Source organism: Modestobacter sp. I12A-02662 (assembly GCF_041028325.1).
GTDB lineage: Bacteria > Actinomycetota > Actinomycetes > Mycobacteriales > Geodermatophilaceae > Modestobacter.
Genome location: NZ_JABGDE010000004.1, coordinates 173,015 through 229,628, shown reverse-complemented (window position 1 = coordinate 229,628; position 56,614 = coordinate 173,015). Strand labels below are relative to the sequence as shown.

Here is a 56,614-nt window from a genome sequence, read left to right as displayed (position 1 = left end):
GCCGCGCTCGCCGACGCGCGGGCCCTGCCGGTGGTCGGCGTGTGCTCGCTGGACGCCGTGGGCAGCGGCGCGCGGTCGGTCGTCACCGACGCGCGGCGCAAGGAGGTGCACTGGGCGGTGTACGGCCCGGACGGCGCGCGCGTGGCCGGCCCGGGGGTCGTCCGGCCCGAGGACGCCCCGGTCACCGACCCGGTCCTGGGCGACGTCCGCTTCGCCGAGCGGCTGGGCCGGGACGTCACCGCGGCGGACGTGACGACGGCGGGGCTGCTCCGCGCCGCTGCCCCCCAGCTGGCCGGCGACGTCCCCCGGCGCCCGCTGGAGCCGCTGTACCTGCGCCGCCCGGACGCCGTCCCCCCGGCCGCCCGCAAGGCGGTGTCGCAGTGATCGCGCTGCGCGCGATGACCGTGGACGACCTGCCGCAGGTGATGGAGCTCGAGGAGGAGCTCTTCGCGCCGGACACCTGGACCGAGTGGATGTACCGGGACGAGCTCGCCCGCCCCGACACCCGCCACTACCTGGTCGCCGCCGACGACGCCACCGGCGCCGTCGTCGGCTACGCCGGGCTGATCGCCTACGACGACGAGGCGCACCTGGCCGCCATCGGGGTGACCGGCGCGCGGCAGGGGCAACGGATCGGCGCGCTGCTGCTGGACACCCTGCTGGCCGAGGCGGACCGGAAGGGGAAGCCGGTGCTGCTGGAGGTGCGTGCCGACGACGAGGCCACCCAGGGCTTCTACCGTCGCCGCGGCTTCACCGAGGTCGGCCGCCGGCCGCGCTACTACCCACTGAGCGGGAAGGACGCCGTCGTGATGCTCCGGGAGGCCGCGCGATGACCGCGCCGTTGATCCTCGGGTTCGAGACGTCGTGCGACGAGACCGGGGTCGGGCTGGTCCGCGGGCGGACGCTGCTGTCCGACGCGCTCGCGACGAGCATGGCCGAGCACGAGCGGTTCGGCGGGGTCGTGCCGGAGATCGCGTCCCGGGCGCACCTGGAGGCGATGGTCCCGACCGTGCACAAGGCGTTCGCCGACGCCGGGGTGTCCGCCGCCGACGTCGACGCGGTCGCGGTGACCGCCGGGCCCGGGCTGACCGGCGCCCTGCTGGTCGGGGTCGCGGCGGCGAAGGCGTACGCGCTGGCCCTCGACGTCCCGCTGTACGGGGTGAACCACCTGGCCGCGCACGTCGCCGTCGACGAGCTCGAGCACGGCCGGCTCGCCGAGCCGTCGATCGCGATGCTCGTCTCCGGTGGGCACAGCTCGCTCCTGCTGGTGCCCGACCTCGCGCAGGAGGTGCAGGAGCTCGGCCGCACCATCGACGACGCGGCCGGCGAGGCCTTCGACAAGGTGGCCCGGGTGCTGGGCCTGCCCTTCCCCGGCGGCCCGCCGATCGACCGGGCGGCCGGCGAGGGCGACCGGGACGCGATCGCCTTCCCCCGCGGGCTCACCGGCCCGCGCGACGCCGCCTACGACTTCTCCTTCTCGGGGCTGAAGACCGCGGTCGCCCGCTGGGTCGAGGCGCGGCAGCGGGCCGGGGAACCGGTGCCGGTGGCCGACGTCGCGGCCGCGTTCCAGGAGGCCGTCGTGGACGTGCTCACCGCCAAGGCCGTGCGCGCCTGCCGGGACCACGGCGTCGACCACCTGGTCATCGGCGGCGGGGTGGCGGCCAACTCGCGGCTGCGCACCCTGGCGCAGGAGCGGTGCGACGCCGCGGGGATCGTGCTCCGGGTGCCGAGCCGGCGGCTGTGCACCGACAACGGGGCGATGGTCGCCGCGCTCGGGTCGCGGCTGGTCGAGGCCGGGGTGGCGCCGTCGGAGACCGACCTGGGAGCGGACAGCTCGCTGCCGATCGACGTCGTCAGCCGCTGAGGGAGCCCCTGGGCGGCCGAGATCGCAACTGTGGCCGCCGGGGGCGGTCAGGGGCGGACGGCGCAGACCAGGACGGTGGGGGCGCCGGCGACGCGGGTGACGACGACGACCGCCGTCCCGCTGCCCGGGCCGCGCAGCTGCCGGGCCAGGGTCTCCGGCTCGATCGGCGAGCCGCGCTTCTTCACCGTCACCCGGCCGACGCCGCGGGCCCGCAGCAGCGCGCGGAGCTTCTTGAGGTTGAACGGCAGCACGTCGGTGACCGCGTAGCTGCTGACCCACGGGGAGCCCGCCGGGCCGTCGGAGGTCAGGTAGGCGATCGTCGGGTCGACCAGCGTGGCGCCGAGGTCCGCCGCGACCAGGGCCACCAGGCCGGAGCGGATCACCGCCGGGTCCGGCTCGTGCAGCCAGCCGCGCACCGGGCCGACCGGCGCGGTGCCGGGGTCCCGGTCGGCGGTGAGCTCGAGCAGCCGGCCGTCGCCGGCGAGCAGGCTCGTCCGCCGCCAGGTGCGGCTGAGCCCCCGGCCCCACAGCAGCGCCTCCGCGATCGACCCACCGGCCGACACCCACTCGGCCTCCACGCCGTCCGGCACCCGGGCGTGGTCCAGCCCCGGGGCCACCTTGACCACGCAGGCCGGGGCCCGGTCCAGCAGCAGGGCGACGGTCGACCAGGGCGGGGACCAGCGGTCGGGGTCCAGCTGCCGCCGTCCTCCGGCGCGGCGGGCGGGGTCGAGGACGGCGGCGTCGCAGCCGGCGATCCGGCCGTCGGGGGCGGCGGCCACGAGCTCGACGACGTCGCCGGCCACCACCCGCACCCGGTCGGCGACCCCCAGCGCCGCGGCGTTGGCGGCGGTGAGCTCGCGGGCCACCGGATCGAGGTCCACGGCGGTGACCGCGGCACCGGCGCGGGCCAGCGCCACGGTGTCGGTGCCCGAGGCGCACCCCAGGTCGGCCACCGAGCGGGCGCCGCCGGCGAGCAGCCGCCGCGCCCGCCGGGCGGCCAGCACCGGGCGGCCGGCCTGCTCGAGGGCGTCCGCGGTGAGGAGCAGCCGGTCGGCGTCGTCCCCGAAGGTGGCCCGGGCCCTCGCCCGCAGCCGGGCGAGCTCCCACGCGGGCCCCGCGCCGTCCGGTCCCACCTCGGCGCGCAGCCGGGCCAGCGCGGGCAGGACGTCGACCCGGTCGGCGACCAGGGCGGCGGCGCGTGCGGTCGCGGCCTCGCCGGCCGGGGTCCTCAGCCAGCGGAGGGCGGCGACCCGGTCACCGGGGTGGTCGGGAGGAGTGCCGGGCACGGCTCCAGCCTGGCCCATCGCCCGATCGCCCGGGTGGGCGACCCGGTTGAGCGGCTGGCACTCCCATGGGTAGAGTGCCAATCGACACGGGTTGGCGCCTGACCCCCGCGACGGCAGGTGCCCAGCTCCCGTGCCACCCAGCATCAGCACCACTCCCGAACCGTCCGACACCGAAGGGGGCGTCACGACGTGACGACCGCTACCAAGGTCAACATCAAGCCGCTCGAGGACCGGGTCGTGGTCCAGGCCAACGAGGCCGAGACCACCACCGCCTCCGGTCTGGTCATCCCGGACACCGCCAAGGAGAAGCCCCAGGAGGGCACCGTCATCGCCGTCGGCCCCGGCCGCATCGACGACAACGGCAACCGGGTCCCGCTCGACGTGAACGTCGGCGACGTGGTCATCTACTCGAAGTACGGCGGCACCGAGGTGCGTTACGGCGGCGAGGACTACCTCGTCCTCTCCGCGCGCGACCTGCTCGCCGTCGTGGAGAAGTAGAAGGACCCCTCGCCTCAGCCCTCGCACGCTCGGGACGAGCCTCTGAAGGGGGCCGTTCCAGCACGTCACCAACCGCCCCGGCGACCCGAGACACCGGGTCCCGGGGCGGTTGTCGTCCGCCCCCGCAGCACCCCCCTGACCCGAGAGGTCCGGCAATGGCCAAGATCATCCTGTTCGACGAGGACGCCCGGCGCGCCCTCGAGCGCGGCGTCGACAAGCTCGCCGACGCCGTCAAGGTCACCCTCGGCCCGCGCGGCCGCAACGTGGTGATCGACAAGAAGTTCGGCGCCCCCACCATCACCAACGACGGCGTCACCATCGCCCGCGAGGTCGACCTCGAGGACCCCTACGAGAACCTCGGCGCGCAGCTGGCGAAGAACGTCGCCACCAAGACCAACGACGTCGCCGGTGACGGCACCACCACCGCCACCGTGCTCGCCCAGGCGCTCGTGCACGAGGGCCTGCGCAACGTCGCCGCCGGCGCCAACCCGATGGCCCTGGGCCGGGGCATGCGGGCCGCCGTCGACGCGGTGTCCGCCGCCCTCGACGCGGTCGCCGTGCCGGTCGACCAGCGCAGCGCGATCGCCGAGGTCGCCACCATCTCCGCCCAGGACGCCGAGGTCGGCGAGCTGATCGGCGAGGCGTTCGAGCGGGTCGGCAAGGACGGCGTCATCACCGTCGAAGAGGCCAACGGCATGACCACCGAGCTGGACGTCACCGAGGGCGTGCAGTTCGACAAGGGGTACCTGTCGCCGTACTTCGTCACCGACAGCGAGGCGATGGAGGCCGTCCTCGAGGACGCCCTCGTGCTGATGGTCCAGGGCAAGATCAGCGCGCTGGCCGACCTGCTGCCGCTGCTGGAGAAGGTCCTGCAGACCGGCGCCCGCCCGCTGCTGATCGTCGCCGAGGACGTCGAGGGCGAGGCGCTGTCCACGCTCGTCGTCAACTCGATCCGCAAGACCATCAAGGTCGTCGCGGTGAAGTCGCCGTACTTCGGTGACCGGCGCAAGGCGTTCATGGCCGACCTCGCCGTCGTCACCGGCGGCCAGGTGGTCAGCGAGGACGTCGGCCTGCGGCTGGACGCCGTCGGTCCGGAGGTGCTCGGCACCGCCCGCCGGGTCGTCGTCACCAAGGACGACACGACCCTGGTCGACGGCGGCGGCACGGTCGGCGCGATCGCCGACCGGGTCGCGCAGATCCGCAACGAGATCGAGGCCACCGACTCCGACTGGGACCGCGAGAAGCTGCAGGAGCGGCTGGCCAAGCTGGCCGGCGGCATCGCGGTGGTCCGCGTCGGCGCGGCGACCGAGGTCGAGATGAAGGAGCGCAAGCACCGCATCGAGGACGCCATCTCCGCGACCCGCGCCGCGGTGGAGGAGGGCGTCGTCCCCGGTGGCGGTTCGGCGCTGGTGCACGCGGCGACGGCCGTCGACGCGCTGGAGCTGTCCGGCGACGAGCTGACCGGTGCACGGTCGGTGCGCAAGGCCCTGGAGGCCCCGCTGTCGCTGATCGCGTCCAACGCCGGGTTCGAGGGGCCGGTCGTCGTCGGCCGGGTCCGTGACCTCGGCGAGGGCAAGGGCTTCAACGCCGCGACCGGCGAGTTCGGGGACCTGGCCGCGCAGGGCGTCATCGACCCGGTCAAGGTGACCAAGGCCGCGCTGGGCAACGCCGCATCCATCGCGGCCATGGTGCTCACCACCGACTCCGCCGTCGTGGAGAAGCCCGCGGAGGAGCACGAGCACGCCGGTGGCCAGCACACCCACGGCCACTCGCACGGGCACGGCCACAGCCACTGATCAAGGGCCGCGCTCAGAGGCTCGCCCCTCGCAAGCCCGGGGTGAGCCTCTGATCCGGCCCCGCACATGCCGAGAGGGCCGGTCCGACGACTCGTCGGACCGGCCCTCTCGGCCTTGCGTGCGGCGGGGAGGTCGCCCGCCGCGGGTGGTTCAGACCCCGGCGGCGATGGAGGCTGGCTCCGCGGCGATCAGCCGGGCGCGTTCCTCCTCGCTCATGCCGCCCCACACCCCGTAGGGCTCGCGGACGGACAGCGCGTGCTTCAGGCAGGCGTCGATCACCGGGCACGTTCCGCAGACGGCCTTGGCGGCGGCCTGTCGCCGCGCCCGGGCCGGCCCACGCTCGCCGTCGGGGTGGAAGAAGAGCGACGTGCTCTCGCCTCGGCAGGCGCCGTGCAACTGCCAGTCCCAGACCTCGGCAACAGGGTTGGGCAGTCGGCGGATGTCGGCCATTGGACCTCCTCGGCTCGGATGCACCGGGGGGTCTGCCCGGTCACGAGGCAGCCGGTGCCCCGTGCCGGTGAGACGCAAACACATCGGCCCACCTTCGTGGTGCGGGATCTGTCGATGTGTGCTTGGGGTGGCTCCGCGTTCTCCAGCTCCGGTCGGGCGTGCTCCCGCCCTCACCCCGCGGGGTGACGGGTGCTGTCGTCACACGACAGAGCGGATCAAGGTGGTCACAGGGAGTGCCGGCCACCGGAGTGGGGGACACCCCGACACCACGCCCGGACTCCGTTCGGGCGGTGCCGGCGCCCCGGGGAGCGGGGGAGTACCCGGTCCCCCCACCCGGCCGGGTGACCCCCGGCTCGGCGCAGGACGGGAGCCATCGGTGATCGAGGACAGGATGCGCGGCAACGGCCACGGCGGTGCCGTGGTGTGGGTGTTCGACGAGCGGCGCCGCGTGCGGGACGACGTCGCCGCCCGCCTGCTGGCGCTGCCGTTCGTGGCCCGCGTCGAGGCGGTCGGTGACCCGGCGGCCCTGACGGCCCGGCTGGCCAACCGGCTGCCCGACGCGCTGCTCGTCGGGACCCAGCGGGCCACCGACAGCGGGCTGGCAGTCGCCACCCAGGTGCTGCGGAGCCACCCCTCGCTGACCGTGCTCGTGCTCGGCGCCCCGGACGACGCGGACTCCGTCCGCGCCGCGGTGGCCGCCGGCGCCCGTGGCTACCTGCGCTGGGACGCCAACCCCCTGGAGCTCGGCCTCGGCCTGGCGCGCGGGCCGCGCGTGGAGCAGGGCCGGCCCGTGCCGGCGCGGATGGCGCCGATGCCGCGCAGCCCGCAGCACGCGGTCCCGCCCGGCGGGGCACCGTCGAACGGACCGGCGCCGTGGGGTGGGGCCAGCCCGCTGGCCGGCTCCGCGCCGACCACCGTCCGGTCGACCGTCCCCGAGCCGCCGCCGGTCGCGCTCAGCGCCCGGGAGATGCAGGTGCTGACCGGGATGAGCCAGGGCAAGAGCAACGCCCAGATCGGCCGCGAGCTCTACCTGTCCGAGGACACCATCAAGACCCACGCCCGCCGGCTGTTCCGCAAGCTCGGCGCCAAGGACCGCGCCGAGGCGGTGGCCACCGGCTTCCGCCGCGGCATGATGCACTGAGTTCCTCTCGACGGGCTGAGCCGCCTCGCCGACCGGTACGCCGGGGCACACCCCGGCCTCCCGGTCGCCGAGGCGGCTGGACCTGAGGATCGGCGCAGCGCAGGCCGTCGTCCACCGGCCGGGCTGCCGTCCACAGGCGCCGGCGAGCTCCGCGCGCTGAGCGGCGGGCCGTCGACCATGGCCGGATGGACTCCCCGCTCCCAGGTCCCGTCCGGGTCGCCGCCTCCACGCGCCTCGGGCTGTTCACCATCGCCGAGCTGACGGCTGCGCAGGTCACCGAGCGGGAGATCCGCAGCGCGGTCCGATCCGGTGCCTGGGTCCGGCTGCGTCGCGGGTCCTTCGTCACCGCCGCCGACCTGGCTGCGGTCGAGGCGGCCGGACGGCGGCACGAGCTGGACGCCTTCGCCGTCACGGCCGCGATCGCCCGGCCCACCGCGGCGCTCAGCCACGGGACGGCTGCCCGGCTGTGGCGGCTCCCGGTCCCCCCAGGTCTGCCGCCGGACGTGCGGCTCACCGATCCGGAGCGCTGGCGCAGTGGCCCGGGCTACGTGATGACCCGCGCGGACCTCCCGTCAGCCGAGGTGACCACCTGTGGTCGCCATCGGCTCACGACGCCCGCCCGGACGCTGGTCGACACCGCCCGGGAGTGGCCGGAGCTGCCTGCGGTGGCCGCCCTGGACGCCGCGCTGCTGCGCGAGCTGGTCACGCCGGAACTGCTGCAGCACACGCTGCACCGGCACCGCTTCCACCCGCGTGCTCCGCGCGCGGCACGCGCTGTCGCCGCCGCCGACGGGCGCGCCGAGACCTGGCTGGAGACCAAGGGCCGGCTGCGTTTCCGCGCCGCATGTCTGCCGCCCTTCGTGCCTCAGGTGGGGCTCTGGGTCGGCGGCCGGCTCATCAAGGTCGTCGACGGCTGGTACCAGGACGCCGCGCTGGCGGTGGAGTTCGACGGCCGCGTCAAGTACGTGGACCCGGCGTACGGAGGCCGGCCCGAAGACGTCCTGTTCGACGAGAAGCGGCGGGAGGACGCGCTGCGGGCGGTCGGGGTGCGCTTCCTGCGGGTCGTCGACGAGGACCTGGAGCGGGGGTGGGTGCCGCTGGCGGACCGGGTGCGCCGCGAGCTCACCGTGGCCGGGCCGGTCGACCGTTCGTTCCGCGCGGTGCCGCGTGCGCTCGGTCGCCGGCGGGTCGTCGGTCAGTCGGGCTGAGCCGCCTCGCTGACCGGTGTGCCGGGGTGCACCCCGGCCTCCCGGTCGCCGAGGCGGCTCGACCCCGGGGCCTCGCTAGTCCTCGCGGGCGTGGCGGCCGCCGCCGGCGCCGTGCCTGCCGGTGGGTTCCTCGCGCTCGGCCATCGCGGCCACCGCGTCGGCGTAGCCGCTGGCGTAGTCCCAGCTGACGTAGTCGTCGGGGTCCGGGTCGAAGGGCGGCTCGTGCCGTCCGGTCTGCCCCTCGTCGAGCAGCTGGCGCAGGTTCGCCTGCATCAGCGCCCAGTCGACGTGGTGCTCCTCGTGGCAGTCGGGGCAGTCGACGACGATGCCCTTGACCCCCGTCGGCTCGAGCAGGGTGCGGAAGACCTCCAGCTCGGCCAGGTCGTCGAGCACCCCGGCCCGCTCCTCCATGGTCAGCGGCGGGTGTCCCTGGTCGTCGTCCGGCCCGAAGTCCGGGTCGCGGTCCCGGGATGAGCCGAATGCGTCGTCCCACGCGTCCACGTGTCCTCCTCGCCGGTGCGTGTGCTCGGAGCATGCCGCCCCGGTCAGCTGGGTGCCGACCGTGCACGCCCGTCCAGCCGCCCACGGTAACTGGGCGGAGGCCGACCGGGGGCGTCCGCCTACCATCGACTCGGTACCCGTGCGCCCTCGGAGGCGCTCCCACCACTAGCCGAGAGGGTGGCGACACGTGCAGCCCGACGAGCGCGTCCCCGAACTCCCCGCCAAGTTCGCCCCGCTGGGGCTGACCTACGACGACGTCCTGCTCATCCCCGGAGCCTCCGACGTGGTCCCCGCGGAGGTCGACACCAGCACGCGGCTGACCCGTGGACTCCGCCTGGCCATCCCGCTGCTGTCCTCGGCGATGGACACGGTCACCGAGTCGCGCATGGCGATCGCCATGGCCCGCGTCGGCGGCATCGGCGTCCTGCACCGCAACCTCGCCGCCGAGGACCAGGCCGGCCAGGTCGACCTGGTGAAGCGGTCGGAGGCCGGCATGGTCACCAACCCGGTCACCTGCTCCCCGGACAACACCCTCGCCGAGGTCGACGCGCTCTCCGGGCGCTACCGCATCTCCGGCGCCCCGGTCGTCGACACCGAGGGCGTGCTCGTCGGCATCGTCACCAACCGGGACATGCGCTTCGAGACCGACCAGAACCGCCTCGTGCGCGACGTCATGACGCCGATGCCGCTGGTCACCGCCCCGGTGGGCGTCGACCCCGAGCGGGCGCTCGAGCTGCTGCGCAAGCACAAGATCGAGAAGCTGCCGCTGGTCGACGACGCGGGCCGGCTGCGCGGCCTGATCACCGTCAAGGACTTCGTCAAGCGCGACCAGTTCCCCGACTCCACCAAGGACGTCGACGGGCGGCTGGCCGTGGCCGCCGCCGTGGGCGTCGGCGAGGACGCCTACAAGCGGGCCGGGCTGCTGGTCGAGGCCGGGGTGGACGTGCTGGTCGTCGACACCGCGCACGGCCACCAGCGCGCGGTGCTGGACATGGTCGCGCGGGTGAAGAAGGACTTCGCCAACGCCGGCCACGGGGTGCAGGTGATCGGCGGCAACGTCGCCACCCGCGCCGGCGCGCAGGCGCTGGTCGACGCGGGCGTGGACGCGGTCAAGGTGGGCGTGGGCCCCGGGTCGATCTGCACCACCCGCGTGGTCGCCGGGGTCGGCGTCCCGCAGATCACCGCGATCTACGAGGCCAGCCTGGCCGCGCGGCCGGCCGGGGTGCCGGTCATCGCCGACGGCGGGCTGCAGTACTCCGGCGACATCGCCAAGGCCCTGGTGGCCGGCGCCGACAGCGTGATGATCGGTGGCCTGTTCGCCGGCGTCGAGGAGGCGCCGGGCGAGCTGGTCTTCATGAACGGCAAGCAGTACAAGACCTACCGCGGGATGGGTTCGCTGGGCGCGATGCAGAAGCGCGGCAACCAGTCGTTCAGCCGGGACCGGTACTTCGCCGACGACGTCCTCTCCGACGACAAGCTGGTCCCCGAGGGCATCGAGGGCCAGGTGCCCTACCGGGGCTCGCTGTCCGGCGTCGCCCACCAGCTCGTCGGTGGGCTGCAGGCGTCGATGGGCTATGCGGGCGCGGCGACGGTCGCCGACCTGCAGGAACGCGGCCAGCTGACCCGGATCACCTCCGCCGGCCTGGTCGAGAGCCACCCGCACGACATCCAGATGACCGTCGAAGCGCCGAACTACCGGGGGCGCTGAACCGATGCCCGCACGCGACAACGTCGAGATCGGCCTCAACCGCTTCGCCCGCCGCGGCTACGACCTGGACGAGGTGTCGATCGTCCCGTCCCGCCGCACCCGCGACCACGACGACGTCTCCACCGCCTGGCAGATCGACGCCTTCCGGTTCGAGATCCCGCTGGTCACCAGCCCCAGCGACGCGGTGGTCAGCCCGACCACGGCGATCGGCGTCGGGCAGGCCGGGGGCCTGGGCGTGCTCAACGCCGAGGGTCTCTGGGCCCGCTACGACGACCCGACCGACGTCTACCGGCAGCTGCGCGAGGCCGCCGGCCCGCACGGCGGCCCGCCGGTGTCCCTGCTGCAGCGGCTCTACGCCGAGCCGGTGAAGCCGGACCTGGTCACCGCCCGGGTCAAGGAGCTCAGCGCCGCCGGGGTCACCACGGCGGTGCGGGTCTCCCCGCAGCACACCGTGCAGCTGGCGCCCACGGTCCTCGCCGCCGGCGTCGACCTGCTGGTCATCCAGGGCACGATCGTCTCCGCCGAGCACGTGACGAGGGCGGGGGAGGCGCTGAACCTCAAGGAGTTCATCGCCGACCTCGACGTCCCGGTCATCGTCGGCGGGGCCGCGGACTACCAGACCACGCTGCACCTGATGCGCACCGGCGCGGCCGGCGTCATCGTCGGCGTCGGTGCCGACAGCTGGTCCACCTCGGACACCGTCATGGGCATCCGGGTGCCGCTGGCCAGCGCCATCGCCGACGCCGCCGCCGCCCGCCGGGACTACCTCGACGAGACCGGTGGCCGGTACGTGCACGTGATCGCCAACGGCCGGATCGAGACCAGCGGCGCCATCGCCCGGGCGCTGGCCTGCGGCGCGGACGCCGTCCAGCTGGGGGAGCCGCTGCGGGTCGCCGCGGAGGCCCCCGGTGGCGGCGTGTGGTGGGACTCGGTCGCGGCGCACCCGCGGCTGCCCCGCGGCAGCACCTCCGCGGCCGCCGAGCCGCGCGGCACGCTGGAGGAGGTGCTGCTCGGCCCGGCCGACGAGGCCGACGGGCGCACCAACCTGTTCGGGGCGCTGCGCCGCACCATGGCCAAGACCGGCTACCGGGACCTCAAGGAGTTCCAGCGGGTCGACCTGGTGATCGGCGGGACCGGTGCCGAGGCTCCGGGCCCGGGCCACCTCGCCGGCTGAGTCAGGAGGACCCGTGGACTTCCCGACCGTCCTGGTCGTCGACTTCGGCGCCCAGTACGCCCAGCTGATCGCCCGCCGGATCCGCGAGGCCGGGGTGTACTCCGAGATCGTGGGCTCCGACGTCCCGGTGGAGGAGGTGCTGGCCCGCAAGCCTGCCGCGATCGTGCTGTCCGGTGGGCCCGCCAGCGTCTACGCCGAGGACGCCCCGCGGATCGACGCGACGCTGTTCGAGGCCGGGGTGCCCGCCTTCGGCATCTGCTACGGCTTCCAGGCCATGGCGCAGAGCCTCGGCGGCACGGTGGCCCGCACCGGGGACCGCGAGTACGGCGGCACGCCCCTGACGGTCACCACCCAGGGCCGGCTGTTCGGGTCGCTGCCGTCGGAGCAAGCGGTCTGGATGAGCCACGGGGACGCCGTCAGCGCCGCGCCGCCCGGGTTCACCGTCACCGCCACCAGCACCGGTGCACCGGTCGCCGCCTTCGAGGACGTCGACCGCCGGCTGGCCGGGGTCCAGTTCCACCCGGAGGTCCGGCACACCGCCCACGGGCAGACGGTGCTCGAGCACTTCCTGTTCGACATCGCGGGCCTGGAGCCCACCTGGACGATGAGCAACGTCGTCGACGAGCAGGTGGCGGCGATCAAGGCGCAGATCGGGGACCGGCGGGCGCTGTGCGCGCTGTCCGGCGGGGTGGACTCGGCGGTGGCCGCCGCGCTCGTCCAGCGGGCGATCGGGGACAGGCTGACCTGCGTCTACGTCGACCACGGCCTGATGCGGCAGGGCGAGACCGAGCAGATCGAGCGGGACTTCGTCGCGGTCACCGGCGCCGACCTGCGCGTGGTGGACGCCAGCGAGCAGTTCCTGTCCGCGCTGGCCGGGGTCAGCGACCCGGAGCAGAAGCGCAAGATCATCGGCCGCGAGTTCATCCGGGTCTTCGAGCAGGCTGCCACCGACGTCGTCGCCGACGCGCAGGCGCACGGCGAGACCGTCGACTTCCTCGTGCAGGGGACGCTGTACCCCGACGTCGTCGAGTCCGGCGGCGGCACCGGGACGGCGAACATCAAGAGCCACCACAACGTCGGCGGGCTGCCCGAGGACCTCACCTTCACCCTGGTCGAGCCGCTCCGCGCCCTGTTCAAGGACGAGGTCCGCGAGGTCGGCCGGCAGCTGGGCCTGCCCGACCGGCTGGTGCAGCGCCAGCCGTTCCCCGGCCCCGGTCTCGGCATCCGGATCGTCGGGGAGGTCACCCGCGAGCGGCTGGACGTGCTCCGCCAGGCCGACGCGATCGCCCGCGAGGAGCTGACCGCGGCCAAGCTGGACACCGAGATCTGGCAGTGCCCGGTGGTGCTGCTCGCCGACGTCCGCTCGGTGGGGGTGCAGGGCGACGGGCGCACCTACGGCCACCCGATCGTGCTGCGGCCGGTGTCCAGCGAGGACGCGATGACCGCCGACTGGACCCGGCTGCCCTACGACGTCCTGGCCCGGATCTCCACCCGGATCACCAACGAGGTCGCCGAGGTCAACCGCGTCGTCCTCGACGTCACGAGCAAGCCCCCGGGCACGATCGAATGGGAGTAAGGACCCCGTCGCCCCCCACGCCTCGCTGACGCTCGGCGCGGGCCCCTGCGACGGGGCCGTTCCATCACGCCACGGGGCCCGGGGAGCGGTTGCTCCCCGGGCCCTTCCGCCTCGTCCTCCGTCGGTCAGCGCCGTCGGCGCGCCCGCCGGACCTCGGTCACCAGCAGGGCCACCCCGCCGGCCAGCAGCGCCAGCCAGACGAAGCCACCGTCCCAGAACCACCCGGCGGCCAGGTCCACCCCGGAGAGGGTCACGATGGCCAGCACGGTGAAGACGATCCCGGCGACCAGGGACGGCACGTCCCGCTGGCGACGGACCGGCGGCGGGGGTGTGGTCTCCGGCGTGGTGATCGGCTCCGGCCAGAGGTTCTCCTGCCAGCGGGTCGGCGTGGTCGGGAACTCGCTGTAGTCAGTCACGGGACACCTCCACGTCTCCGATGCCGTTGTGGATCGTGATGCGGAACTCGGCGCGGCCGTCGCCCACCCAGTTCCCGGACCCGGTGCCCAGGAAGAAGGCGCCGTCCTCGCTGATCCGCTCGTCCTCGAACTCGACCTCGCCGATGCCGCCCATCCCGCTCACGTGGACGTCGGCGTTCCGCGGGACGATGACGTCCACGTCACCGACACCGTGGCGGATCTCGGTCTCGATCGTGCGGGGCAGGTCGGACGGGTCGATCAGGGACAGGTCGATCTCCAGGTCGCCGACGCCACCCTCGTACACGTCGTGGACGGCCGCGGCGGTGGTCGGCTGGTAGAAGCGGTCACCGACATCCCCGCGGGGACCGTCGCTGAAGTCGGCGGTCGAGGCGATCATGGTCGCCAGGGAGAGGACGACGCCCAGCGCGATCAGCCCGCCCTTCGCGCCCCGGCCGGCCCCGGTGACCGCCGAGACGATCAGGCCGATGCCGACGACCAGCAGTGCGGTGCCGAAGAAGCCGCGGGGCCCGAGGTCCCAGTCGGTCAGCTGGGCGAGCAGCACGGCCGAGCCGAGCACGATGAGCAGCGACGCGAGGGTGACGCCCGGGACGGGGGACCGCGGTCCGCGGGGGGCTCGGGGCTCGACGGCCGTCGCGCCGGCGGGGACCGTCGACTGACCGACCGGGGCGGCCGGCATGAGCACCCACAGCAGCAGGTAGATGATCACGCCGCTGCCGCCGGCGAGGGTAAGCGCGATCACGCCGATCCGCCAGAGCAGGGCGTCGACGCCGGTGTACTCGGCGAGCCCGCCGGCGACACCGCCGATCACCTTGTCGGTGCGGCTGCGGCGCAGCTGGGGGCGGGGCTGCCACGGCTGCTGCGGGGAGGGCGGTGGCGGCCAGGAGGCCCCGGAGGGGTCGGCCGCCGGGGAGGCGGGGGGCGGAGGGGTCGAGGTCATGGCACAGAGCCTGCTGGGCGCAGCACCCCGGCGGTATCGGGGAACCACCTGAGCCGACCCTGAATCCCGCGGCACGCCCCGACTCGGGGTGACCACCGATGTGCACGGCCCGCTGCCGGTGACACGATCGACGGCGTGACCACCACAGCCCTGCCCGCGCCGCGGCCGCCGCTGGCGCGCCCACGCCGAGGCCGGGTGCTCGCCGGCGTCGCCGCCGGCACCGCCGCCCACCTGCGGGTGGACCCCATCGTCGTCCGCGTCGTCTTCGTCGCGATCGCCGTGTTCGGCGTCGGCGTCGTCGCCTACGCGCTGCTCTGGCTGACCATGCCCGTCTCCGACGCGGAGACCGACACGCTCGTCCCCGCGCGCACGCAGCTGACCAGCAAGCGGCAGCTGGTCGGGCTCGGGCTGCTGTCCGTCGTCGCCGTGGTGCTGCTCGGCCAGATGACCACCTGGGGCGGGGACGGCATCGTCCTGCCGCTCGTGCTGGCCGGCGCGGGCATCGCGGTCATCTGGCGGCAGTTCGACACCGACGTCGGCCTGCTGCGCGGCTCGGCCCGGTGGGGCCTGGCCGCCGGCATCGCCCTGGGCATCATCGGCGTGGTCCTGCTGCTGGCCACGACCGGCCAGCTGGCCAACGCCCGCAACGGCTTCACCGCCACCCTGGTCATCCTGGTCGGTGTCGCCCTGGCGACCGCCCCGGTGTGGCGGCGGCTGCTGGACCAGCGCGCCACCGAGCGCGCGGCGCGCATCCGCTCCGAGGAGCGTGCGGAGCTGGCCGCGCACCTGCACGACTCGGTGCTGCAGACCCTGGCGCTCATCCAGCGGCACGCCGACTCCCCGCACGTCGTGGGCCGGCTGGCCCGCAGCCAGGAGCGGGAGCTCCGTACCTGGCTGTACGACCCGACCGTCGCCGGCGGCGGTACCTGGGCCGGGCTGGTCGCCCGGCTGGTGTCCGAGGTCGAGGCCGACCACGAGGTCACCGTCGAGCAGGTGGTCGTCGGGGACGTGCCGGCGGACGACGCGGTGACCGCGCTGGCGCAGGCGACCCGGGAGGCGGTCGTCAACGCCGCCAAGCACTCCGGTGCCGGCAGCGTCTCGCTCTACAGCGAGGTGACGCCGGTGTCGGTGACCGTCTTCGTCCGGGACCGGGGGAGCGGCTTCGACCCGGGGACCGTGCCGCCGGACCGGCGCGGCCTGCGGGACTCCGTCACCGGCCGGCTCACCCGCATCGGCGGGACGGCGACGGTGCGTACGGCGCCGGGAGAGGGGACCGAGGTGGAGCTGTGCCTGCCGCGCGGCGAGCGGGCGGAGGTGACGGCGTGACCGCCCCGGCGACCGGGACCCGGCCGCGGGTCTTCCTCGTCGACGACCACGGGATGGTCCGCGCCGGCGTGCGCGCCGAGCTCGGCGACGAGGTGGAGGTGGTCGGGGAGGCCGCGGACGCACCGACCGCGGTGACCGGCATCCGAGCGGCCGCGCCCGACGTCGTCCTGCTCGACGTGCACCTGCCCGGCGGTGGCGGGCGCGCGGTGCTGGAGGCGCTGCGAGCCGAGCTGCCGGACACCCGCTGGCTGGCGCTGTCGGTCTCCGACGCCGCCGAGGACGTCATCGCCGTCATCCGGGCCGGCGCCCGCGGCTACGTGACCAAGACGATCTCCGGGCCCGACCTGCGCGACGCCGTCCGCCGGGTGGCCGAGGGCGACGTCGTCTTCAGCCCGCGGCTGGCCGGTTTCGTCCTGGACGCCTTCGCCGCCTCATCGACACCGGCTCCGGCGACCGACGACCCGGCCACCGACCCCGGGTTGGACCTCCTCTCGGCGCGGGAGCGCGAGGTCATGCAGCTGCTGGCCCGGGGCTACACGTACCGGGAGATCGGCGGGCGGCTGTTCATCTCGGTGAAGACCGTGGAGTCGCACGCCTCCAACGTGCTGCGCAAGCTGCAGCTGTCCAACCGCAACGAGCTCACCCGCTGGGCGGCCACCAACCGCCTCCTGTGAGGACGGCGGGGTGCGCCGGCGGGTGCTGGTCGCGGTCGCGGTCGTCGTCCTGGTGCCGGCGCTGGTGACCGGGCTGCTGTGGGCGCTGCAGCGCCGGCTGGTCTACCTGCCGCAGGGCGCGCCGGGGCCGGTCGCGGCCGCGCTGCCGGGCGCGGACGACGTCGTCCTGCGGACCGCGGACGGCCTGCAGCTGGCCGCCTGGCACGTCCCGGCGCCATCCCCGGACGCGCTGACGGTGCTCGTGGCCCCCGGCAACGGTGGGCACCGCGGCCTGCGTGCCCCGCTGGCCCGGGCGCTGGCGGAGGAGGGCCTGGGCGTGCTGCTCCTCGACTACCGCGGGTACGCGGGCAACCCGGGCAGCCCCAGCGAGGAGGGGCTCGCGCTGGACGTGCGCGCCGCCCGGTCATTCCTGCTCGAGGAGGCGGGGGTGCCGGCCGGGCGGCTGCTCTACCTCGGGGAGAGCCTGGGCGCCGGCGTGGTCACCGAGCTGGCCACCGAGCACCCGCCGGCCGGGCTCCTGCTGCGGTCGCCGTTCCAGGACCTGGCCGCCGTGGGCGCCGTCCACTACCCGTTCCTGCCGGTCCGGGCGCTGCTGCGCGACCGCTACCCGGTGGCCGAGCGGATCGCGCGGGTGCACGTGCCGACGACGGTGGTCTACGGCACCGCGGACAGGATCGTGCCGCCGGGACAGAGCCGCGCCGTCGCCGCGGCGGCCGCCGAGCTGCACCGGCTCGTCGCCGTCGAGGGTGCCGACCACAACGACCCGCCGCTGCTCGACGGACCGGAGCTGGTCGGCGCGGTGCGGGACCTGGCCGCCCGGGTCGGCTGACGGGCGTTCCCGCGGGAACGCCGCCGTCGTGACGTTCAGCCACAGATCACTACCGTCCGGTGCGGATCTTGGTTAGCCTGCCCTCACCCGGCGGGGCGGCGCGAGACGTTCGGTCCCGGACGCGCATCGCCGTCCCCGTCGGCGCAATGGTGCGACGGTGCGCCGTTGACCAGCTGGACCGACTGGGAGAAGGCGCATGAGCACTGCTGAGATCGTGGGCGCGGTCGACATCGAGGAGATCGCCGACTCGATGCGGCGCACCGGCTTCGGGCAGGTGGAGAACGCCATGCCGGCCGACGAGCTGCGATCACTGCAGGCCTTCGCCCGCGACGCGGTGCGGCGCAAGGGCGACGAGTCCGCGTACCTGGCCCCCGACGCGCTGGCCGGCACGGCGCTCGGCGAGCTGGCCCGCTCGCCCGAGCTGGACACCTTCCTCAGGCAGCTCCACGAGGCTGCTGCGCAGCGCCCGCCGGCTCCCGAGGAGCACATCTACGCCGGCCTGCGGTGCCTGTACGGGCGTACCGGTGCGGCCAGCTCGCTGCAGTACCACTTCGACAGCTACACCGTCACCGCGCTCGTGCCGATCGAGATCCCGACGTCCGGCAACCGGGGCGACTTCCTGTACTACCCGAACCTGCGCGAGGTCCGGCGCAGTGCCCTGGTGAACATCGCCGAGAAGGCGGCCTGCCAGAACGGCGTCACCCGGCGCGTCCTCGCGTCGCAGGCGTTCCGGAAGCGGATCCCGCCGCAGCGGCTGGAGCTCGTCCCCGGCAACCTGTACGTGTTCTGGGGCTACCGGACGCTGCACGGCAACGACATCTGCGACCCCGACCAGCTCCGGGCGACCGCCCTGTTCCACTTCGGTGACCCGCACCTGGGCGACCCGCTGGTCCAGCGGGTGCACCGCCGGGTCGAGCGCGCCGGGCGGACCAAGCAGCTCATCTCGCCGGGGGTCTAGCCCGGCACCCGGCCTCCGGCGGGCTGTGCGCCACCCCGCCGGAGGCCGGGCGGTCAGGCCGTGTGCACGACGTGGAAGACCTCGGCGAGCCGGCTCTCGGGCAGGCCGTGGGTGCGGGCGTTGCGCCGCATCCAGCCGGTCAGGAACTCCTCGAGCCGGTTCCCGGGCCAGTGGCCGACCTGGCTGACGTGCGACCGCAGCGCGGCCAGCTTCCGGTCCAGGACGTCGGTGACGTCGACCGCGTGGTCGGCGCGCGGGCTGCCGCTCAGCCACACCTCCGCCACCGTCCACTCCGCCAGGCCCTCGTCGGCCAGCAGCTCCGGGAAGGCGAAGGGGTTCCGGGCGTCGGGGTAGACGGCCCGGAGCGTCGACTCGCCGACGGTCATGTGGTCGGGGTGGCTGGCGCCGATCCGCTCCCAGTTCCGCTCGGGGGAGCTCGTGAGCACGCGCTGCGGCCGCACCCGCCGGATGACCCGGGCGATGTCGCGGCGCAGGTCCAGGGTGAGCTCCAGGCGACCGTCGGGGTGGCCGAGGAAGCGGACGTCGGACACCCCGACCTCCTTGGCCGCGGCCCGCTGCTCGGCCTGCCGCAGCGGCCCCATCTCCGCGCGCGGGGTCTCGTCGAAGCCGCCGGCGTCCCCGTCGGTGACGATGCAGTAGGTGACCTCCGTGCCGGCCGACGTCCAGGTGGCGACCGTGCCGGCGCTGCCGAAGTCGACGTCGTCGGGGTGGGCCAGCACGCACAGGGCGCGCTCGACGTGCTCGGCGGGGGCGGTGGGCAGCGGCATCACGCGCCGGAGCCTAGTGAAACGGCCCTCCTGCCCCCCGCCTGGAAGGACCGCGGCGGGACCCTGCCGGAGGGCCGACGGCGACTCACCTCCCCAGACCGGCCAGCTTGTCCGGGTTGCGCACCACGAGCACCTGGTCGACCCGCCCGTTCGCCACGGTCAGGCAGAGCGCCAGGTACGGCTCACCGCCGGCCCACGCGACGATCCCGGGCAGGCCGTTGACCTCGGCGACGTCCACCCGCATCCCGGGCAGCTCCAGCCCCGCGGCCGTGGTCGCCAGCAGGAAGCGGCACACCTTGTCGGTGCCGGTGATCGGCCGCAGTGCCGCCCGCGCCCGGCCCTCGCCGTCGGTCACCAGGACGACGTCCGGAGCGAGCAGCGCGACCAGCGCCTCGACGTCCCCGCCGGCGGCGGCCGCGAGGAACCGCTCGGTCACCTCCCGCTGGGTCCGCCGGTCGGTGGCGAACCGCGGCCGGCGCGCCTGCACGTGCTCGCGGGCCCGGTGCGCCTGCTGGCGGACGGCGGCCTCCGAGCGGCCGAGCGCGGCGGCAACCTCGGCGACCGGCAGGCCGAAGACCTCGCGGAGGACGAACACGGCCCGCTCCACGGGGGAGAGGGTTTCGAGGACGACGAGCAGCGCCATCGACACCTGCTCGCCCAGCTCCGCGGCCTCCTCGGGACCGCGGCCGGCCTCGTCGGTGAGCAGCGGCTCGGGGAGCCAGGGGCCGACGTAGGCCTCGCGGCGGCTCCGGGCCGCGGTGAGCCGGTCCAGCGCCAGGCGTGAGGCGGTCCGCACCAGGTAGGCCCGCGGGTCCGCGACGTCGTCCCGGTCCGCGGCGGACCAGCGGAGCCAGGCGTCCTGCACGACGTCCTCGGCGTCGGCGACGCTGCCCAGCATCTGGTAGGCGACGGTGAAGAGCAGCCGTCGGTGCCGGTCGAAGGCCGCGAGCCTCCCGTCCGGGACCGGCGGCCGGGCGGTGCTCACGAGGCGGGGGTGGTCGCGGCCGGGACCTCGCAGCGGTCGCGGAAGCCCTGGCTGGTCAGCCCGAGCGCGCTGTTGAACCGCGACCGCGAGTTCTCCACGGCGACCATCATCGTGAGCTCGACCAGCGCGGCGTCGCCGAGGTGCGCCCGCAGGCCGGCCACCATCTCGTCGGTCGCGGCGGGCGGGGTCGCGCTCACCGCCTCGGCGTACGCCAGCACCTGACGCTCCAGGTCGGTGAAGCGGTCGCTGTCCCGCCAGCGCGGGACGTCGCGCAGCTTGGCCGGGTCGGTGCCCTTGCCGGCGCTGATCCAGTAGCCGAAGTCGACGCACCACGAGCAGCCGACCGTGACCGCGGCAGCCATCACGGCGAGGTCCTTGAGCCCCGGGTCCAGCGTGTGCCACTTCTCCACCGACATCTCCTGGCGGACGGTGGTCAGCAGCACACGCGGGTTGTGGCCCATCGCGGCGGCCGGGGCGGCGACGGTCCCGAACCGGCGGCGGGAGTACCACTCGGTGAGCCGGTACAGCGGCGTGCGGGGCGGGTCCAGCGGGATGCGTGCCATGGCGGTCTCCTCCTCATCGGGTGCGTGCCCATGAGACGGAGCGGCGGCCCCGGACGTGACACCCCTACAGCCGGCCGCGGCCCTGGCGGAGCAGCATCATGCCGAGCGAGGCGCCGTCCGGGCCGAGCGCCGACCGGAAGCGGTCGAGCACCTGCCGCTCCCGGGACAGGCTCAGCCGCATGCCGCCGGAGGCGGCGCGCAGCGACCCGATCTGCTGGGAGATGGCCAGCCGGCGCTGGACCAGCTCGATGATCTGCGCGTCGCAGAGGTCGATCTGCTCGCGCAGCTCACCGATCCGGTCGGCGGCTGGGACGGCCTGGGCGGTGGCTCCAGTGGCGGTGGTGCTCATGGTCGTCGTCCTCCGGGGGTGAACAGGCCGTCCGGTCCCGGAGACGAGGAACGCCCCGGGCCATCGGGCCCGGGGCGTCGTGTTCGGTGGCTGCTCAGCCAGCGGGAACGGACACCGGAACCCGGTGGCCGTAGTAAAACTCGCGGTGGCTGAGCACGGCCCGAGTCTGACACGGGCGATCGGTCCTCCGCCACCCGCCACGCCCGTCCGGGCCGTCCCGTGCGTCCCGGGGCCGTCGGTCCCGCGGCTTACAGTGGCAGGGACATGAGCAGCCCCCAGCAGACCCTCCCCGGCACCGCCGCGCTGCCCCGGCACACCGCCGGCCAGCCCGGCCGCGCACTCGACCGGATGCTCGCCGGCCTCAACGGACCGCAGCGCGACGCGGTCGTGCACGAGGGCAGTCCCCTCCTGATCGTGGCGGGCGCGGGCTCGGGCAAGACGCGGGTGCTCACCCACCGCATCGCCTACCTGCTCGGCGCGCGCGGCGTGGAGCCCGGCGAGATCGTGGCGATCACCTTCACCAACAAGGCCGCCGGCGAGATGAAGGAGCGCGTCGCGTCCCTGGTCGGGCCGCGCGCCCGGGCCATGTGGGTGTCGACGTTCCACTCGATGTGCGTGCGCATCCTGCGCGCCGAGGCCGCGAAGCTCGGCATGAAGAGCTCGTTCACCATCTACGACCAGGGCGACTCGGTCCGGCTGATGACGATGGTCGCCCGCGACCTGGACCTCGACGCCAAGCGGTATCCCGGCCGCAGCCTGGCCAACCAGGTGTCGAACCTGAAGAACGAGCTGGTCGACGAGGAGTCCTACGTCCCGCAGACGGCGCCGGAGAAGGTGCTGGCCGAGGCGTACAGGCTCTACCAGCGGCGGCTGCGCGAGGCGCACGCCATGGACTTCGACGACCTGATTATGACCACGGTGCACCTGCTGCAGGCGTTCCCGGACGTCGCCGAGCACTACCGCCGGCGGTTCCGGCACGTGCTGGTCGACGAGTACCAGGACACCAACCACGCGCAGTACGTGCTGGTGCGCGAGCTGGTCGGCACCGGCGCGGGCCCGGTCCCGCCGGCGGAGCTGTGCGTCGTCGGGGACGCGGACCAGTCCATCTACGCGTTCCGCGGCGCCACGATCCGCAACATCGACGAGTTCGAGCGCGACTACCCCGAGGCGACGACGATCGTCCTGGAGCAGAACTACCGCTCCACCCAGCGCATCCTCAAGGCCGCCAACACGGTCATCGCCAAGAACACCTCGCGCCGCCCGAAGAACCTGTGGTCCGACGCCGGCGACGGCGAGCTGATCGAGGGCTACGTCGCGGACAACGAGCACGACGAGGCCGCCTGGGTCGCGGAGCAGATCGACGCGCTCACGGACGAGGGCAGGGCCCGCCCCGCGGACATCGCGGTCTTCTACCGCACCAACAACGCCTCCCGGGTGTTCGAGGAGGTGTTCATCCGGGTCGGCATGCCGTACAAGGTCGTCGGCGGGGTGCGCTTCTACGAGCGCAAGGAGGTCCGCGACGCGCTGGCCTACCTCAAGGTGGTCGCCAACCCCGCGGACGTGGTCAGCCTGCGACGGGTCATCAACACCCCCAAGCGCGGCATCGGCGAGCGTGCCGAGGCCTGCATCGAGCAGTTCGCCGACCGGGAGCGGATCGCCTTCGCGTCCGCGCTGCGCCGGTGCTCCGAGGTCACCACCCTCGCCACCCGGTCGCTCAAGGCGATCCAGGAGTTCGTGGCGCTGCTCGAGGAGTTCGAGCAGCTCGTCGAGACCGGCTCGGGGCCGGCCGCGCTGCTGGAGAGCATCCTCGACCGCACCGGCTACCTGGCGGAGCTCTCGGCCAGCACCGACCCGCAGGACGAGGGCCGCGTCGACAACCTCAACGAGCTGGTCTCCGTCGCCGCCGAGTTCGAGGCGGCCACCCCCGGCGGCTCGGTCACCGACTTCCTCGAGCAGGTGTCGCTGGTGGCCGACGCCGACCAGATCCCGGTCACCGGGGACGACGCCGGCGTGGTGACGCTGATGACCCTGCACACGGCCAAGGGACTGGAGTTCCCGGTCGTCTTCCTGACCGGGCTGGAGGACGGCGTCTTCCCGCACATGCGGGCGCTCGGCGACCCCCGTGAGCTGGAGGAGGAGCGCCGGCTTGCCTACGTCGGGATCACCCGCGCGCAGCAGCGGCTCTTCCTCTCCCGGGCCACGGTGCGCACCAGCTGGGGGCAGCCGGCCTACAACCCGCCGTCCCGCTTCCTCGACGAGCTGCCGGCCGACACCGTGCACTGGGCGCGCACCGAGGCGGCACCGACGGCGCCGATGGGCTCCGCGCAGGCGCGGGTGGCCGCCACCGGGCTGTCCACCGGCGGGCTGCGCGGGGGCGGGTCGAAGCGGCCGGCGATCAGCGTCGAGGTCGGCGACCGGGTGAGCCACGACGCCTTCGGGCTGGGCACGGTCGTCGAGGTGAACGGGATCGGCGACAAGGCGCAGGCCACGGTCGACTTCGGCTCCGGGGGCACCAAGCGGCTCGTCCTGCGGTACGCGCCCCTCGTGAAGCTGTAGCGGCAACCACTCCCGGGCCGGGATCAGCCGAGCGGCACGCCGCGCTGGGCCAGCCACTCCTGCGGGTCGATCGGGTCGCCGTTCAGCCCGCCCTCGTGGATCTCGAAGTGCAGGTGGGGGCCGGTCGACTGGCCCTGGTTGCCGACCTTGGCGATGAGGTCGCCGGCGGAGACGACGTCCCCGGCCTCGACGAACATGTGGCGCATGTGCCCGTAGATCTGCACGTTGCCGTCGGCGTCCTGGATGTAGACCGCGTAGCCGTAGCCCGAGGCCGGACCGGCGCGCAGGACGACGCCGTCCGCGGCGGCGAGGATCGGGGTGCCCAGCGGCGCGGCCAGGTCGAGGCCCCAGTGCATGGTGCCCCAGCGCATGCAGAAGCAGGTGGTGAGCCGGCCGACGGTGGGGACGACGAAGTCCGGCTCGCGGGCGGCCCGGGAGGCGGCGATCTCGTTGAGCCGCGCCTGCGCCTCGGCCTGGCTGATCACGCCCCGGGCGTCGCCGACGCCCCCGGCGAAGCTGCTGTCGGAGACGCCGAGTCCGTAGTCCTGGGCGGAGGCGACGGGGGCCGGTTCGCTGCCCACCCCACCGAGCAGGGCGGTCATCAGCGCACCCAGGACGGCGACCACGACCAGCACCGGGGCGCGGCGGCCGGGCGGGCGGCGGCGCGCGGTGCGGGGTGCGGCGGCGGTGGCGGTGGCGGTGGCGGCGGGTGCAGGAGCGGGTGCGGGAGCAGGAGCGGGTGCGGCGGACTCCCGGGCCGCCCGGCGCAGTCGCCGGCGGGCGGAGCGCGTGACCCGGGGGGCGTCCTCGTCGCCGTCCTCGGTGTCCGCGGGGTCCTCGTCCGCACGGCCCTCGTCCGCGGGGTCCTCGTCCGCACGGTCCCCGTCCGCGAGGTCGACGTCCGCGAGGTCCGCGTCCGGGGCCTCCGCGGCGGGCACGTCCTCGTCGGCGTCCTCCCGGGCCTGGGTGGCGGCCCACTCGCCGTCCCAGTCGCCGTCCCAGTCCGCCGCCCAGCCGTCCTCGGAGCCGGCGGCGAGGAGCGACCGCAGGTCGCCCTCGGACCGGGAACGGCCCACGTGCTCACGCAGTCGAGACAAGGGGAACACCTTCCGGGTGCCGCACGGGAGGAGCCGTGTGGTGGTGCAGGAGCACCGGTCGGCCACGGGAGCAGCGCCGGTGCTATCGCGCGTCGACCACGGTCAGTAGTTGCACCGTTGTCGTTCGCGGACGCTAACCGCGCTCCCGAAGTGGTTCAACGACCTGTCGACATGTGTCTCGATCGGTTGCGATCAGTGACGACTCGCGTCACACACGCCCCACTCAGGCGACGGACGTCGTCACTTCTGTCCAACTCCGACGGCGTCCGGCGAGTGTTGCTGCCACCTCGTCGAGCACGCCGCGGTGGATCGGCAACGACATGTGCCCGACGCCCCGGACGAGCACGTTGCGCGCCTGCAGGTCCGGGTGGTCACAGCGCCCGGCCGCCGACGGGACCACCACCTGGTCCAGGTCGCTGTAGACGGCGGTGACCTCGGTGCGGCAGCCGGACGCCGGCCGTTCGAGCTCCCGCAGCAGCGGTGAACCGGGACGCAGCTGGCGCCCGACCGGGATCGGCAGCGCGTGCGCCCACCGGCTGCCGGCGTGCGGGGTCCCGAGCGTCACGAGCCGGTCCACCCGGGCATCACCGCCCAGCCGCTGCACCAGGTACCGCGCGACCAGACCGCCGAGGCTGTGCCCGACCACGTGCACCCGGTCGTGCCCGGTCTCCTCGCACACCCGCTCGACGTGCCGGCCCAGGGTGGCCGCGGTGCTCTCCACGTCGCGCAGGCGCGGGCTGTAGTTCCACGAGCACACCTGGGCGAAGCCGCGGCGGCGCAGGCTGCGGCGCATCACCGCGAAGATCGAACGGTTGTCGACCAGGCCGTGGACCAGCAGCACCGGGATGCGGGCGCCCAGCGGGTCGTCGGCGAACAGCGCCCGGACCACCGGGGGCTGCAGGCCGGGCCGGAACCGGGAGTCCGGGCGGAGCGGCTCCGCCCGGGTGCCCAGCGGCCACAGCAGGGCGTGCGCGCCCACCCAGGCGAGCTCGGTCAGGCCGCCGGTCACCAGGGTGGGGGACAGCAGGGAGCGCACGGCGCCGACCGGTCCGTCCGGTACGTCGCTGCCCGCCGGAGCCCTCGGCGCATGCCACGCTGGGGACGAGAGCAGGTGTGTGGTCGCCACGCCGGTCTGTCTCCTGTCCGCCTCGGCACCGCGCCGGGCGGCGCAGCGTGCACACCTGGTGTGCTCCGCCCGCGGACCGTGATGCCCTGTTGTGCTTTACGTCACACATCGAACACGCGACACGACGACCCACCGTGATCGACCGACAAGAGGAGGGGGCGCTGTGCCCGCCGGTGATCGAGCGCGCCTCCGGAACGACCGGGGAGGGTCCTCGTCGGCCACCCGCGCGGCCGGCGCCCGGGGGAACCGCCGGCCCGCCAACGACACCCGCCGTCCGGGTCCGGCTGCCCCGGCCACCGACGACCTGGTCGTCGGCCGCGTGCCGGGTGCGGCCCGGGCCGCCGGTCTGCTGCTCGTCCTGGCGGCCCTCGTCGGTGCCGTGGCGCCCTTCCCCACGTACCTCGTGGTCGGCGGCGAGGCCGTCACGCCGGTCACCGGGCCGGTGGACGCGCTCGTCGCGCTGGTCGCGCCGCTGGCGACCCTCGCCGTCGGCCTCACCCTGGCCCTCGGCCGGGTGCCGCGCCTGGGCCTGGCCTACGCCGCGGTCCTCGGCTCGCTGGCCGTCGGGCGCCTGCTCATCGAGGTCTACCAGGGGCACGGGTCGACCGATCGGCCCGGCGTGGACGTGCTCGCCGGGGAGCGGGTGCTCACCAGTTCGGTGGACACCGGTCCCGGCTGGGCGCTCGGGCTGGCCGCGCTGGGACTGACCGTCCTGGCAGGTGGCGTCGCGCTGGTCGCCTGGGGGCGCACGGTGATGGAGGACGGCGGGACGCTGGACCCGCTGCGCCCGGCGCTGGCCGGGGCGATGGTCCTGCTCGGGGTCGTGGCCGTGCTGTGCCTGGCGTCCCCGGCGGCCGACGTCCCCGACGAGGTGGTCACCGACCCGACCACCGGGCTGGAGACGGTGGTGACCGTCGAGGGGCCGCAGGCGCTGCTGGAGCGTCCCGGGTTGGCCCTGCTGGGCGGGCTGCTCCTGGCCGGGACCCTGCTGCTCTGCTCGGTGACCGCCCCCTCGCTGCGGCCGCGGCTGGGCGCGGTGGGCGGGCTGCTGGGGATCGCGGTGTTCCTGCTCTCCGCCGGGCTGACCGGCCTGCGGGACGCCGGCCACGGCCCGGACGTCGAGTGGACCGTGCCGGGCGCCGGCCTGCTGGCCACCGGGGTCGGCGCCCTCGGGCTGACGGTGCTGGCGTGGCGGTGGCCGGGCCGCCGTCCCGCCCCGTCCGACACGGCCTGACCCGCGGCGGGTGACCCGCGCCACACCCGCGTCCTAGAGTCCGCCTGTGGCTACCGAACGGATCCGCGTGGTGATCGCCAAGCCCGGCCTCGACGGGCACGACCGGGGCGCGAAGGTGGTCGCCCGCGCGCTGCGGGACGCCGGCATGGAGGTCGTCTACACCGGGCTGCACCAGACGCCCGAGCAGATCGTGGAGACCGTCGTCCAGGAGGACGCCGACGCGGTCGGGCTGTCGGTGCTGTCCGGAGCGCACATGACGCTGTTCGCCCGGCTCACCGAGCTGCTCCGCGAGCGGGAGGCCGACGACGTCGTCGTCTTCGGCGGCGGGATCATCCCGGACGCCGACCGCGAGGAGCTCTCCCGCATGGGGGTGGCCGAGGTGTTCACGCCGGGGGCCAGCACCGAGGACATCGTGGCGTGGGTGCGGGAGCACGTGGGCACGTGAGGGCGGCCTGCGGGGCCATCTGCCACCCAGCGGAAGAGACGTGTGCCCCGTCCTGCAGGGGTGGACCGAGGGCGCGGGCCACGGGCGGGCGGGCTACGGTGACTGCTCGTGGATCTCTTCGAGTACCAGGCCCGTGACCTGTTGGCCTCGCACGGTGTGCCCGTGCTCCCCGGTGGGGTCGCCGAGACACCCGAGCAGGCAGAGGCGATCGCCCGGGAGATCGCTGCGCCCGTCGTCGTCAAGGCGCAGGTGAAGACCGGTGGCCGCGGCAAGGCCGGCGGGGTCAAGCTCGCCGACGACCCCGAGAGCGCCCGCGCTCGCGCCCAGGACATCCTCGGGCTGGACATCAAGGGCCACATCACGCACCGCGTGATGGTCGCCCAGGCCAGCGACATCGCCGAGGAGTACTACTTCTCCTACCTGCTCGACCGGTCCAACCGCACGTTCCTGGCGATGGCCTCGGTCGAGGGCGGCGTGGAGATCGAGCAGCTGGCCGTCGAGCGCCCGGAGGCGCTCGCCCGCATCCCGATCGAGGCCACGGTCGGCGTGGACGAGCAGAAGGCCGCCGAGATCGCCGACGCGGCCGGCTTCCCCGCCGAGGTGCGCGACCAGGTGATCGCCATCGCCGTGCAGCTGTGGGACGTCTTCGCCAAGGAGGACGCCACGCTGGTCGAGGTGAACCCGCTGGCCAAGACGCCCGACGGCACCGTGCTCGCGCTGGACGCGAAGGTGACCCTCGACGAGAACGCCGGGTTCCGGCACACCGAGCACGCCGCCCTCGAGGACGCCGCCTCCGCCAACCCGCTGGAGGCCGCGGCCAAGGAGAAGGACCTCAACTACGTCAAGCTCGACGGCGAGGTCGGGATCATCGGCAACGGCGCCGGCCTGGTCATGAGCACCCTGGACGTCGTGGCCTACGCCGGTGAGGAGTTCGGCGGTGTCAAGCCGGCCAACTTCCTGGACATCGGTGGTGGCGCGTCCGCCGAGGTCATGGCCAACGGGCTGCACATCATCCTGTCCGACCCCGCCGTGAAGAGCGTCTTCGTCAACGTCTTCGGTGGGATCACCGCCTGTGACGCCGTCGCGAACGGCATCGTCTCCGCGTTGGGCCTGCTCGGCGACGAGGCCACCAAGCCGCTGGTCGTGCGCCTGGACGGCAACAACGTGGAGGAGGGCCGGCGGATCCTCGCCGAGGCCGACCACCCCCTGGTGACCGTGGTCGACACCATGGACGGCGCCGCTCGCCGTGCCGCCGAGCTCGCCGCCGCCTGAAGCCCTAGCGAACAGGACCTGTAGAGATGTCGATCTTCCTCAACGAGAACAGCAAGGTCATCGTCCAGGGCATGACCGGCTCCGAGGGGCGCAAGCACACCCAGCGGATGCTCGCCTCCGGCACCGCGGTCGTGGGCGGCGTCAACCCCCGGAAGGCCGGGGAGACCGTCGACTTCGACGGCGCGGACGTGCCGGTGTTCGGCAGCGTCGCCGACGCCATGAAGGAGACCGGCGCCGACGTCAGCGTCATCTTCGTGCCCCCGCCGTTCGCCAAGGGCGCGGTCATCGAGGCCGTCGACGCCCAGATCGGGCTCGCGGTCGTGATCACCGAGGGCATCCCGGTGCACGACTCGACGTACGCCTGGGCGCACGCCCAGGGCGGCACGACCCGGATCATCGGCCCGAACTGCCCCGGTCTGATCAGCCCCGGGAAGTCCAACGCCGGCATCATCCCGGCGGACATCACCCAGGCGGGGAAGATCGGGCTGGTCAGCAAGAGCGGCACGCTGACCTACCAGATGATGTACGAGCTGCGGGACATCGGCTTCTCCACGGCCGTGGGCATCGGCGGCGACCCGGTCGTCGGCACCACGCACATCGACTGCCTGCAGGCCTTCCAGGACGACCCGGAGACCGAGGCCATCGTGATGATCGGTGAGATCGGTGGCGACGCCGAGGAGCGCGCCGCGGACTTCATCCAGAGCAACGTCACCAAGCCGGTCGTGGGCTACGTCGCGGGCTTCACCGCGCCGGAGGGCAAGACCATGGGCCACGCCGGTGCGATCGTCTCCGGCTCGGCCGGCACCGCCGCGGCCAAGCAGGAGGCACTCGAGGCCGCGGGTGTCCGGGTGGGGAAGACGCCGTCGGAGACCGCCCGGATCATGCGGGAGATCGTCGGAGGCTGAAGAAGGACCCCCGTTCCCCCCACGCTTCGCGAGCTCAGCGCGGGACCCTGAACGGGGGCCGTTCCAGTGCCTCACTGCTGCCCGGCGCCTCGTCCCCGAGGCGCCGGGCAGTTCGCGTCCCCAGCGGCTGCCGAGGGGCACGATGGAGGGGACACCCCCGGGACGAGGAGCAGCATGACGGCCAGTGGCCCCGGACCGACGCCGGCGCATCGCTCCCCGCTGCGGTTCGACCGGTCCAGGCTGACGCTCGTCGACGTCGCCGTGGCCGTCGGGGCGGCCCTGTACGTGGTGTGCCTGAGCGTGCCGTGGTTCCGCTACGACGGCTACGACCTCGGGTTCGGCTACCGGAGCGCGAGCTACTCGGTGAACGGGTTCGTGTCCGGGCTGCTCACCGTCGGGGCGGTCCTGGTCGTCGCCGCCGCGGCCTGGGCGTTGCTGCCGGCGCTCGCCGACGTCCGGGTGCCCTTCCCGCGGGCCACGGTCACCGTGGGGCTGGCCGCGCTCACCTTCCTGCTCACCGTCGTCGAGTGGCTGACCACGTTCGACGTCGGCTTCACCCTCGCCGGACTCCTCGCCGTCCTCACGTCGGCGGCCGTGGTGGGCCTCGCCGTCCTGCGGGTGCTGCCGGAGCTCCGCGTCGGGCCGGCGCTGCCCGAGTTCCCGGGAACGGCACCGCCGGACCAGCCGGCCGGACCGGGGGTCCACCCCTGGCCGGGGCACGACGATGCGCCCCGGTACGGCGGCAGCTGGCAGCCGCCGCAGTCCGGACCCGGCCCGTCCCGCCGTCCCCCGCAGCCGTGACGTCGCCCGGCGCGTGCGCCGGACCTCCGCCGGGAGTGCTTGCGAGAGTGAGGGGATGACCTCCGTGCTCAGTCGCCCGTCCGCCCGCGGGCCACAGGAGGGGGGCGGACGGCGGGGCCCGGCGACCGGCTGGCTCGCCGCCGGCACCGCCCTGGCCGTGCCGGTCGTCGGCCTGCTCGTGCTCGGGCTGGCGCTGGTCGTCGTGCAGACCCTCGACCCGGACGGCGGGCTGCCGGTCGGTTCCTCGGCGCGGCTGGCCGGGCAGCTGTGGCTGCTGGCGCAGGGCGCCGAGCTGGGCCTCGCCACCGGCCCGCTGCGCATCGCGCCGCTGCTGCTCACCCTCGGCGTCGCCTGGGGGCTGAGCCACGCGGCCGGCGGGGTCACCGCGCTCCGCGGGATCGCCTCGGCGCGGGGGTCCGCGGCCGTCCTGGCCGTCGTCACTGCCGTGCACGCGGCGACCACCGCGCTGCTGGTCCTGGCGGTGCGCACCGAGCAGCTCCCGGTCGGGCTGCTGCGCCCCGTGCTCGGGGCGGTGGTGCTGGCCGTCGTCGCCGGCGGGCTCGGCGTGCTGCGCGACTCGCCGGTCGGCGACGTCCTCGCCGACCGGTTCCCCGGCCCGGGCCGGGCGCTCTGGCGGGCGGTGACCGCCGGCGGCCTGGTGCTCGCCGCCTGCTGCACGGCGGTGGTCGCGCTGGCGCTGGCCGGGGACGTCGACGGCGTGGCCCGGCTGGTCACCGGCCTCGGCGGGGCCAGCGCCGGGGCCGCCGGTCTGATCGGGCTCAGCCTGCTCCTGCTCCCGAACGCCGCCGCAGCGGTGGCGGGGCTCGCCGCCGGCCCCGGGTTCGCCGTCGGCGCGGGGACCTTCGTCTCGACCGGCGGCGTGACCCTGGGCAGCGTGCCAGCACTGCCGCTGATGGCCGCGCTCCCGGACACCCAGGCGGTGCCGCTGCTCGCCTTCGTGTCCCAGGCGCTGCCGGTGCTCGCCGGCCTGGCGGCGGGGACCGTGCTGGGCCGGCGGCTGGACGACGAGGACGGCGGCGCGGTCACCGCGGCGCTGTGGGGGATCGTCGCCGGGCTGGGCGTCGGCGTGGTCACCGGCCTGTGGGTGCTCGTCGCGGGTGGGCAGCTCGGGGACGCCGCGCTCGCCGAGGTGGGCGCCCCGGCGCTGGCCACGGGGCTCGCGGTCGCGGCGCAGGCCGGGATCGCCGCCGCGCTCGCCGCCGCGGTGTCCCGGTGGCGGTCCCGCGGCTGACGCCCCCGCGCGGATCGGCTGCCGGACGGCGTTGGCTAGATTCGGTGACGTGCCCGCCGACGCGACCACCGGCCCGCGGCCCCGGGTCGTGGTGCTCCTCTCCGGCGTCGGCTCGCTGTGCGCCGCCCTGCTCGACGTGGCGGACCGGCCCGGTTCCCCGTTCGACGTCGTCGCCGTCGGCGCCGACCGTCCCGACGCCGCCGGCCTCGCCGCCTCCCGCGGGCGCGGCGTGCCCACCTTCGTCTGCGTCCTGCGCGACCACCCCGACCGGGCCGCCTGGGACCGGGCGCTGGCCGCCGAGCTCACCGCCCTCACCCCCGACTGGGTGGTCACCGCCGGGTTCATGAAGATCCTCGGGCCGGCCGTGCTGGGCGCCTTCCCCGGCCGGATCGTCAACAGCCACCCCGCGCTGCTGCCCGCGTTCCCGGGCGCCCACGCGGTGCGGGACGCGCTCGCCGCCGGCGTCGACACGACCGGGACGACGGTGCACCTGGTGGACGCCGGCGTGGACACCGGCCCCGTGCTCGCCCAGCGGGCGGTACCGGTGCTGCCCGGGGACGACGAGGCGCGCCTGCACGAGCGGATCAAGACCGTGGAGCGCGAGCTCCTGGTGCAGACGGTGGTCGCCCTGGCCGCCGGTGTGCCGCTTCCGACCTCCATCCCGACCGAGGAGAGCCACAGATGAGCGACCGCATCCCCGTCCGCCGGGCCCTGCTCGGTGTGTACGACAAGACCGGGGTGGAGGAGCTGGCCCGCGGCCTGGCCGAGTCGGGGGTCGAGCTGGTCAGCACCGGCGCGACCGCCGCCCGCATCGCCGCCGCGGGGGTCGCCGTCACCCCGGTCGAGCAGGTCACCGGCTTCCCCGAGTGCCTGGACGGGCGGGTCAAGACGCTGCACCCCGCCGTGCACGCCGGCATCCTGGCCGACCGCCGCCGGCCCGAGCACGCGCAGCAGCTCGAGGAGCTGGACATCGCGCCGTTCGACCTGGTCGTGGTGAACCTCTACCCGTTCAGCGAGACGGTCGCCTCCGGCGCCTCCCCCGACGAGTGCGTCGAGCAGATCGACATCGGTGGCCCGGCGATGGTGCGCGCGGCGGCGAAGAACCACCCGTCGGTCGCCGTCGTGGTCGACCCCGACCGGTACGAGGAGGTCCTGGCCGCCGTCGCCGCCGGGGGGTTCACCCTGGCCGACCGGCAGCAGCTGGCCGCCGAGGCGTTCCGGCACACCGCGGCGTACGACGTCGCCGTCGCCTCGTGGATGGGCAACGTGCTGGTCCCCGACGACCGGAGCGGCTTCCCGTTCTGGGTCGGCGGCAGCTGGGAGCGCGCCGACGTGCTGCGCTACGGCGAGAACCCGCACCAGGGCGCGGCGCTGTACCGCAGCGGGCAGCCGGGTCTCGCCGACGCCGACCAGCTGCACGGCAAGCAGATGTCCTACAACAACTACGTCGACACCGACGCCGCGTGGCGGGCCGCGCACGACCACGCCGACCCGTGCGTGGCGATCATCAAGCACGCCAACCCGTGCGGCATCGCGGTCGGGTCGGACATCGCCGCGGCGCACCGCAAGGCGCACGCCTGCGACCCGGTGTCGGCGTTCGGCGGCGTGATCGCGGCCAACCGCGAGATCGACCTCACCCTGGCCGAGCAGATCTCGGAGGTGTTCACCGAGGTCGTCGTCGCCCCGTCGTTCACCGAGGACGCGCTGGGCGTGCTGACGCAGAAGAAGAACCTACGGCTGCTGCGGATGCCCGACGTCCCGCGGCTGACCGTGGAGATGCGACCGGTCAGCGGCGGCCTGCTGCTGCAGACCGCCGACCGGATCGACGCTGCCGGCGACGACCCGACCGCCTGGAAGCTGGCCACCGGTCAGCCGGTGGACGCCGCGGCGCTCGACGACCTGGTCTTCGCCTGGCGCGCGGTGCGCGCGGTGAAGAGCAACGCGATCCTGCTGGCCGCGGACCGGGCGACCGTGGGGGTGGGCATGGGGCAGGTCAACCGGGTGGACTCCGCCCGGCTGGCCACCGCCCGGGCGGGGGAGCGGGCCGCTGGGGCGGTGGCCGCCTCCGACGCGTTCTTCCCCTTCGCCGACGGGCTGCAGGTGCTGCTGGACGCCGGGGTGCGCGCCGTGGTGCAGCCCGGCGGCTCGGTCCGGGACGACGAGGCCATCGCCGCGGCGGAGGCCGCGGGCGTCACCATGTACTTCACCGGCACCCGGCACTTCGCCCACTGATGCGCGGCGCGCGACCACAGCTGGAGCCACCCGAGCCGGACACCGAATGGGAGGGCGAGGACCTCGCCGGGGTCGACTGGGACCACGCCCTGCTCGAGCGGGTCACCTTCGTCGAGTGCCGGTTCGACGACGCGTCGCTGGCCGAGCTGGTCACCCGACGGTGCGTGTTCGAGCGGTGCGTGCTCACCGGGGTGGCGATGAGCGGGTCCCGGCACGAGGGGTCGGCGTTCCTCTCCTGCCGGTTCGACCGGGCGAGGCTGTTCGACGTGACGTGGACCGGGTGCAAGCTCACCGGCTCGCAGTTCCCCGGCGCGACGCTCCGGCCGATGACGACGACCGAGAGCGACTGGAGCTACACCTCGCTGCGCGGGGCGGACCTCTCCGGTCTGGTCCTCTCGGGGGTGCGGCTGGCCGAGGCCGATCTGGTCGACGCGGACCTGCGCGACTGCGACCTCACCCGCGCTGACTTGAAGCACGCCCGCGTGCAGGGCGCCAAGCTGCGCGGCGCGGACCTGCGCGGCGCGGAGACCGACGGGATCGACTGGCGGGCGCTCGACCTCGACGGCGTCCGGCTGGACCTGGGCCATGCCGTTCGGTTCGCCCACGCCCACGGCGCCCTGGTGGCCGACTAGTCCGGGTCACGGCCTGCGGCCGATCCTGGGGCCGGTCATCAGCGCCTTGAGGGCGCCGAGACCGCCCAGGCCCGCGACCGCGACGCCGAGCCAGCCGCCGACGGCGTAGCGCTCGACGTCCCAGTCGGCCTCGGCCAGCGGCACGAGCACCCCGGCGGCTGCCACCACCGCGACCAGCAGGGCGAACGCGCCGAGGAACCGGTGGCTGTGGGTAGGCACGTACAGCAGCAGCCCGACTACGAAGAGCGCCGCGCCACCGAGGACGACGGCCAGCGGCTGCCACGAGCCGGTGTCCCACAGTCGCCAGGCGTCGGTGGACCAGTCCGCGAACCCGGCGCGGACCAGGTCCATGCCGGAGCGGCCGCCGTGCACCCAGACCACCAGCAGGCTGGTCCCGGCCGCGAAGCCGGCGAGCAGGAGCAGCAGCCCGGCGAGGGTGTCTGCGCGCCGCACGACCACCGGCCGGTCGCTCCACTCCGGCTGCGTGCGCCCCGGCCACGACTGCTGCGGCCCGGTGGGCTGCGGACCGGTGGGCTGCGGGCCGCTGAACTGCGGCCCGGTGAACTGGGGACCGCTGTACTGCGGACCCGTTCCCTGCGGCCCGGGCTGCCAGGCCGGCCGCTGCGCGAACCCGGCCTCCTCGTGCCGGGGCGGGGACCACGGCGGCACCACCAGGGTCTCCGGCCGCTCGTGCTCGGCTCCGCCCAGCACCTCGGTGGGGCGGTGGGTCCCGGTGTCATCGCCCGCCGGGCCGTCGGTGGGTGGGCTGCCGTGGCGATCGCCGGGCTCGCTCATGGGGCCTCCTCCGCGCGCGGGTGGGGAGACCCGCGGCTCTCGGTGTCCGGAGCCTAGGCGGTGGGCGGCGTCGGGCAGACTGCACCACGTGGCGGCGACGATCCTGGACGGCAAGGCGACCGCGGCGGCGATCCGGGAGGAACTGACCGCGCGGGTGGCCCGTCTGGCCGACGCGGGACGGCGACCGGGGCTGGGCACCCTGCTCGTCGGCGACGACCCGGGCAGCAGGTGGTACGTGCAGGCCAAGCACAAGGACTGCGCCCAGGTCGGCATCGCCAGCATCCAGCGGGAGCTGCCGGCCACCGCGTCGCTCACGGACGTGCTCGAGGTGGTCGACGAGCTCAACGACGATCCCGGCTGCACGGGCTACATCGTCCAGCTGCCGCTCCCGCGGGGGATCGACGAGAGCGTCGTCCTCGAGCGCATGGACCCGGGCAAGGACGCCGACGGCCTGCACCCCATCAACCTCGGCCGGCTGGTGCTCGGCATCCCCGGGCCGCTGCCCTGCACCCCGGTGGGCATCGTCGAGCTGCTCCGCCGCCACGACGTCCCGGTGGCCGGCGCGGAGGTCGTCGTGATCGGCCGCGGCGTCACCGTGGGCCGGCCGCTGGGCCTGCTGCTCACCCGGCGGACCGAGAACGCCACGGTCACGCTGTGCCACACCGGCACCCGCGACCTGGCCGCGCACACCCGGGCCGCCGACGTCGTCGTCGCCGCGGCCGGCGTGCCGGGGCTCGTCACCGCCGACATGGTGAAGCCGGGCGCGGCCGTCCTGGACGTCGGCGTCAGCCGGGTCGACGGGAGGATCGCCGGGGACGTCGCCGCCGACGTCCGGGAGGTCGCCGGGTCGGTGGCGCCCAACCCGGGCGGGGTGGGCCCGATGACCCGCGCGATGCTGCTGGCCAACGTCGTCCTCGCCGCGGAGCTGGCGACCGGCGCGGAGGCACTGACGGCATGACCGGACCGGGCCGCACGCCGCTGCACGTGCGGCGGCCGCTGCTCGCCGGCTTCCTCCGGCAGTGGCCGCTGACCGCGGTGATCGCCGTCGTCGCGGTGGGCCTGCTGCTCGTCGCGGCCGAGCAGTGGCGCCGCGGGCTGGTCGTCATGGGGGTCGCGCTGCTGCTGGCGACGCTGCTGCGGCTGCTCCTGCCGGTGCGGCAGATGGGCTTCCTCGCCGTCCGGAGCCGGCCGGTGGACGTCACGCTGACCGGGGTGGCCGGGCTCGCGCTGGTCCTCCTGGCGTGGAACGTCCCGCCGACCTGACCCGGGACGTGCCACCCGCATGGCCGCGCACCACCGTCCGGGGCTAGGTTGGCGGGCATGGCAGCGTCGCTCCGGAACGGCAAGGTGACCGTCGTCGGCGCCGGCTTCTACGGCTCGACCACCGCACAACGTCTCGCCGAGTACGACGTCTTCGAGACCGTCGTGCTCACCGACATCCTCGAGGGCCGCCCCGAGGGGCTCGCGCTCGACATCAACCAGTCCCGGCCGATCGAGGGCTTCGAGACCCAGGTGGTCGGGGTGGGCGGCGGCTCGTACGCCGGCACCGAGGGCTCCGACGTCGTCGTCATCACCGCGGGTCTGCCGCGCAAGCCCGGCATGAGCCGGATGGACCTGCTGGAGACGAACGCGCGGATCGTCCGCTCGGTCGCCGAGGAGGTCGCCCGCACCTCGCCGGACGCCGTCGTCATCGTCGTGTCCAACCCGCTCGACGAGATGACCGCGCTGGCCCAGCTGGCCACCGGCTTCCCGCAGCACCAGGTCATGGGCCAGGCCGGGATGCTCGACACCGCGCGGTTCGCCAACAACGTCGCCGAGGAGCTCGGCGTCCCGGTGGCCTCGGTGCGCACCCTGACCCTCGGCTCGCACGGCGACACCATGGTGCCCGTGCCCTCCCGGTGCACCGTCGACGGCAAGCCGCTGGCCGACGTGCTGGCCGAGGACCGCATCGCCCACCTCGTCGACCGCACCCGCAACGGGGGCGCCGAGGTGGTCGCGCTGCTGAAGACCGGGTCGGCGTACTACGCGCCGTCCGCGGCGGCGGCCCGGATGGCCCGCGCGGTCATCGAGGACTCCGGAGCGGTCCTGCCGGTGTGCGCCTGGGTCGACGGGGAGTACGGCATCTCCGGGGTCTACCTGGGGGTGGAGGCCGAGATCGGCCGGGACGGCGTCCGACGGGTCGTGCAGACCGACCTGTCCGACAGCGAGCTGGCGGGCCTGCGCGAGGCCGCCGAGGCGGTACGCGCCAAGCAGGCCGATGTGGCCGACCTCTGACCTCGACGGTCAGAGCTGCAGAGAGGGAAGACAGGACACGTGAGCAAGATCAAGGTCGAGGGCACCGTCGTCGAGCTCGACGGCGACGAGATGACCCGGATCATCTGGCAGTTCATCAAGGACCAGCTGATCCTCCCGTACCTCGACGTCAACCTCGAGTACTACGACCTGGGCATCGAGAAGCGCGACGAGACCGACGACCAGATCACGGTCGACGCGGCCAACGCGATCAAGAAGCACGGCGTGGGCGTCAAGTGCGCCACCATCACCCCGGACGAGGCGCGGGTCGAGGAGTTCGGCCTCAAGCGCATGTACCGGTCGCCCAACGGGACGATCCGCAACATCCTCGGCGGCGTCATCTTCCGCGAGCCGATCATCATGTCCAACGTGCCGCGGCTGGTGCCGGGCTGGACCAAGCCGATCGTCGTCGGCCGTCACGCGTTCGGTGACCAGTACCGCGCCACCGACTTCACGTTCCCCGGCGAGGGCACCCTGACGCTCACCTTCCAGCCGAAGGACGGCGGCGAGCCCATCGAGCGCGAGGTGTTCCAGTCGCCCGGCGGCGGTGTCGCGATGGCGATGTACAACCTGGACGACTCCATCCGCGACTTCGCGCGGGCGTCGCTGAACTACGGCCTGCAGCGCGGCTACCCGGTCTACCTGTCGACCAAGAACACGATCCTCAAGGCCTACGACGGCCGCTTCAAGGACCTGTTCGCCGAGGTCTTCGAGGCCGAGTTCAAGGACCAGTTCGAGAAGGCCGGCATCACCTACGAGCACCGGCTGATCGACGACATGGTCGCCGCCTCCCTGAAGTGGGAGGGCGGCTACGTCTGGGCCTGCAAGAACTACGACGGCGACGTGCAGTCCGACACGGTCGCGCAGGGCTTCGGCTCGCTGGGCCTGATGACCTCGGTGCTGATGAGCCCCGACGGCCGCACCGTCGAGGCCGAGGCCGCACACGGCACGGTCACCCGCCACTTCCGGCAGCACCAGCAGGGCAAGGAGACCTCGACCAACCCGATCGCGTCGATCTTCGCCTGGACGCGGGGCCTGGCCCACCGCGGCAAGCTGGACGGCACCCCTGAGGTCACCCGGTTCGCCGAGACCCTGGAGCGAGTCTGCATCGAGACCGTCGAGGGCGGTCAGATGACCAAGGACCTCGCGCTGCTGATCTCCAAGGACGCCCCGTGGCTGACCACGCAGGACTTCCTGGCGGCCATCGACGCCAACCTGCAGAAGGCCATGGCCTGACGAACGGCTGACCGACGGCCCCCTCGCCCCACGGGTGAGGGGGCCGCTCGCGTTGAGCGGAGAGTCGTGATCATCGCGCCGCCAGCGGGGTCTCGGGAGGTGCAACAGCCCGGTGGTGCAGGGGTGATCAACCTTGTGGACGACGGACGCGCCGGCCACCGCCGTTCCGGCACGCTGCCGCGGTGCCCCAGCAGCCCGCGCGTCCTGCCGCTCTCCGGGGCAGGGTGTTCCGGGGCACCTCGGTGGTCGCCCAGGGTGTCCTCACGCCGGACCAGCTGCGCGGCTCGACATGGCGCCGGGTCTGGCCCGACGTGTACGCCGACGTCGACCTCCCCGAGGGCCACGGGCTGATCGTCCGGGCAGTGTCGCTGCTGGCGCCGTCCGTGGCCGTGTTCGGCGGCCGGACCGCAGCGCTGCTCCAGGGTGCTCCCGAGCTGCTGCGCGTCGACGACCCGGTGGAGGTCGTGCTCCCGCCCGGCACCCGGTGGAGCCCTCGGGGGCGGGTCCGGGTGCGGACGGCGGAGCTCCCCGACGAGGACGTCGATCGGCGGCACGGGCTCCGGGTGACCAGCCCCGTCCGGACCGCGGTGGACCCGCTCCGGCGGGAACCGCTCGACGACGCGGTGGTCGCCCTCGACCAGTTGGTCCAGCGTCGGGTGGTACGGCTGGGCGAGGTGCGCGACGCCGCCGCGGCCCTGCCCCGGTCGCGGGGGAGCCGGCAGGCGCGCCGGCCACGCGAAGTCGACCCGGACCACGAAGGCGCCCTGGCACCAGACCTCGTGTTGCGCCACGGGCAGCGGCAAGCCGGACCGCACGAGGACCAGGCGCAAGCGGCGGCTCGCGCTCGAGTACGACGGCCAGTGGCACGCTGAACCCGGTCAGTTCGCCCGCGACCGGCAACGGCTCAACCAGTTGACCGCAGCCGGCTGGCGAGTGGTGTTCGTGACCGCGGTCGACCTGGACCGTCCGGCGGCCCTGCTCGCCCGCCTCCGGTCCGAGGTGATCACAGAGCAGGCCTCAGCTGCCGAAGTTCTGGGTCCACCAGGGGCCGCCGGGGCCCTGGGCCACGCCGACCCCGAGCGTCCGCAGGCTGCAGTCGAGGATGTTCTCCCGGTGCCCGGGGGACTTCATCCAGGCGGCCATCACGGCCGCCGCGTCCCGCTGGCCCTGGGCGATGTTCTCCGCGCGCATGGACGAGACCCCTGCCGCGTCCGCCCGGTCCCAGGGGGAGACGCCGTCCGGGGTGTCGTGCGCGAAGTAGCGGCGGTCCCGCATGTCCGTGCTGTGCGCGCGGGCGACCGCGGCCAGCGCCGGGTCGGCGGTCAGCGCCGGGCAGCCCGCCGCCGCCCGCTCCATGTTCACCAGAGCGAGGACCTGTCCCTCGACGGTCGGGTCCGCCGCCGGAGGAGCGGGAGCGGGGGCGGGAGCCGGTGCCGGCGCGGGGGGCGGGCCGGGCGAGGGCACCCGGGCCGGAGGCTTCGTCGCCGGCTGGGCCTCGGCCTCGGCCTCGGCGTCGGCCTGGGTCTCGACCCGGGGCACCGGCGCTCCCGACGTCGTCGGCGCGGCCGGCGCTGCCGGGTCGACCGGGACGGACTCCGCAGCGGTGGTGGCCGGCGCGCTGGTCGAGGCCTGGGTGGGAGCGGTCGCCGGCGGGGTCGACGCGGGGCCGGCCGGACCGGAGGACGGCGCACCGGTCAGCGCCCCGGCTGCAGACGCGCCGTCCAGCTGCGCAACCGCCTCGCTGCGCACCAGTGAGGCGCCGGAGACGGCGCACGTCAGCAGCGACACGACGAGCAGGCCGCGGGCAGCCAGGCGGCGGACGCGGACGCGCGACGAGGGCGGGCGGAATGGCACGGGACCGTCCTCAGGAGACAGCGGGGACGTTACGCGTTTGAGGGTAACCACGTACACGCCGTGATCGGTAGGGGAAGTCGGGGAACATCCCCGAGGGGGAGGCAGGTTGTCCCCGCAGACCTGCGCACTGCCGCAGCCACTACCGTGGGGAGTTCGGGAGCATCCCGGCTGAGCCCACACCTCTGGAGGAGCACGCCGCTCGTGAGCGACGTCTGGCTCAACATCATCATGGTCGTCGCGTTCGTCCTGGTCGGCGGCGCGTTCTCGGGAGCGGAGATCGCCCTGGTCTCCCTCCGGGAGTCGCAGGTGCGCTCGCTCGCCGAGACCGGCCGCCGCGGACAGGCGCTGAACAAGCTGCTGGCCGACCCCAACCGGTTCCTCGCCGCCGTGCAGGTGGGCGTCACCCTGGCCGGCTTCTTCTCCGCGGCCTTCGGTGCCAGCACGCTGTCCAGGCCGCTCGCCGACTGGGCGTCGGTCCAGTTCGGCCTGTCCCGGGGACTCGCCGGCACGCTGGCCCTCGTCGCGGTCACCATCGCGATCAGCTACCTGTCCCTCGTCGTCGGTGAACTGACCCCCAAGCGGCTCGCGCTGCAGCGGGCCGAGGGCTTCTCGCTGGTCGTCGCCGCGCCGCTCAACGCGATCGCCAAGCTGTTCCGGCCGGTCATCTGGCTGCTGTCCAAGAGCACCGACCTGCTGGTCCGCCTGCTGGGCGGCGACCCCAAGGTGAGCGGTGAGTCGATCAGCCAGGAGGAGTTGCGCGACCTCGTCGCGGCGCACGAGTCGCTGTCCAGCGACGAGCGCCGGCTCATCGACGAGGTCTTCCGCGCCGGGGACCGGGAGGTGCGCGAGGTCATGACCCCGCGCACCGAGGTGCACTTCCTCGAGGCGTCGATGACCGCCAGCCGCGCGGCCAAGCAGGTGGCCGACTCCAACTGGTCGCGCTACCCGGTGGTGGGCCGCAACGAGGACGACGTCGTGGGCTTCGCGCACGTGCGCGACCTGTTCCTGCCCGGCCACCCCGCCGGCCGCGCGGCGACCGTCGGCGACCTCGCCCGTGAGGTCAAGCGGCTGCCGGGCACCGCCAAGGTGCTCACCGCGCTGTCGGAGATGCGCAGGGAGAACCGGCACTTCGCCATCGTCGTCGACGAGTACGGCGGCACCGACGGGATCGTGACGCTCGAGGACCTCATCGAGGAGGTCATCGGCGACATCTACGACGAGTACGACGCCGCCGTCGCCGCGGGGTCCGGCGAGCCGATCGACGGCCCCCACGAGGTCGACGGGCTGCTCAACCTGGACGACTTCAGCGAGGCGACCGGGCTGGCACTGCCGGAGGGCCCCTACGAGACGGCCGCCGGGTTCGTGCTGGCCGAGCTCGGCCGGCTCCCGGTCGTCGGGGACTCGGTGTCCGTCCAGGGCCGCCGGCTGACGGTGCTCGAGCTCGACGGCCGCCGGATCGCCCGCATCTCGGTCAGCCCGGCGCCGCAGCCCGCCGACGAGACCACCGCAGAGGCCAACGCCAGCTGAAGGAGGACCCCCTCGGGGGGTCCTCCTTCGCCTCAGCGTCCCTTCTGGACGAACTCCCAGGCGTCGCCGACGATTTCTCGCAGGTCGGTGTGCACGGGGGCCCAGCCCAGGTCGTCGTGGATGCGCGCGGAGCTGGCCACCAGCCGCGCCGGGTCGCCGGCCCGCCGGGGCCCGGCGATGACCGGCAGCGCGTGGCCGGTGACCTCGCGGACGGCGTCGACCATCTCCTGCACGGAGAAGCCGCTGCCGCTGCCGAGGTTGTAGATCCGGTGCTCGCCGGGCGCGGGAGCGGGCAGCGCCAGCAGGTGCGCGGCCGCGAGGTCCTTCACGTGCACGTAGTCGCGGATGCACGTGCCGTCGGGGGTCGGGTAGTCCTGCCCGTGGACGGTCAGCGCGTCCCGCGTCCCGGCGGCCACCTGCAGAGCGATCGGGATCAGGTGCGTCTCGGTGGTGTGCCGCTCACCCCGGCCGTACGCCGCGCCACCCACGTTGAAGTACCGCAGGCTCACCGCCGCGAACGAGTGGGCCACCGCGTACGAGGTCAGCATGTGGTCGACGGCGAGCTTGCTGGCCCCGTAGGTGTTGGTCGGCCGGGTCGGCGCGGTCTCCGGGATCGGCACCTCGTCCGGCTCGCCGTAGGTGGCCGCGGTGGAGGAGAAGACGATCCGCCGGCAGCCGGCCGCGCGCATCGCCTCGAGCAGCGCCAGCGTGCCCCCGACGTTGTGGTGCCAGTAGACCTCGGGCTCGACCTGGCTCTGGCCGACCAGGCTCTTGGCCGCGAAGTGCAGCACCGCCTCGGGAGCCGCCTCCGCCAGGACGGGCGCCGAGTCGTGCAGCGAGGCCCGCACGAAGCGGGCCCCCTCGGGGACGGCGTCCTCGTGACCGGTCGAGAGGTCGTCGAGCACCGTGACGTCGTGGCCGTCGGCCAGCAGGGCTGCGGTGACTACGCTGCCGATGTACCCGGCTCCGCCGGTGACGAGAACGCGCATGGTGCGAGCCTAGACAGCACCCCGCCGGGGGGCGGCCGGCCGCGCGGAAGAGGAGCCCCGTGGTCAGCCCCCGTCCCGCCGTCGCCGCGATGCCCGCGTACAAGCCGGGCCGCAACCCGGCCGACCTGGCCCGGGAGATCGGGGTCGAGCGCGCGGTCAAGCTGGCCAGCAACGAGGTCGCGTTCCCGCCGCTGCCCGCCGTCGTGCAGGCCATCTCGGCGACGGCGGGGGAGACCAACCGCTATCCGGACAACGGCGCCGTCGTCCTGACCGCCGCGCTGGCCGAGCGCTACGGCGTCGAGCCGGCGCAGGTGGCGACCGGCTGCGGTGCGGTCACCCTCTGCCAACAGCTGGCTCAGGCCTACAACGACCCGGGCACGACCATCGCGTTCGCGTGGCGGTCCTTCGAGATGTACCCGCTGCTGGCCCAGGTGGCCGGCGCGCGCAGCCGGCAGGTGCCACTGGTCCCCGGCACGCCCGGTGGCGCCGCCGACACCCACGACCTGCCGGCGCTGGCCGCCGCGATCGACGACACGACCCGGCTGGTCTTCGTCTGCAACCCGAACAACCCCACCGGGACGGCGGTGCGCCGCGCGGAGCTGGAGCGCTTCCTCGACGCGGTGCCCGGCGACACGCTGGTCGTGCTCGACGAGGCCTACCGCGAGTTCGTCACCGACCCCGACGTCCCCGACGGCGTGGAGCTGATGCGCGGGCGGCCGAACGTCGCCGTGCTGCGCACGTTCAGCAAGGCGTGGGGGCTGGCCGGGCTGCGGGTCGGCTACCTGCTGGCCGAGGACCCCGCGGTCGCCGACGCCGTCCGCCGCACGCACGTGCCCTTCAGCGTCTCCACCCTGGCGCAGGCCGCCGCGGTCGCGGCCCTGGCCAGCGAGGACGAGGTGCGCCGCCGGTGCGCCGCCGTGGTCGAGGAGCGGGCGCGGCTGACCGCGGCGCTGCGCGAGCGCGGCCTCCCGGTCGCCGACAGCCAGGCGAACTTCGTGTGGCTGCCCCTGGGGGAGCGCACCGCCGAGGTCGCCGCCGGGCTGGAGGGGCGCGCGGTGATCACCCGGCCGTTCGCCGGGGAGGGGCTGCGGGTGACGGTCGGTACCCCCGAGGAGGACGACGTCTTCCTCGGCGCGCTGGACGACGTCCTGAGCAGCGCCTCCTCGCCCGCCGCCGGAGCCTGAGCGGAGGCCCCCGGGCCGCGTGGTTCGATGGGGGACGTGTCTGCGCCCCGCGTGCTGTCCGGCATCCAGCCGACGGCGGACTCGTTCCACCTCGGCAACCACCTGGGGGCCCTCAAGCAGTGGGTGAGCATGCAGGAGGACCACGACGCCTTCTACTGCGTCGTGGACCTGCACGCGATCACCATGGAGCAGCCGGACCCCGCCGTGCTCCGGCGGCGCACGCTGGTCTCCGCCGCCCAGCTCGTCGCGCTCGGCGTCGACCCGGCGCGCAGCGCGCTGTTCGTGCAGAGCCACGTCCCCGAGCACACCCAGCTCTCCTGGGTGCTGGAGTGCCTGACCGGCTTCGGTGAGGCCGGCCGGATGACCCAGTTCAAGGACAAGAGCCAGCGCCAGGGGACGGCGAGCACCAGCGTCGGCCTGTTCACCTACCCGGTGCTGCAGGCCGCGGACATCCTGCTCTACCAGGCCGCCCGGGTGCCGGTCGGTGAGGACCAGAAGCAGCACCTGGAGCTGACCCGCGACCTCGCGACCCGGTTCAACGGCCGGTACGGGCAGACCTTCATCCTGCCGGAGGCGTTTACCCCGCCCGGCGCGGCCAAGGTCCTGGACCTGCAGTCCCCGGACAAGAAGATGAGCAAGAGCCTGCCGCCGGCCGGCTGCGTCAACCTGCTCGACGACCCGAAGGTGACCGCGAAGAAGATCCGCTCGGCGGTCACCGACACCGGCCGCGAGGTCGTCGCCGACCCGGTCGGGAAGCCGGGCGTCACCAACCTGCTGGTCATCCACTCGGCGCTGTCGGGCCGGAGCATCGCCGAGCTGGAGGAGCACTTCGCCGGCCGCGGCTACGGCGACCTGAAGAAGGAGCTCGCCGAGGTCGTCACCGACGCGCTGGCCCCGATCCAGCAGCGCACCCGCGAGCTGCTCGACGACCCCGCCGAGCTCGAGCGGGTGCTCGCGGCCGGCGCCGCCCGGGCGCGTGAGGTGGCGTCGGCCACCCTGGCCACCGTGTACGACCGGGTGGGCTTCCTGCTGCCCGGCGGGGCGGCGCGGTGAGCACGTGCGCACCGACGAGCGGGGAGGTCGCGTGACCGAGCGCCCCTTCCGCGCCGACGACACCTTCGTCCACGACCTCGGCGCCCGCCGGTCCCGGGACACCGCCGTCCTGGGTGTGGTCGTGTCGATCCCCGAGCCCTGGGCGCAGATGTTCGTCGAGTGGCGCGGCAAGTGCGGCGATCCGCAGGCCAGCCTGGTGCCCCCGCACGTGACCCTGCTGCCACCCACCGAGGTGGCGGTGGGCGACCGGTCGGCGATCAGCGCCCACCTGGCGCGGGTCGCCGCGGCACATCCGCCCTTCGACATGCACCTGTCGGGCACGGGCACGTTCCGGCCGGTGTCGGAGGTGGTGTTCGTCGCCGTCGCGCGGGGCATCGCCTACTGCGAGCAGATCGCCGCCGACGTGCGCAGCGGCCCGCTCGCGCGGCCGCTGAACTTCCCGTACCACCCGCACGTCACGGTGGCCCACGACGTGCCCACCGACATGCTGGACATGGCCTACGCCGGCCTGGCCGACCTGCACGTCGAGTTCCGGGTCGACTCCTTCACCGAGTTCGAGCAGCTGCCCGGCGGCGCCTGGGCGGTGTCCCAGGAGTACCCGCTCACCGGGCCCGGCGCCGGCTGACCCTCCCCGCGGCCCGGCGGGCGGGATCGCCAGCCGGGACACTCGACCGGTGAGCGAGCCGCGGCCTCCCGCCCCGGCTGCCGGTCCCGGCGGGAACGTGTTCGCCCGGGCCGCAACCGGTGCCCGAGGCGTCCTCCGCCGGTTCCGCGACCGGTGGCCGTGGCTGGACCACCTGGTGCACGCCGGTGGCCACTACAACCGCGTGCAGGGCGACCTGCTGGCAGCCGGGGTCACCTACTACGTCTTCCTCGCGCTGTTCCCGGTGCTGCTGCTGGCCGCCTCCGTCGCCGGGTACGTGCTGTCGGGGAACCCGCTGCTGGAGCAACGCCTGGCCCAGGGCATCGAGGACGCGGTGCCGGGGGACACCGGGCAGCGGCTCGCCGAGCAGGTGGACGCCGCCATCGACTCCCGCGGCGTGGTCGGGGTGCTCGGCCTGCTCGGCTTCCTGTTCATCGGGCTCGGTGCGGTCGACAAGCTCCGGGTGGGCATGGACGTCGTCTGGCGCGGCCGGCCCGACCCAGCGGACTTCTTCCGCGACCGGGTCCGCGACCTCGGGGCGCTGCTCGGCCTGGGCGTCGCCGGGGGGATCAGCGTCGGACTGACCACCACCGCCACCGCGGCGTCGTCCCGGCTGCTCGAGTGGCTCGGGCTGGACCTCGTCCCCGGCTTCTTCCTGCTCACCGCCGGCATCGCGATCCTGCTCGCGCTGCTCGGTGACACCCTGGTGTTCCTCTGGCTGCTCAAGGGGGTGCCGGACAACCCGTTCGGCCTGCGGCTGCTGCTGCCCGGTGCGGTGTTCGGTGCGGTCGGCTTCGAGCTGCTCAAGCTGGTCGGCAACGCCTACCTGACCATCATCGGCGACAACGTCACCGCGCAGACCCTCGGCGGGATCGTCGGCCTGATCGTCTGGATCAACGTGGTCGCCCGCTTCGCGTTCTACACCGCGTCGTGGACGGCGACGATCCCCGCGATCGAGCGGGTGCGTGCCCCCGCCGAGCCCGCGCCGGGGCCGGAGCCGGACGCCCCGGCAGCTGCGGGCGAGCCGCGCTCCCCCACGTCCCCGGTCAGGCTGGTCCTGGGTCTGCTGGGTGCCGGGATGGTGACCGGTGCGGTGGCGGGCCGGCTGCTGGCCCGCTCGGCGGGACGCGGCGGGCCGCCCGTCGGCGCCCCACCAGAGTCGCGGTGACGATGCCGGCTGCGCCCGCCGCCAGGGCGACCGGCACCCAGGGCGACCGGGCGTCGCCGCCGTCGCTGACCAGCGCCATGTCGGGTCCGCGCGTGCGCGCCGCCGACGCCGACAGGGCCGCGGCGTCCTCGGTCGAGAGCTCCCCGTCGGCGGTCCCGGACCCCTCCGGGACGGCGACCATGGGCACCTCCCCGGGCTCGACCAGCCGCCCCACCCCCCGCGCGTCGGCCGGGACGGCGAACCCCCAGTCCAGCAGCCGGGCCGCCTGGTCCCGGGCGCTGACCGGCAGCCGCTCGGCCTGCATGACGCTGACCACCAGCCGCCGCCCGTCCCGCTCCGCGGCGGCGACGAAGGTGTGCCGGGCGGCGTCGGTGAACCCGTTCTTGCCGCCCAGCGTGCCGGGGTAGGTGTCGAGCAGGGTGTCCTCGTTCTGGATCTGGTAGCCCTCGGACAGGCCGGGGACGGGCGGCATCTGCGCGGTCCGGGTCTGCAGCACGTCGAGGGCGTAGGGGTCGGCCACCAGCTGCCGCATGATCAGCGCCAGGTCGTAGGGCGAGGAGGACTGCCCGGCGACGTCCAGCCCGGACGGCGTCCCGGCCACGGTGTCGGCGGCCCCGAGCCGCTCCGCCGTCTCGTTCATCGCCGCGACGGCGCTCTCCACCCCGCCGGCCGCGCGGGCCAGGGCGTTCGCCGCGTCGTTGCCCGACTGCATCATCAGCGCCCGGAACAGCAGGTCCACGGAGTACTGGCCGCCGCGCACGAGCCCGACCCGGCTGCCCTCGATCCCCTCGTCCTCCTCCGTCCCCTCCACCACGAGGTCGTGGTCGAGCACCGGCGCGAGGGTGAGCAACGTCAGGGTCTTGAGGGTGCTCGCCGGGTAGTAGCGGCCGTGCGGGTCCCGCGCACCGAGCACCGCGCCGGTGGTCGCGTCCGCGACCAGCCACCCACGCGCGTCGATGCCCTCGGGCAGCGCGGGCGCCCCGGCGGTGGTGACCAGCCCGCGGGTGTCCAGCCCCTCACCGCCCACCGTGCTGCCGTCGGGGGCGTGCCCCTGGGGCGGGCCGTTCTCGTACGGGGCGGTCGGGGAGGGCGCGGAGGGGTCGACCGTGGGCCGGGCGTCCTCGGCCAGCGCCGGGCCGCCGGTGCCCAGCAGGACGAGCCCCACCGCGAGGCCCGCGGCGGTGCGCCGGACGGCCGGGAGCAGACGCATGGTCCGGACGCTAGCCCGCCGGGCGGGGCGGCGGGTACGCAACGATCGGGTCTCTATCCGGTTCCCGGCGCCTGCGCCGCTCCCGCCCGCCGTTAGCGTGCCGGAGTCGCCGCCGCCTGGCCGGACCGCGCACGCGGGAGCCGGACGGCGCGGGGACGGCAGCACATCCACCGCAGCGGGACGCGGTCGACCGACGTCGTCCGCGGCCCCCGAGAGAGGAGACCGTCTTGCGCCGAGCGCGTCGGATGAGGGCCAGCGCCCAGGCCATGGCGCTGCTGCTGGCCGGCAGCATGGCCCTGGCCGCCTGTGCCAGTGACGAGCCCGCGGCCGGCGGCGGCAGCGCCGGCACGAGCGCCGAGGGCGGCGGCGAGCTGCAGGTCGGCATCGCCTACGACACCGGCGGCCGGGGCGACAAGTCGTTCAACGACTCCGCCTACGCCGGCGCCTCGGCCGCCGTCGAGGAGCTGGGTGGCACGGTCACCGACCTCACGCCGAACGCCGACGCCTCCAACCGCGTCGACCTGCTCACCCAGCTCGCCGACGACGGCTCCAACCCGGTCATCGGGGTCGGCTTCGCCTTCGCCGACGCGATCGCCGAGGTGGCGCCGCAGTACCCCGACACGACGTTCGCGATCGTCGACTCCTCGGTCGCCGACGCCGGTCTGGACAACGTGACCGGTCTGCTGTTCGCCGCCAACGAGGGCTCCTTCCTCGGTGGTGTGGCCGCGGCGCTGAAGTCGCAGACCAACCACATCGGCTTCGTCGGCGGCGTCGAGTCGCCGCTGATCCAGGAGTTCGAGGCCGGCTACGTCGCCGGCGCCCAGGCCGCCAAGCCGGGCATCCAGGTCGACGTCCAGTACATCTCGCCCGCCGGTGACTTCTCCGGCTTCTCCGACCCGGCCAAGGGCTACACGTTGGCCCAGGGCATGTACCAGGGCGGGGCGGACATCGTGTACCACGCCGCCGGCGCCTCCGGGCAGGGCGTGTTCCGCGCCGCGGCCGAGGCCGGCGGGCAGGCCATCGGCGTCGACTCCGACCAGTACGAGACGATCGGTGACCCGGCGCTGCAGGCGGTCATCATGACCTCGGTGCTGAAGCGGGTCGACAACGCGATCCAGCAGTTCATCACCGACTACTCCGAGGGCACCGTGACCGGCGGCGAGGACCGGGTCGCCGACCTCGAGTCCGAGGGCGTCGGCCTGTCCACCTCCGGCGGGAAGATCGACGACATCTCGGCCCAGCTGGACACCTTCGAGCAGCAGATCGTCGGCGGCGAGATCGAGGTCCCGACCACCCCGTGACGCGCTGCGCGGGGAGCAGTTCCTGAGCACGGACGGAAGGCGGCGGGTCCGGGGCGCCACAGCCCCCGGACCCGTCGTTTTCCGTGTGTACGGTCTCGGCGTCGAGTGAGGACGCCGTCGGTCGCGGTCGGGAGGACCCCCGCCGCGGCCGCCCCCACCGCACCGGCCCCGAGGAGACAGGATTGGACGAGTCGACACCGCTCGCGGTGGAGCTGCGCGGGATCACCAAGCGTTTCCCCGGCGTAGTCGCCAACAAGGACATCGAGCTGCGCGTCACCCGGGGCGAGGTGCACGCCATCGTCGGCGAGAACGGGGCCGGCAAGTCCACGCTGATGAAGACGCTGTACGGGATGCACCGCCCGGACGAGGGGCAGGTCCTCGTCGGCGGCCGCGAGGTGCACTTCCGCAGCCCCAACGACGCGATCGCCGCCGGCATCGGCATGGTGCACCAGCACTTCATGCTGGCCGACAACTTCACCGTCCTGGAGAACGTCGTCCTCGGCAGCGAGCCGACCCGCGGCGGCCGGCTGGACCGGGCCACCGCGCGCCGCCGCATCCGGGAGATCTCCGACAGCTACTCCCTCGGGCTGGACCCTGATGAGCTGGTCGAGGACCTCGGTGTCGGGGACCGGCAGCGCGTCGAGATCGCCAAGGTCCTCTACCGGGGCGCGACCACGCTGATCCTCGACGAGCCCACCGCCGTCCTCGTGCCGCAGGAGGTCGACGAGCTGTTCGGCAACCTGGCCGAGCTCAAGCGCGAGGGCCTGACGGTCATCTTCATCTCGCACAAGCTCGACGAGGTCCGCAAGGTCGCCGACACCATCACCGTCATCCGGCGGGGGACGACGGTGGGCACCGCCGATCCCCGGACGACGACCGCCCGGCAGCTCGCCGAGATGATGGTCGGCGCCGAGCTGCCCACCCCGGCCACGCGCGAGTCCACGGTGCGCGAGGTGCCCGTGCTCGAGGTGCGCGGGCTCACCGTGCCCGGTGCCGGCGGCGGACGGGCCGTGGTGGAGGACGTCACGCTGACCGTCCGCGAGGGCGAGGTCGTCGGGATCGCCGGTGTCGAGGGCAACGGCCAGGCGGAGCTGATCGACGCGCTGCTGGGCCTGCGCCTGCCCTCCGCCGGCACGGTGGCCCTCGGCGGGCAGGACATCACCGGCTGGTCGACCCGCCGCCGGCGGGAGAGCGGCATCGGTTTCATCCCCGAGGACCGGCACCGGCAGGGGATGCTGCTCGAGGCCCCGCTGTGGGAGAACCGCATCCTCGGTCACCAGACCCGCCCGCCGGCGGGCAACGGCCGGTTCATCGACCGGAAGGCGGCCCGGGAGGACACCGGGCGGATCATGCGGGACTACGACGTCCGCGCGCCCGGCCCGGACACCCTCGCCGTCGCCCTCTCCGGCGGCAACCAGCAGAAGCTGATCGTCGGGCGGGAGATGAGCGCGCACCCCCGGGTGCTGCTGGCCGCCCATCCGACCCGGGGCGTCGACGTCGGCGCCCAGGCGGTCATCTGGGAGCTGCTGAAGGACGCCCGCGCCGAGGGGATGGCCATCGTCCTGGTCTCCGCGGACCTCGAGGAGCTGATCGGCCTGTCCGACACCCTGCACGTCATGCTGCGCGGGCAGCTGGTCGCCACCGTCGACCCCCGCTCGGTCACCCCCGAGGAGCTCGGCGGGCACATGACCGGCGGGCACCACCCGTCCCCGGCGGGCGCGGCGTGAGCCCGCTGCGCCGGTGGGGCGCGGTCCTGCTGGCCCCCGCGATGGCGCTGCTCATCGCGCTGGCCATCTCCGGGCTGGTGATGGGCGCGCTCGGGGTCAACCCGTTCCGGGTGCTGTCGGTGATGGCCGACTTCGGGGACACCCCCAGCCAGCAGGTCACCCAGATGGTCGCCGTCCTCAACCGGGCGCTGCCGCTGTTCCTCGCCGGCCTCGCGGTGGCGATCGGGTTCCGGATGGGGCTGTTCAACATCGGCGTCGAGGGCCAGTACCGGATGGCCACGATCATCGCCGCGACGGTGGGTGCCGCCGTCGTCCTGCCCGGGCCGCTGCACGTCGCGCTGATCATCGCGGTCGCGATGGTCGTCGGCGCGCTGTGGGCCGGGATCGTCGCCGTCCTCAAGGTCACCCGCGGGGTGAGCGAGGTGATCAGCTCGATCATGCTGAACACGATCGCGCTGGGCCTGGCCTCCTACCTGCTCACCGGGCCGTTCCGGGGCAGCCCGGAGGGCGCCTCGATCGTCGCCACCGCAGAGATCCCCGAGTCCGGCCGGATCGGCGGGCTCAACGGGGTCTTCGACGTCCTCGGGCTGGCCAACCCGCCGCGGCAGCTGTACGGCTTCCTGCTGGTGGCGGTGGTCGTCGGGGTCCTGGTGTGGGTGCTGCTGCAGCGGACCCGCTTCGGGTTCGACCTGCGGGCCACCGGCCTCTCGCCGTCGGCGGCCAGCGCCAGCGGCGTCGACGCCCGGGGCATGGTGGTGAAGACCATGCTGCTGTCCGGGGCGGTGGCCGGGCTCATCGGGCTGCCCGACCTGCTCGGCCGCACCTACGAGTACAACAGCGACTTCACCTCCGGGCTGGGCTTCCTGGGCATCGCCGTCGCGCTGCTGGGCCGCAACAGCCCCGCCGGCATCGCCCTCGCCGCGGTGCTCTACGCCTTCCTCGACCGGGCCTCGGTGCCGTTGCAGGCGGCCCAGCTCCCGTCCTCGGTCGTCACGATCATCCAGGGCACGATCGTGCTCGCGGTGGTCGTCGCCAACGAGATCGCCCGGCGGCTGAGCCGCCGCGCGGCCGAGCGGGCCAGCCGCCAGGCGCCGAGCGCGCCGGTGCCGCAGGCGCCGCAGCCGGCCGCCGCCCAGGAGGTCACCTCATGAGCACGACGACGTCGACGGACACCTCGGCGCCGTCCGGGGTGGCGGGTCGCCTCCGCGGTCTGACCGGCGCCCGGCGGGTCTGGCTCGGGGTCGCCCTGCTGCTCGTGCTCATCTCCCTGGTGCGGGTCGTCAGCGGCGAGGACGCGCTGACGTCGTCCTCGACGTTCTCCGCCGCCCTGCTGCTGACCGCGCCGATCCTGCTGGTCGCGCTGGGCGGGCTGTACGCCGAGCGCGCGGGCGTGGTCAACATCGGCCTCGAGGGCATGATGATCCTGGGCACCTGGGGGGCCGGGTACGCCGGCTACCAGTGGGGCTGGCAGGCGGCGATCATCGGCGGGCTGCTGTTCGGCGCGCTGGGCGGGCTGCTCCACGCCGTCGCCACGGTGACCTTCGGGGTCGACCACGTGATCTCCGGCGTGGCGATCAACATCCTCGCCGCGGGCGTCGTCCGGTTCCTCTCCGAGTCGGTCTACACCGGGCGGGACGACGGTGCCGGCATCACCCAGTCACCGGGGATGGCGAGCCGGCCGCCGTCGTTCTCCGTGCCGGTGCTCTCCAGCGGGCCGGACCTGCTCGGCCGGCTGGAGGAGCTGCACTGGTTCCTGGTCAGCGACCTGGCCGGGGTGCTGCGCGGCTTCACCACCAGCGTGGGCGTGCTGACGCTGATCGCGGTGCTGCTGGTGCCGGCCACCTACCTGCTGCTGTGGCGCACCGCGTTCGGGCTGCGGCTGCGGTCCTGCGGCGAGAACCCGGTCGCCGCGGACTCCCTCGGCGTCGCGGTGTACCGGATCAAGTACATCGCGGTCATCATCTCCGGCGCGCTGGCCGGCCTGGGCGGCGTCGTCCTGGTGTTCATCGCGAACATCTACCGCGAGGGCCAGACCAACGGCCGCGGCTTCATCGGCCTCGCGGCGCTGATCTTCGGCAACTGGCGGCCCGGCGGGCTCACCGGCGGCGCGCTGCTGTTCGGCTTCGCCGACGGGCTGCAGCTGCGCAGCCGCAGCGCGGTGGTCGCCCTGCTGCTGCTGGTCGCGGTGCTGCTGGTGGCCATCGGCATCTGGCAGCTGCTCCGCCGGCGGGTGGTGCAGGGCGTGCTCGCCCTGGTCTTCGCCGCGGCCGCCATGGCCGGCTACCTGACCATCGAGGAGCTGCCGACGGGCATCGTCTCCTTCACCCCGCACCTGGTCACGCTGCTGGTGCTGTCGCTGGCCTCCCAGCGGCTCCGGATGCCGAAGGCCGACGGGCTGGTCTACCGACGAGGAGAGCACTGATGGGAGCGGACAGGCTCGTGAGCATCGCAGCGAGCGCCAGCGAGCGAGGAGCGGAGCGGGCCGCGGGAGCGACCCGATGACTGCACCCGAGATCGACTGGGACGTCCTCCGCACCGCCGCGCGGGAGGTCATGACGCACGCCTACGTGCCCTACTCGAAGTTCCCCGTCGGGGTCGCCGGGCTGGTCGACGACGGCCGGGTGGTGACCGGCTGCAACGTCGAGAACGCCTCCTACGGGGTGGGGCTGTGCGCCGAGTGCGGCATGGTCAGCGACCTGGCCCGCACCGGCGGCGGCCGGCTGGTGGCGGTCGCCTGCGTCGGCGGGGACGGGCAGCCGCTGATGCCCTGCGGCCGCTGCCGGCAGCTGCTGTGGGAGCACGGCGGTGCCGCGATGCTGCTGGAGACGGTGTCGCTGGGCATCGTGCCCATGAGCCAGGTGCTGCCCGACGCGTTCGGTCCCGACGACCTCGTCGCGGCCGCCGAGCGCGAGGGGCGTGCATGACCGCGTTCGACGCCATCGACGTCATCCGCGCCAAGCGGGACGGGCGGCCGCTGACCCCGGAGCAGATCCGCTGGGTGATCGGCGCCTACACCGCCGGGGAGGTGCCCGACGAGCAGATGAGCGCGCTGCTCATGGCGGTCCTCTTCCGCGGCATGTCGCCGGACGAGCTGGCCGTCTGGACCCAGGCGATGATCGACTCCGGCGTCCGCAAGGACCTGTCCTCGCTGGGCCGGCCCACCGCCGACAAGCACTCCACCGGCGGGGTCGGGGACAAGACCACGCTGCCGCTCGCGCCGCTGGTCGCCGCCTGCGGCGTCGCGGTGCCCCAGCTGTCCGGCCGGGGGCTCGGCCACACCGGCGGCACGCTGGACAAGCTGGAGTCGGTCCCCGGCTGGCGGGCGTCGCTGACCGACGCCGAGTACGTGCAGCAGCTGCGGGACGTCGGCGCGGTCATCTGCGCGGCGGGCAACGACCTCGCGCCGGCGGACCAGCGGCTCTACGCGCTGCGGGACGTGACCGGCACCGTCGAGTCGATCCCGCTGATCGCCAGCTCGATCATGAGCAAGAAGATCGCCGAGGGCGCCGACGCGCTCGTGCTGGACGTCAAGACCGGCTCGGGGGCGTTCATGAAGGACGTCGACTCCTCCCGGGAGCTGGCCCGCACCATGGTCGGGCTGGGGGAGGCGGCCGGGGTGCGCACGGTGGCGCTGGTGACCGCGATGGACCGCCCGCTGGGCCGCGCGGCGGGCAACGCCGTGGAGGTGGCCGAGTCCGTCGAGGTGCTCGCCGGGGGCGGGCCCGCCGACGTCGTCGAGCTCACCCTCGCCCTGGCCCGGGAGATGCTCGCCGGCGCGGGCCGGGACGACGTCGACCCCGCCGACGCGCTCGCCGACGGGCGGGCCATGGACGTGTGGCGGCGCATGATCAGCGCCCAGGGCGGCGACCCGGACGCCCCGCTGCCGCAGCCGGCCGAGCGGCAGGTGGTGACCGCCCCCACGACCGGCACCCTCACCCGGCTGGACGCCTACGCGCTGGGCGTCGCCGCCTGGCGGCTGGGTGCCGGCCGGGCCCGCAAGGAGGACCCGGTGTCCGCCGCGGCCGGGGTCACCTGGGCCGCTGGGGTGGGCGAGCGGGTCACCGCCGGGCAGCCGCTGCTGGAGCTGCACACCGATGATGCCGCGCGCATCCCGCGGGCGCTGGAGGCGCTGGAGGGGGCGATCGGCGTCGACACCGGCGACCGGCCGCTGCCGCTGGTCGTCGACCGGCTCACCGCCTGAGCCGGCCCGCACCCCCGACGCCGCCCCCCGACGATCATGGAGCTGAGGACGCGACATGCCGTCCGCGGACGGCGCGCCGCGTCCCCGACTGCATGATCGCGGAGGACGAGGGGTGGGGGGCGCGGAGCGCTCGGCGCTGGGGAGGACACTGGGCCCTCGTGCAGAAGGACCACCTCCTCCCCACCGAGAAGGACCCCGTCCTCCCCACCCCTCGCCCGCTCGGAGCGGACCCCGGTACGGGGCCGGCAGGGCTGGCGGCGGGACCCTGGAGGCGGCCGACGGAGGAGCTCGACCCGGACGCCGCGATCTCCGTCCGCGGCCTCGTCAAGCGGTACGGCGACCGCGCCGCCGTCGACGGGATCGACCTGGACATCCGGCGCGGCGAGATCTTCGCGCTGCTCGGCCCGAACGGTGCCGGCAAGACCACCACCGTCGAGGTGCTGGAGGGCTTCCGGGACCGGGACGACGGCGAGGTGCGGGTCCTCGGGGTCGACCCGGCCACCGGCGGCCGCCGCTGGAAGGCCGACCTGGGCATCGTGCTGCAGTCCGGCGCCGGGGACAGCCAGCTCACCTGCCGCGAGCTGCTGCAGGCGCAGGCGTCCTACTACCCCGACCCCCGCGACCCCGGCGAGGTGCTCGCGCTGGTCGGCCTCACGGAGAAGGCCGGGGCCCGCGGCCGCACCCTCTCCGGCGGGCAGCGCCGCCGGCTGGACGTCGCGCTGGGCATCGTCGGGCGGCCGAAGCTGCTGTTCCTGGACGAGCCGACCACCGGCTTCGACCCGGAGGCCCGGCGGCAGTTCTGGGCGCTGGTCCGCGAGCTGCGGGAGCTCGGCA

55 protein-coding genes and 1 pseudogene (2 of these 56 cut by a window edge) are annotated in these 56,614 nt (G+C 74.5%); 41 read left to right on the top strand and 15 right to left on the bottom strand.

Annotated features, from left to right (window positions below; genetic code table 11):
* The 3 genes in view from tsaB to tsaD are tightly spaced (each overlapping or abutting the next) and all read left to right on the top strand, a layout consistent with a single transcriptional unit that may run on beyond the window.
* A protein-coding gene (tsaB, locus tag HL189_RS06185; RefSeq protein WP_369132832.1) for a tRNA (adenosine(37)-N6)-threonylcarbamoyltransferase complex dimerization subunit type 1 TsaB crosses the window boundary here: on the top strand, window positions 1-384 show its 3' portion. The gene continues 249 nt to the left of window position 1, outside the view; only the last 384 of its 633 coding nucleotides appear in the window; the start codon falls outside the window, past its left edge; its stop codon occupies window positions 382-384.
* Complete coding sequence (gene rimI, locus HL189_RS06180) at window positions 381-833, top strand: ribosomal protein S18-alanine N-acetyltransferase (protein WP_369132831.1); 453 nt, start codon at window positions 381-383, stop codon at window positions 831-833. Before tsaB ends, rimI begins: the two co-directional genes overlap by 4 nt.
* Window positions 830-1,864: a tRNA (adenosine(37)-N6)-threonylcarbamoyltransferase complex transferase subunit TsaD gene (tsaD, locus tag HL189_RS06175; protein WP_369132830.1), complete on the top strand. Its 1,035-nt coding sequence runs from the start codon at window positions 830-832 to the stop codon at window positions 1,862-1,864. The genes rimI and tsaD overlap by 4 nt, the downstream gene beginning before the upstream one ends.
* Before the next feature lie 47 nt (window positions 1,865-1,911).
* Here tsaD and HL189_RS06170 read toward each other — a convergent pair whose 3' ends face one another.
* Window positions 1,912-3,150, bottom strand: a complete 1,239-nt coding sequence (locus tag HL189_RS06170; RefSeq protein ID WP_369132829.1) for a class I SAM-dependent methyltransferase — start codon at window positions 3,148-3,150, stop codon at window positions 1,912-1,914.
* 189 nt (window positions 3,151-3,339) lie between these two features.
* Here HL189_RS06170 and groES point away from each other — a divergent pair, with 189 nt between their 5' ends.
* Both groES and groL read left to right on the top strand, forming a co-directional pair.
* On the top strand, window positions 3,340-3,648 hold the full coding sequence (groES, locus tag HL189_RS06165) for a co-chaperone GroES (protein WP_222269139.1): 309 nt from the start codon (window positions 3,340-3,342) through the stop codon (window positions 3,646-3,648).
* A 155-nt stretch (window positions 3,649-3,803) separates the two neighbouring features.
* The gene (gene groL, locus HL189_RS06160) at window positions 3,804-5,444 is read left to right on the top strand and encodes a chaperonin GroEL (RefSeq protein WP_369132828.1); all 1,641 of its coding nucleotides are present in this window, start codon (window positions 3,804-3,806) and stop codon (window positions 5,442-5,444) included.
* A gap of 150 nt (window positions 5,445-5,594) precedes the next feature.
* Here groL and HL189_RS06155 read toward each other — a convergent pair whose 3' ends face one another.
* Complete coding sequence (locus HL189_RS06155) at window positions 5,595-5,894, bottom strand: WhiB family transcriptional regulator (protein ID WP_369132827.1); 300 nt, start codon at window positions 5,892-5,894, stop codon at window positions 5,595-5,597.
* 376 nt (window positions 5,895-6,270) lie between these two features.
* Here HL189_RS06155 and HL189_RS06150 point away from each other — a divergent pair, with 376 nt between their 5' ends.
* Window positions 6,271-7,035, top strand: coding sequence for a response regulator transcription factor (locus HL189_RS06150; protein ID WP_369132826.1), 765 nt, complete (start codon window positions 6,271-6,273; stop codon window positions 7,033-7,035).
* Window positions 7,036-7,220: 185 nt separating this feature from the next.
* The gene (locus HL189_RS06145; protein WP_369132825.1) at window positions 7,221-8,243 is read left to right on the top strand and encodes a type IV toxin-antitoxin system AbiEi family antitoxin domain-containing protein; all 1,023 of its coding nucleotides are present in this window, start codon (window positions 7,221-7,223) and stop codon (window positions 8,241-8,243) included.
* Window positions 8,244-8,318: 75 nt separating this feature from the next.
* On the opposite strand, the gene HL189_RS06140 is transcribed toward HL189_RS06145, so the two are convergent.
* Window positions 8,319-8,744, bottom strand: coding sequence for a DUF5319 family protein (locus HL189_RS06140; RefSeq protein ID WP_369132824.1), 426 nt, complete (start codon window positions 8,742-8,744; stop codon window positions 8,319-8,321).
* 187 nt (window positions 8,745-8,931) lie between these two features.
* Here HL189_RS06140 and guaB point away from each other — a divergent pair, with 187 nt between their 5' ends.
* The 3 genes from guaB to guaA are packed head-to-tail and all read left to right on the top strand — an operon-like array spanning window position 8,932 to window position 13,202.
* Window positions 8,932-10,452 (top strand): IMP dehydrogenase, encoded by a 1,521-nt coding sequence (guaB, locus tag HL189_RS06135; protein ID WP_369132823.1) that lies wholly within the window; start codon window positions 8,932-8,934, stop codon window positions 10,450-10,452.
* 4 nt (window positions 10,453-10,456) lie between these two features.
* Entirely contained in the window at window positions 10,457-11,626 is a 1,170-nt protein-coding gene (locus HL189_RS06130) for a GuaB3 family IMP dehydrogenase-related protein (RefSeq protein WP_369132822.1), read from the top strand.
* A 13-nt stretch (window positions 11,627-11,639) separates the two neighbouring features.
* Window positions 11,640-13,202, top strand: coding sequence for a glutamine-hydrolyzing GMP synthase (gene guaA / locus HL189_RS06125; protein ID WP_369132821.1), 1,563 nt, complete (start codon window positions 11,640-11,642; stop codon window positions 13,200-13,202).
* A gap of 125 nt (window positions 13,203-13,327) precedes the next feature.
* Here the strand turns inward: guaA and HL189_RS06120 are convergent, their stop codons facing one another.
* Complete coding sequence (locus HL189_RS06120) at window positions 13,328-13,618, bottom strand: hypothetical protein (RefSeq protein WP_369132820.1); 291 nt, start codon at window positions 13,616-13,618, stop codon at window positions 13,328-13,330.
* Window positions 13,611-14,576 (bottom strand): PspC domain-containing protein, encoded by a 966-nt coding sequence (locus tag HL189_RS06115; RefSeq protein ID WP_369132819.1) that lies wholly within the window; start codon window positions 14,574-14,576, stop codon window positions 13,611-13,613. Before HL189_RS06115 ends, HL189_RS06120 begins: the two co-directional genes overlap by 8 nt.
* A gap of 135 nt (window positions 14,577-14,711) precedes the next feature.
* On the opposite strand from HL189_RS06115, the gene HL189_RS06110 reads away from it, so the two are divergent.
* The 4 genes from HL189_RS06110 to HL189_RS06095 all read left to right on the top strand — a co-directional run bounded on the left by HL189_RS06110 (window position 14,712) and on the right by HL189_RS06095 (window position 18,363).
* Window positions 14,712-15,902: a PspC domain-containing protein gene (locus HL189_RS06110; protein WP_369132818.1), complete on the top strand. Its 1,191-nt coding sequence runs from the start codon at window positions 14,712-14,714 to the stop codon at window positions 15,900-15,902.
* Window positions 15,899-16,576 carry a response regulator gene (locus tag HL189_RS06105; RefSeq protein ID WP_369132817.1) on the top strand — a complete coding sequence of 226 codons (678 nt, stop codon included), beginning with the start codon at window positions 15,899-15,901 and terminating at the stop codon, window positions 16,574-16,576. The genes HL189_RS06110 and HL189_RS06105 overlap by 4 nt, the downstream gene beginning before the upstream one ends.
* A gap of 10 nt (window positions 16,577-16,586) precedes the next feature.
* The gene (locus tag HL189_RS06100) at window positions 16,587-17,405 is read left to right on the top strand and encodes an alpha/beta hydrolase (RefSeq protein ID WP_369132816.1); all 819 of its coding nucleotides are present in this window, start codon (window positions 16,587-16,589) and stop codon (window positions 17,403-17,405) included.
* A 196-nt stretch (window positions 17,406-17,601) separates the two neighbouring features.
* Window positions 17,602-18,363 carry a hypothetical protein gene (locus HL189_RS06095; RefSeq protein WP_369132815.1) on the top strand — a complete coding sequence of 254 codons (762 nt, stop codon included), beginning with the start codon at window positions 17,602-17,604 and terminating at the stop codon, window positions 18,361-18,363.
* Window positions 18,364-18,416: 53 nt separating this feature from the next.
* Here HL189_RS06095 and HL189_RS06090 read toward each other — a convergent pair whose 3' ends face one another.
* From HL189_RS06090 to HL189_RS06075, 4 genes are all read right to left on the bottom strand, one after another.
* Window positions 18,417-19,151, bottom strand: coding sequence for a PIG-L deacetylase family protein (locus HL189_RS06090; protein WP_369133060.1), 735 nt, complete (start codon window positions 19,149-19,151; stop codon window positions 18,417-18,419).
* 85 nt (window positions 19,152-19,236) lie between these two features.
* Window positions 19,237-20,136: an RNA polymerase sigma-70 factor gene (locus HL189_RS06085; RefSeq protein ID WP_369132814.1), complete on the bottom strand. Its 900-nt coding sequence runs from the start codon at window positions 20,134-20,136 to the stop codon at window positions 19,237-19,239.
* Entirely contained in the window at window positions 20,133-20,699 is a 567-nt protein-coding gene (locus HL189_RS06080; protein WP_369132813.1) for a carboxymuconolactone decarboxylase family protein, read from the bottom strand. The genes HL189_RS06085 and HL189_RS06080 overlap by 4 nt, the downstream gene beginning before the upstream one ends.
* 64 nt (window positions 20,700-20,763) lie before the next feature.
* Complete coding sequence (locus HL189_RS06075) at window positions 20,764-21,048, bottom strand: chorismate mutase (RefSeq protein WP_369132812.1); 285 nt, start codon at window positions 21,046-21,048, stop codon at window positions 20,764-20,766.
* A 264-nt stretch (window positions 21,049-21,312) separates the two neighbouring features.
* On the opposite strand from HL189_RS06075, the gene pcrA reads away from it, so the two are divergent.
* Window positions 21,313-23,604 carry a DNA helicase PcrA gene (pcrA, locus tag HL189_RS06070; protein ID WP_369132811.1) on the top strand — a complete coding sequence of 764 codons (2,292 nt, stop codon included), beginning with the start codon at window positions 21,313-21,315 and terminating at the stop codon, window positions 23,602-23,604.
* A 23-nt stretch (window positions 23,605-23,627) separates the two neighbouring features.
* On the opposite strand, the gene HL189_RS06065 is transcribed toward pcrA, so the two are convergent.
* Both HL189_RS06065 and HL189_RS06060 read right to left on the bottom strand, forming a co-directional pair.
* Window positions 23,628-24,701 (bottom strand): M23 family metallopeptidase, encoded by a 1,074-nt coding sequence (locus HL189_RS06065; RefSeq protein WP_369132810.1) that lies wholly within the window; start codon window positions 24,699-24,701, stop codon window positions 23,628-23,630.
* 223 nt (window positions 24,702-24,924) lie between these two features.
* The gene (locus HL189_RS06060; RefSeq protein ID WP_369132809.1) at window positions 24,925-25,737 is read right to left on the bottom strand and encodes an esterase/lipase family protein; all 813 of its coding nucleotides are present in this window, start codon (window positions 25,735-25,737) and stop codon (window positions 24,925-24,927) included.
* Window positions 25,738-25,990: 253 nt separating this feature from the next.
* Between HL189_RS06060 and HL189_RS06055 the strand changes: the two genes are divergently transcribed.
* The 9 genes from HL189_RS06055 to HL189_RS06015 all read left to right on the top strand — a co-directional run bounded on the left by HL189_RS06055 (window position 25,991) and on the right by HL189_RS06015 (window position 34,600).
* A complete protein-coding gene (locus tag HL189_RS06055; RefSeq protein WP_369132808.1) occupies window positions 25,991-27,061 on the top strand; it encodes a hypothetical protein in 1,071 nt (356 codons plus the stop codon).
* Window positions 27,062-27,107: 46 nt separating this feature from the next.
* Window positions 27,108-27,506, top strand: a complete 399-nt coding sequence (locus HL189_RS06050) for a cobalamin B12-binding domain-containing protein (RefSeq protein ID WP_222269171.1) — start codon at window positions 27,108-27,110, stop codon at window positions 27,504-27,506.
* 108 nt (window positions 27,507-27,614) lie between these two features.
* Window positions 27,615-28,778 (top strand): ADP-forming succinate--CoA ligase subunit beta, encoded by a 1,164-nt coding sequence (gene sucC, locus HL189_RS06045; RefSeq protein WP_369132807.1) that lies wholly within the window; start codon window positions 27,615-27,617, stop codon window positions 28,776-28,778.
* A 26-nt stretch (window positions 28,779-28,804) separates the two neighbouring features.
* Window positions 28,805-29,683 carry a succinate--CoA ligase subunit alpha gene (gene sucD, locus HL189_RS06040; protein ID WP_369132806.1) on the top strand — a complete coding sequence of 293 codons (879 nt, stop codon included), beginning with the start codon at window positions 28,805-28,807 and terminating at the stop codon, window positions 29,681-29,683.
* 174 nt (window positions 29,684-29,857) lie between these two features.
* The gene (locus HL189_RS06035; protein WP_369132805.1) at window positions 29,858-30,484 is read left to right on the top strand and encodes a hypothetical protein; all 627 of its coding nucleotides are present in this window, start codon (window positions 29,858-29,860) and stop codon (window positions 30,482-30,484) included.
* Window positions 30,485-30,539: 55 nt separating this feature from the next.
* Window positions 30,540-31,736, top strand: coding sequence for a DUF6350 family protein (locus HL189_RS06030; RefSeq protein ID WP_369132804.1), 1,197 nt, complete (start codon window positions 30,540-30,542; stop codon window positions 31,734-31,736).
* 49 nt (window positions 31,737-31,785) lie between these two features.
* Complete coding sequence (gene purN, locus HL189_RS06025) at window positions 31,786-32,421, top strand: phosphoribosylglycinamide formyltransferase (RefSeq protein ID WP_369132803.1); 636 nt, start codon at window positions 31,786-31,788, stop codon at window positions 32,419-32,421.
* Window positions 32,418-33,968 (top strand): bifunctional phosphoribosylaminoimidazolecarboxamide formyltransferase/IMP cyclohydrolase, encoded by a 1,551-nt coding sequence (purH, locus tag HL189_RS06020; RefSeq protein WP_369132802.1) that lies wholly within the window; start codon window positions 32,418-32,420, stop codon window positions 33,966-33,968. The genes purN and purH overlap by 4 nt, the downstream gene beginning before the upstream one ends.
* Window positions 33,968-34,600 carry a pentapeptide repeat-containing protein gene (locus HL189_RS06015; protein ID WP_369132801.1) on the top strand — a complete coding sequence of 211 codons (633 nt, stop codon included), beginning with the start codon at window positions 33,968-33,970 and terminating at the stop codon, window positions 34,598-34,600. The genes purH and HL189_RS06015 overlap by 1 nt, the downstream gene beginning before the upstream one ends.
* Window positions 34,601-34,606: 6 nt before the next feature.
* Here the strand turns inward: HL189_RS06015 and HL189_RS06010 are convergent, their stop codons facing one another.
* Window positions 34,607-35,395, bottom strand: coding sequence for a hypothetical protein (locus HL189_RS06010; protein WP_369132800.1), 789 nt, complete (start codon window positions 35,393-35,395; stop codon window positions 34,607-34,609).
* An 88-nt stretch (window positions 35,396-35,483) separates the two neighbouring features.
* Between HL189_RS06010 and HL189_RS06005 the strand changes: the two genes are divergently transcribed.
* The 5 genes from HL189_RS06005 (at window position 35,484) to HL189_RS05985 (ending at window position 39,795) form a co-directional block, all read left to right on the top strand.
* A complete protein-coding gene (locus HL189_RS06005) occupies window positions 35,484-36,353 on the top strand; it encodes a bifunctional methylenetetrahydrofolate dehydrogenase/methenyltetrahydrofolate cyclohydrolase (RefSeq protein ID WP_369132799.1) in 870 nt (289 codons plus the stop codon).
* On the top strand, window positions 36,350-36,658 hold the full coding sequence (locus HL189_RS06000) for a DUF3017 domain-containing protein (RefSeq protein WP_369132798.1): 309 nt from the start codon (window positions 36,350-36,352) through the stop codon (window positions 36,656-36,658). The genes HL189_RS06005 and HL189_RS06000 overlap by 4 nt, the downstream gene beginning before the upstream one ends.
* 57 nt (window positions 36,659-36,715) lie before the next feature.
* A complete protein-coding gene (gene mdh, locus HL189_RS05995; protein WP_369132797.1) occupies window positions 36,716-37,669 on the top strand; it encodes a malate dehydrogenase in 954 nt (317 codons plus the stop codon).
* 39 nt (window positions 37,670-37,708) lie between these two features.
* The gene (locus tag HL189_RS05990; RefSeq protein WP_369132796.1) at window positions 37,709-38,923 is read left to right on the top strand and encodes an NADP-dependent isocitrate dehydrogenase; all 1,215 of its coding nucleotides are present in this window, start codon (window positions 37,709-37,711) and stop codon (window positions 38,921-38,923) included.
* A gap of 182 nt (window positions 38,924-39,105) precedes the next feature.
* Complete coding sequence (locus tag HL189_RS05985; protein WP_369132795.1) at window positions 39,106-39,795, top strand: hypothetical protein; 690 nt, start codon at window positions 39,106-39,108, stop codon at window positions 39,793-39,795.
* 145 nt (window positions 39,796-39,940) lie between these two features.
* On the opposite strand, the gene HL189_RS05980 is transcribed toward HL189_RS05985, so the two are convergent.
* Window positions 39,941-40,777, bottom strand: a complete 837-nt coding sequence (locus HL189_RS05980; protein WP_369132794.1) for a CAP domain-containing protein — start codon at window positions 40,775-40,777, stop codon at window positions 39,941-39,943.
* Window positions 40,778-40,978: 201 nt separating this feature from the next.
* Between HL189_RS05980 and HL189_RS05975 the strand changes: the two genes are divergently transcribed.
* A complete protein-coding gene (locus HL189_RS05975) occupies window positions 40,979-42,304 on the top strand; it encodes a hemolysin family protein (protein WP_369132793.1) in 1,326 nt (441 codons plus the stop codon).
* Window positions 42,305-42,336: 32 nt separating this feature from the next.
* Here the strand turns inward: HL189_RS05975 and galE are convergent, their stop codons facing one another.
* Window positions 42,337-43,293, bottom strand: coding sequence for a UDP-glucose 4-epimerase GalE (galE, locus tag HL189_RS05970; protein ID WP_369132792.1), 957 nt, complete (start codon window positions 43,291-43,293; stop codon window positions 42,337-42,339).
* Window positions 43,294-43,352: 59 nt separating this feature from the next.
* On the opposite strand from galE, the gene hisC reads away from it, so the two are divergent.
* From hisC to HL189_RS05950, 4 genes and pseudogenes are all read left to right on the top strand, one after another.
* The gene (hisC, locus tag HL189_RS05965; RefSeq protein ID WP_369132791.1) at window positions 43,353-44,477 is read left to right on the top strand and encodes a histidinol-phosphate transaminase; all 1,125 of its coding nucleotides are present in this window, start codon (window positions 43,353-43,355) and stop codon (window positions 44,475-44,477) included.
* Window positions 44,478-44,513: 36 nt separating this feature from the next.
* The gene (gene trpS / locus HL189_RS05960; protein ID WP_369132790.1) at window positions 44,514-45,530 is read left to right on the top strand and encodes a tryptophan--tRNA ligase; all 1,017 of its coding nucleotides are present in this window, start codon (window positions 44,514-44,516) and stop codon (window positions 45,528-45,530) included.
* 31 nt (window positions 45,531-45,561) lie between these two features.
* Entirely contained in the window at window positions 45,562-46,155 is a 594-nt protein-coding gene (locus HL189_RS05955) for a 2'-5' RNA ligase family protein (RefSeq protein WP_369132789.1), read from the top strand.
* 49 nt (window positions 46,156-46,204) lie between these two features.
* A pseudogene (locus HL189_RS05950) lies at window positions 46,205-47,107 on the top strand (YihY/virulence factor BrkB family protein); the annotation flags it as partial.
* A gap of 112 nt (window positions 47,108-47,219) precedes the next feature.
* Here the strand turns inward: HL189_RS05950 and HL189_RS05945 are convergent.
* Complete coding sequence (locus HL189_RS05945; protein WP_369132788.1) at window positions 47,220-48,551, bottom strand: D-alanyl-D-alanine carboxypeptidase family protein; 1,332 nt, start codon at window positions 48,549-48,551, stop codon at window positions 47,220-47,222.
* 245 nt (window positions 48,552-48,796) lie between these two features.
* Between HL189_RS05945 and HL189_RS05940 the strand changes: the two genes are divergently transcribed.
* The 7 genes from HL189_RS05940 to HL189_RS05910 all read left to right on the top strand — a co-directional run.
* Window positions 48,797-49,852, top strand: a complete 1,056-nt coding sequence (locus HL189_RS05940; RefSeq protein WP_369132787.1) for a BMP family protein — start codon at window positions 48,797-48,799, stop codon at window positions 49,850-49,852.
* A 182-nt stretch (window positions 49,853-50,034) separates the two neighbouring features.
* Window positions 50,035-51,579, top strand: a complete 1,545-nt coding sequence (locus HL189_RS05935; RefSeq protein ID WP_369132786.1) for an ABC transporter ATP-binding protein — start codon at window positions 50,035-50,037, stop codon at window positions 51,577-51,579.
* Window positions 51,576-52,730 (top strand): ABC transporter permease, encoded by a 1,155-nt coding sequence (locus HL189_RS05930; RefSeq protein ID WP_369132785.1) that lies wholly within the window; start codon window positions 51,576-51,578, stop codon window positions 52,728-52,730. Before HL189_RS05935 ends, HL189_RS05930 begins: the two co-directional genes overlap by 4 nt.
* Window positions 52,727-54,001 carry an ABC transporter permease gene (locus tag HL189_RS05925; RefSeq protein WP_369132784.1) on the top strand — a complete coding sequence of 425 codons (1,275 nt, stop codon included), beginning with the start codon at window positions 52,727-52,729 and terminating at the stop codon, window positions 53,999-54,001. Before HL189_RS05930 ends, HL189_RS05925 begins: the two co-directional genes overlap by 4 nt.
* 76 nt (window positions 54,002-54,077) lie before the next feature.
* A complete protein-coding gene (locus HL189_RS05920) occupies window positions 54,078-54,503 on the top strand; it encodes a cytidine deaminase (RefSeq protein ID WP_369132783.1) in 426 nt (141 codons plus the stop codon).
* Window positions 54,500-55,780 carry a thymidine phosphorylase gene (locus HL189_RS05915; protein WP_369132782.1) on the top strand — a complete coding sequence of 427 codons (1,281 nt, stop codon included), beginning with the start codon at window positions 54,500-54,502 and terminating at the stop codon, window positions 55,778-55,780. The genes HL189_RS05920 and HL189_RS05915 overlap by 4 nt, the downstream gene beginning before the upstream one ends.
* A gap of 251 nt (window positions 55,781-56,031) precedes the next feature.
* Window positions 56,032-56,614, top strand: partial view of an ABC transporter ATP-binding protein gene (locus HL189_RS05910; RefSeq protein WP_369133059.1) — the 5' portion only. It continues 302 nt past the right edge of the window; 583 of the gene's 885 nt are visible here — the first part of the coding sequence; the start codon lies at window positions 56,032-56,034; its stop codon lies off the right edge, out of view.

Bases quoted from the DNA above. Each gene is read 5' to 3' on its own strand.
- HL189_RS06010 (WP_369132800.1), bottom strand. From the start codon at position 35,395: ATGAGCGAGCCCGGCGATCGCCACGGCAGCCCACCCACCGACGGCCCG.
- tsaD (WP_369132830.1), top strand. From the start codon at position 830: ATGACCGCGCCGTTGATCCTCGGGTTCGAGACGTCGTGCGACGAGACC.
- HL189_RS06015 (WP_369132801.1), top strand. From the start codon at position 33,968: ATGCGCGGCGCGCGACCACAGCTGGAGCCACCCGAGCCGGACACCGAA.
- HL189_RS05915 (WP_369132782.1), top strand. From the start codon at position 54,500: ATGACCGCGTTCGACGCCATCGACGTCATCCGCGCCAAGCGGGACGGG.
- purH (WP_369132802.1), top strand. From the start codon at position 32,418: ATGAGCGACCGCATCCCCGTCCGCCGGGCCCTGCTCGGTGTGTACGAC.
- HL189_RS06130 (WP_369132822.1), top strand. From the start codon at position 10,457: ATGCCCGCACGCGACAACGTCGAGATCGGCCTCAACCGCTTCGCCCGC.
- HL189_RS06095 (WP_369132815.1), top strand. From the start codon at position 17,602: ATGAGCACTGCTGAGATCGTGGGCGCGGTCGACATCGAGGAGATCGCC.
- pcrA (WP_369132811.1), top strand. From the start codon at position 21,313: ATGAGCAGCCCCCAGCAGACCCTCCCCGGCACCGCCGCGCTGCCCCGG.
- galE (WP_369132792.1), bottom strand. From the start codon at position 43,293: ATGCGCGTTCTCGTCACCGGCGGAGCCGGGTACATCGGCAGCGTAGTC.
- HL189_RS05925 (WP_369132784.1), top strand. From the start codon at position 52,727: ATGAGCACGACGACGTCGACGGACACCTCGGCGCCGTCCGGGGTGGCG.
- HL189_RS05945 (WP_369132788.1), bottom strand. From the start codon at position 48,551: ATGCGTCTGCTCCCGGCCGTCCGGCGCACCGCCGCGGGCCTCGCGGTG.
- HL189_RS06000 (WP_369132798.1), top strand. From the start codon at position 36,350: ATGACCGGACCGGGCCGCACGCCGCTGCACGTGCGGCGGCCGCTGCTC.
- HL189_RS05940 (WP_369132787.1), top strand. From the start codon at position 48,797: ATGAGGGCCAGCGCCCAGGCCATGGCGCTGCTGCTGGCCGGCAGCATG.
- HL189_RS06035 (WP_369132805.1), top strand. From the start codon at position 29,858: ATGACGGCCAGTGGCCCCGGACCGACGCCGGCGCATCGCTCCCCGCTG.
- HL189_RS06080 (WP_369132813.1), bottom strand. From the start codon at position 20,699: ATGGCACGCATCCCGCTGGACCCGCCCCGCACGCCGCTGTACCGGCTC.
- HL189_RS06075 (WP_369132812.1), bottom strand. From the start codon at position 21,048: ATGAGCACCACCGCCACTGGAGCCACCGCCCAGGCCGTCCCAGCCGCC.
- sucD (WP_369132806.1), top strand. From the start codon at position 28,805: ATGTCGATCTTCCTCAACGAGAACAGCAAGGTCATCGTCCAGGGCATG.
- groL (WP_369132828.1), top strand. From the start codon at position 3,804: ATGGCCAAGATCATCCTGTTCGACGAGGACGCCCGGCGCGCCCTCGAG.
- HL189_RS05920 (WP_369132783.1), top strand. From the start codon at position 54,078: ATGACTGCACCCGAGATCGACTGGGACGTCCTCCGCACCGCCGCGCGG.
- HL189_RS06115 (WP_369132819.1), bottom strand. From the start codon at position 14,576: ATGACCTCGACCCCTCCGCCCCCCGCCTCCCCGGCGGCCGACCCCTCC.
- HL189_RS06090 (WP_369133060.1), bottom strand. From the start codon at position 19,151: ATGCCGCTGCCCACCGCCCCCGCCGAGCACGTCGAGCGCGCCCTGTGC.
- HL189_RS06155 (WP_369132827.1), bottom strand. From the start codon at position 5,894: ATGGCCGACATCCGCCGACTGCCCAACCCTGTTGCCGAGGTCTGGGAC.
- HL189_RS06145 (WP_369132825.1), top strand. From the start codon at position 7,221: ATGGACTCCCCGCTCCCAGGTCCCGTCCGGGTCGCCGCCTCCACGCGC.
- mdh (WP_369132797.1), top strand. From the start codon at position 36,716: ATGGCAGCGTCGCTCCGGAACGGCAAGGTGACCGTCGTCGGCGCCGGC.
- HL189_RS06030 (WP_369132804.1), top strand. From the start codon at position 30,540: ATGACCTCCGTGCTCAGTCGCCCGTCCGCCCGCGGGCCACAGGAGGGG.